Genomic DNA, 54706 nt, shown 5'->3' on the forward strand with positions numbered 1-54706 from the left:
CCGGGGTGCCCCACGGTGTCGCCGCGCGGATGCGTGCCCTCGGGGGCGAGGTGTTCGGGCACGGCTTCGTCCAGGCGATGGGGCCCGCCGTGTACGTCGCCGTGGCCGTCCTGCTGACCGGCGCGCTCGCGTGTCTCGCCGTACGACGGCACGACGGGCCGTCCGCCCACCCGCATGCCCTGCCCGTGTCCGAGCCCGAGCGGGAGGAAGCGGCACGGTGAGGTGCTGCGGGTGGTCGGGTGGGGGTGCCCTCACGTCGCGTCGTGGAACACCAGGCCCAGTGCGTGCCGTCGGCCGGAACGCACGGTGCTCACGCCGTGGCGCACGGGGCCCGACGACCAGCCGCGCCGTGTCCTCACCGGGCGGTCCCGGGTGGTGAAGACCAGGCCGTGGCCCTGCGGGAGCGGGGTCGCGGTCCCCCGGGACTGGGCGCGCGGGCGTTGTTCGACCATCAGGAACTCACCGCCGGTGTAGTCCGTGCCGTACTCGTCCAGGCCGATCACCACCTGGAGCGGGAAGACCAACTCGCCGAAGACATCGCGGTGCAGGGCGTTCCAGTCGCCCTCGCCGTAGCGGAGCAGGATCTGCGCCGAGCGGTCCTGGCCGGCGGCGTGGCACCGGGCGAGCCAGTCGTCCAGGTCGTCGGGCCAGGGCGACGGCCGGCCGAGCCGGGCCGCCCAGTCCCGGGCGATCGGCAGCAGGCGCGGGTAGAGCGCGGCGCGCAGGGCGGCCACCGGCGCGGGCAGGTCGTGCGTGAAGTAGCGGTACTCGCCGGAGCCGAAGCGGTGGCGGGCCATGTCCACGGTGGTGCGGAACAGTTCGGGCTTCTCGTAGAGCGCGGCCACCTCGCGGCACTCGGCGGGGGTCAGCAGGGCGGCGGTCGGCGCACTGCCGTGCACGTCCAACTCGGCTGCGAGTGCTGACCAGTTGGTGCTGTCCATTGTCTCTCCTCCACTCCTCCTTCTCCGGACCGGACCGGCGTCAGCCGAGCATCGGCTGCAACGCGCCCTCGTGGGTGAGGAGTTGGACCTTGCGTTCGATCCCGGCCGCGTAGCCGCGCATCGAGCCGTCCGCGCCGATCACCCGGTGGCAGGCGCGCACCAGCAGCAGCGGGTTGGCGCCGAGCGCCGCGCCCAGTGCCCGGACCTCGGCGCGCGGAACGCCCAGGCGCTCGGCGAGGGCGCCGTAGGTCGTCGTGGTGCCGTACGGGATCTCGTCCAGGGCCTGCCAGACCCGCTGCTGGAACTCCGTTCCCCCGGCGGCCAGCGGGAGGTCGAAGCGGGTGAGGTCCCCGGCGAAGTACGCGGAGAGCTGGCGGGCGGCCTCGGCGAAGGCCTCGTCGTCGCGTCGCAGGTCCGCCGGGACCGTCGGCCGGTCCGGCATGGTCAGGGAGGTGAGGGTGGTGCCGTCGGCCGACTTCTCGCCGGTCAGGAGCAGCGCGCCCACGGGGCTGTCGATGAGTGTGCAGACCGTGTTCATGGGGACGAGTCTGCTCCGCGAAGGCGGCCGGTACCGGCGGGATTCGGACATGGTGTTGGGGCCGCTTCGGTACCGTCCGGTGTGCCTCTTGACCTGGGGGTATTTACGGGTAAGTACCCGAGCGGTACCGTGTGGGCATGCCAGCTCTCAACGTGGAGTTCAGCGACCGCGAGCTAGAGGACCTGCGGCAGATCGCCAAGGAGCGCGGTACGTCGATGAAGGCGCTGGTGCGTGAGGCCGCCGCCGCCGACATCGCCCGGCACCGGGCGCTCCAGGAGGGCGCCGAGGCCTTCCGCCGGTTCTTCGCGACGCACGCCGACGAGTTCGCCGCCGCGTTCCCGGACGACGAACCGGCGGCCAGGGGCGAGGGGCGGGTTGCCTGACGCATGCCGGACGCCATCCACATCGACGTGCCCTGGCTGCTCCAGCGACATGAGGAAGTCCTGCCGGACCAGCCCACCATCAACGACTTCTCGGCGCTGGTCGCGGCCGTCGCCCGGCACCGCGTCGACCCGCCCCGCCTCGGCGTCGACTCCGACCCGGCCTGGCGCGCCACCGCCCTCCTGCACACCCTCGCCCTCCTCAAGCCCCTGCCCTCGGCCAACGCCCGCTTCGCCTGCGCCACCGCGGTCGCCTACATGTTCGTCAGCGGCGTCGGCATCGATCCGCCCTACGGCGCGCTCGTCGACCTCGCCCGCGATCTGATCTCCGGCAAGACCGACGTCTACGGCGCGGCGGACCGGCTGCGGTCCTGGCAGATCTGAGCGCTCGCGCCGGGCCACTGCTCCGAGGGGTCCGTCACCGCTCCTCGTCGAGCCGGGCGGTGTCCTCGTGCGGGGCCTCGCGCGGGACGCCGTCGGGCGCGGCCAGGCTGCCGAGCAGGCCCAGCAGTTCCGCGCTGCGGCTGCCCGGCTCGGCGTGGAAGACGACCAGGCTGAGGGCGTCCGTGCCCGGGATCTCGAACTTGTTCGACCGCAGCTCGACGTCACCGACCAGCGGATGGCTGAGGAGACTGGTCCGGCCGAGCATGGGCCGTACCTCGTGGCGGCTCCACAGGTGCCGGAAACGGTCACTGCGCACCGACAGCTCGCCCACCAGGTCCACCAGCCGGGGATCGTCGACATCGGGTCCGATGTGGCCGCGCAGGGTCGCCACGCCCTCGGCGGTCAGCTCCTCCCAGTCGCGCCGCAGTTCGTGCTCGGCCGGGTCGAGGAACACCGCCCGCAGCAGGTTCACCCCCGGGGCGTAGTTCGGGGACAGCGCCGCGCACAGCGCGTTGGCGGCGAGGCAGTCCGTGAACCGGTTCTGCACGTACGCCGGGTGCGCGGACCAGGTGTCGAGCAGCTCGCGGACGCTCGCCGGTACCGTCTCCGGGCGCCTCACCCGTCTGCGGGACACGGCCGGCCGCTCCGGCTGCGCCAGGCCCAGCAGATGGGCGGTCGCGGAGGCGTCCAGGCGCAGCACCCGGGCCAGCGCCTCCAGCACCTGCACGGACGGGTTGCGGTCGCGGCCCTGCTCCAGCCGCAGGTAGTAGTCGGAGCTGATCCCGGCCAGCAGGGCGACCTCCTCCCGGCGCAGCCCCGGTACCCGGCGCAGTCCGCCGCCGCTGAGGCCCACGTCCTCGGGCCGGACCCGCTCGCGGCGGGCCCGCAGAAACTCGCCGAGCGCGTTCTTGCTGTCCACGTCACCACCGTAGGTCCGAATGCGCCGAGGTGCGTGTCCCTGTCACTACCAGGAACATCTGGGTACTGCCTGCCCGGCCGGGACAGGCGCAGAGTCGACGGCGGGACCGGACCGCACCCCGCGGATCCCCCTGGCCCACCCTCACCGAAAGGCGCGCCATCATGGCCGACACCGTCTCCGGCGGCACCCTCACCCTCGCCGAGGGCCTCACCCTCACCCGCATGGGATACGGCGCCATGCAACTCGCCGGCCCCCATGTCTTCGGCCCGCCGAAGGACCGCACCGAAGCGGTCGCCGTCCTCCGCGAGGCCGTGGAGCGGGGCATCACCCACATCGACACCAGCGACTTCTACGGCCCCGTCGTCGTCAACGAGATCATCCGGGAGGCACTCCACCCCTACCCGGACGACCTGCACATCGTGACCAAGGTCGGTGCCCGGCGCGGCCCCGACGGCAGCTGGATCATGTCCCGGCACCCCGAGGACCTCAAGGCGCAGGTCCACGACAACCTCCGCAACCTCGGGCTGGACGTCCTCGACGTGGTGAATCTCCGGCTCGGCACCCAGGACTCCGCCGACGAGGAGTCGATCGGGGAGAAGTTCGGTGCCCTCGCCGAACTGCGGGAGGCCGGGCTGATCCGGCACCTCGGGCTGAGCACGGTCTCCGCCGCCCAGCTGACCGAGGCCCAGGCCATCGCGCCGGTCGTCACCGTGCAGAACCTGTACAACCTGGCGAACCGGCAGGACGACGCCCTCGTCGAGCGGTGCGCGGCGGAGAACATCGCGTTCGCCGCGTACTTCCCGCTCGGCGGCTTCACCCCGCTGCAGTCGCGGACCCTCTCCGACGTCGCCGCCCGGCTGCGCGCCTCGGCCCAACAGGTCGCGCTGGCCTGGCTGTTGCAGCGTTCGGCGACCACGGTGCTGATCCCCGGCACCTCCTCCCGCACGCATCTGCGGGACAACATCGCCGCCGCCGACCTGGTGCTGCCCGACGACGCCGTCGCCGAACTCGACTCCATCGGCCGGGCCGTGGCCGCATGAGGGGAGGGCGGGGGTGGGCCGCCCCCGCCCTCGGGGCCGCCGACCGAGGGCGGGAGGAGCAGGGTCGGCGGCCGTTTGGCGCGGGAGAGCCGCCGTCCGGCGCGAGGCCTCCGAGAAAGGCCGATTCCAGTGGACCGCGGTGAGCGGTGTGCCGGGAGCGTGCGTGCCGCACCGGTGTGTGCGCGTGGTTCACACGGGGCGCATGGAAAGTCGAAAGCCCGTGCAGGTACGGCGAGTTGGCGCCGGATCTGACTTTCTTTCAATGGTAGGGATGTTACCCAAGTGCCTTGTTGGGTTCGGTGGGTTGTGCAAGGGTGAAAGTCCCGCGCGGGGGCAATGCCCGGGGCTCATTCACCTGTTGATGAACCGAATCCGAGGAATCCACTCCGTGTCCATCCCTCACCCCCCTCGTCCTCCTTACCCGCCGCCGGACGGTGGGGCTCCCGAGGAATCCGACGAGACCCTGGCCGCGCGGCTGCGGGGCCGCCCGGAGGGGGAGGCCGCGCATTCGGTCGCCCTGCTCATGGCACGGCACTGGCGGCCGGTCCAGGATTACGCGGGCATCTGCCTCGACGCCGAAGGGGCCATTCCCGCGATGGCCGCGGCGGCGGCCTTCCACCAGGTGTTCGACCGGCTGACCTTCGGTGAACACGGAGTGGCGCTGCGGCCCCGACTGCTGCTGACCGTCCGCGACACGCTCCGGGAGTGGTCCGCGGAGGAGCGAATAGCGGGTGTACTTCCCGATCTGGGGAATCCCTCCGGAGGCCGCGCCCTGCGGGCCGCGAAGTCCATGACGGCGGAAAATCGGAAGCTCGCGGAGCGCTCTTTCCAGACGCTTCCGCCGCTCGCCCAGTGTCTGCTGTGGCACACCGAGGTCGAGGCCGAGTCGATAACCGTGCCGGCGGCCCTGATCGGCATGGACACCGACAACGCGTCGGCCGCTCTCCAGGAGGCGCGCGAAAAATTCCGCGAGGGCTGTGTACGCGCCCACCGGGAACTCGCGCCGACCCGGGATTGCCGCTTCTACAACCGTCTCCTCGACGCCCCGATTCGCCGCGGCGGCACCCTCCTCCCCGATGTCCAGCAGCATCTGTCGCAGTGCCGCTACTGCCGTTTCGCCGCCGAACAACTCGGCCTTTTCGACGGCGGGCTGGGCGTCCTCCTCGCCGAGGCGGTGCTCGGCTGGGGAGCCCGCCCCTACCTCGCGTCCCGGCCGGGCCGCGTCGGGCACGACCCCCAGGCCACGACCGGTGCCCGGCACGGCGGGCCCACCGGGGGCGGCACGGGGCGGCACCGGATGCTGTCCCGCTTTCCCGCGCCCGGCCGCCGGATCGTGGACGCGGTCCGCTCGTCCCGGGCGCTGTTCGCCGGCGTCGGCCTGGTCGGTGCCGGGGTCGTCACCCTGGTGGTCGCCGTCGGCCTGTGGCCCGAGCACGGCGGCACCGGCGGTCCCGTGGCCTCCAGCACCACGAACGGCGGCTCCGGACACGTGTCGTCCTCGGCACCCGGCACCGCCCGCCTCCCCGCCGCACCCCAGCGCACCCGGCTGCGCAACGCCGCCGCCGGCCTGTGCCTCGACATCCAGGGCACCGTGAAGGCCGGCGCCGGCACCAGCCTCGCGGCGTGCTCGTCGGGCGCGACCCAGGAGTGGTCGTACGAGACCGACGGGCTGCTGCGCAGTGCGGCGAACCCCGGCCTGTGCCTGGACTCGCACGTGGACGCCGGTGTCGTCGTCCTCGGCACCTGCGCCGACGCGAAGTCCGAGCGCGGCAAGGACGTCCGCTACGACCTCACCGCACAGGGCGAGTTGCTGCCCCGCTGGAACCCGGCGCTGGCGCTCACCTCCACCGGCGGGGACCCGGGCGCGGTCATCGTCCTCAAGGTCCGCGACCGCTCCACCGCGCAGCGCTGGCTGACCAACGGGGTGACGGCCAGCCCCGGTTCGCTGTCGATCTCCGGCACGGGCGCGCCGTCGGCCCGCGTGGCGAGGGTCGCGGACCGGCTCGGCTGACGACCGTGGTCCCGCTCCGCCGACGACGTGGGCCGGGGACGGACGGGAACCGGGCTCAGGAAGATCCGCCGGTGAACTCGCCCAGAACGCGGGCCAGTTCGCGCGGCTGCGAGAACATCGGCCAGTGGCCCGTGTCCATCCGGACCAGCTCCCAGCGTCCGCTCCCGACGAGTTCGTCCACCGGGGGCATCAACTCGTCACCGTCGAGCAGGCACTTGACGTAGGCGGCCGGGAGGTCGGCCAACGGGTGGGCCAGGACGGCCGGTTCGGTGAGAGAGGCACCCGGGTGCGGGGTGCCGTCGGTGACCATGCGCGTGATCTGGCCGTCCGTCAGGCCCTGTCCCGCGTAGTCGGCGGGGGCCAGGGGCGGCCAGGTGCCGCCGTTCTCGTCGAGCGACTTCCTGATGTGGTCGCTCGGGAAGCCGTCGAGGAACGACCTCCCGTCCACCGGCACGTTCGCGTCGACGAACACCACCCGTGCCAGCCGGTCGCCGATGCGCTCCGCCGCCTGCCCGACGGGCACACCGGCGTAACTGTGCCCGACCAGGACGACGTCCCGGAGGCCGAGGCGCTCGACCTCGTCGACGATGTCCCGCACATGAGTCCGCAGGCCGGCCGGGACGCCCCGCTTCTCCGCCAGCCCGGACAGGGTCAGCGCGTGCGCCTCGTGCCCGGCCGCGCGCAGCTCGGACACCACCTCGTCCCAGGCCCACGCGCCGAGCCACGCCCCCGCCACCATCACGAATCGAGTCATGCTCCCAACGTAACGGCCGGGTCCGACAACGACCCCGCGGGAACGGTCAGACCGCCCGCGCCACGGCCCGTACCGGCGCCCCGTCCGCCCCCGGCAGCCGCAGCGGGAACAGGAACAGCTCCACGTCCGGGAGACCCACCAGCTGATCGAGCCCGGTGAGGTTCTCGGCGATCACCCCGCCCGCGCCGCACAGCACCCGGTGCGCGGGCAGGCCGAAGTCGGCCGTCCCGTCGCCGGGTTCGGGCGTCGGGTCGACACTCAGCGCGTCGACCGCGACCGTACGGACCCCGGCCGTGACGAGCGCCTCGGCCGCCTCCGGGGTGAGCCAGGGGTGGGCGGGATAGCGGTCGGTGCCCCAGTGCGCCGACCAGCCCGTGGCCAGCAGGAAGAGGGACCCCGGCCGCAGCCGCTCCAGCGCCGGCGCCAGCAGGCCGGGGGTGATCGGCGCGCGGTCCGGCAGCCCCCGTACGTCGGCCACCACCGCGTGTCCTGCGAAGCGGTCCAGGGGCAGTTCGTCGAGCCGGGGCCACGCGTCATCCACGTGGTAGGGAGCGTCGACATGCGTGCCGGACTGCGAACCCAGGTGCAGCCGGAGGACGTTGACGCCGTCCCGAGGAGCGCGCAGGGCGACCGAGACCGCGACGGCCGGGTCACCGGGATACACGGGCATCCCGGTGACCACGGGCACCGACAGGTCGATCCAGCCCGGCATCAGCCGGCCTCGGCCGCCACGGCGGGCGCCACGGTCGCCGCGCCGGGGCCGGTGATCGGCGGCACCGGGACCTCGACGGTACGGGCCAGTCGCGCACCCTCCGGGCCGTACGCGGCACGGGGTTCGGGGAACAGCCGGAGCAGGCCCAGGAACAGCACGGCGGCCACGGCGAGCGAGAGCGGCAGGCTGATGTCGACGCCGTTGGCGAGATCGCCGAGCGGGCCCACGAACTGCCCCGGGATGTTCGTGAACAGCACACCGACGACGGCGGCCACCCACCAGGCGGTCAGACCGCGCCAGTTCCAGCCGTGCGCGAACCAGTAACGCCCGCCGCGCTGGCGGCGGTTGAAGACCTGGAGGGCGTCCGGGTCGTACCAGCCGCGCCGGGTGTAGAAGCCCAGCATCATCACGACCATCCACGGTGTCGTGCAGGTGATGATCATCGTGGCGAAGGTCGAGATCGACTGCACGAGGTCGAGGCCGAACCGTCCGATGAAGATGAACGCGATGGACAGCACGCCGACCAGGAACGTCGCCTGCACCCGGGACAGCCGGGGGAACACCGACGAGAAGTCCAGCCCGGTGCCGTAGAGCGAGGTGGTGCCCGTCGACATGCCGCCGATCAGTGCCAGCAGACAGACCGGCAGGAAGAACCAGCCCGGCGAGATCGCGAGGAGCCCGCCCACGAAGTCCGGGGCGCCCGGGTCGACGTACTTGGGGGCCTTCGTGGCGATGATGCTCGCGGTCGCGAGACCGAAGACGAACGGCAGGAGGGTCGCGATCTGCGAGAGGAACGCGGCACCGACGACCTTGCGGCGCGGGGTGTTCGCGGGGATGTAGCGCGACCAGTCGCCGAGGAAGGCGCCGAAGGACACCGGGTTCGAGAGCACGATGAGCGCCGCGCCGATGAACGACGGCCAGAACAGCGACCGGGTCGCCGCGTCCGCCGACGAGGTGAAGACACCGGCGTACGACGGGTCGAAGTCACCGGCGAAGGCGATCGCGCCGAGCAGGAACAGGACCGTCGCGGACATCACGGCGATCTTGTTGACGAACAGCATGAACCGGAAGCCGTAGACGCACACCGCGAGGACGAGCACGGCGAACAGGGCGTACGCGACGACGTAGGAGAGCGTGCTCTGCTCCAGGCCGAACAGGCGGTGCGCGCCGCCGACCAGGGCGTCGCCGGAGCTCCACACCGAGATGGAGAAGAACGCGACGGCCGTGAGGAGGGACAGGAACGAGCCGACGACCCGGCCGTGCACGCCGAGGTGCGCGGAGGAGGCGACCGCGTTGTTCGTGCCGTTGGCCGGGCCGAACACCGCCATCGGGCAGAGGATCAGCGCGCCGACGACGACTCCCAGGAGCGTGGCCGCGAGGCCCTGCCAGAAGGAGAGGCCGAACAGGATCGGGAAGGCGCCCAGCACACAGGTGGAGAAGGTGTTGGCGCCGCCGAACGCGACCCGGAACAGGTCGAGCGGGGTGGCGGTGCGGTCCGCGTCGGGGATGCGCTCGACGCCGTAGGTCTCGACCTCGGTCAGGGACTGGTGGGGCGCGGCGGGGGAGGGGGCGGGCTGCTGAGAGGAAGGGGACGAGGGCGACGAGGGGGACAAGGGAGGCTCCAGCGGGGGACGGCGGTGGAGCGCGTAGTAGCGCGGTGGCGGTGGGGACGGGCGTCACGCGCGCGGGGTGGGCGGGGTGAGCGGATGCCGTCCTCAAGGTGTCCGCCGACGGTATGGCGGCCGTGACACCCGCACCAGAGGACGGTTCATCCATCTTTCGTGCCGCGAGTGGAGGAATCATCTACCCAGGGGCCGGCGGAGTCAGTCGGAGTCGCCCGGGGCGTCCTCCTGGCCGGTGTCGGGGCCCTGGGCGCGGACCCGCTGGACGTGTTCGAGGGAGTCGCGCAGTTCGCCGAGCCAGTCGTCGGCGTGGCGCTGGACGAGCCGGACACACCAGGCGAGCGCGTCGCTGCGGCTGCGGGCGACGCCCGCGGCGATGAGGGTGTCGAGGACCTGGCGCTCGGGCTGGCGCAGCCGGGTCATCACGGGCGCGGCGATGTGCGTGAACAGGGAGCGCTCCCCGGCGCACTCCACACCCCACGAGACCTTCTTGCGGAACCGGTGCTCGGCCTCGCGGGCGAGGGTGATCCGGGTCTCCCGGGTGCGCTCGCGGAACTCCTGGACGCGGCCCTGGACGGCTGCCTCCCGCTCGGCGTCCGAGACGTCCTCGGCGAGCCCGGGCGCGGGGATGCGGCCGATCACGGTGACCTCCTCGCGGTCGACCGTGACCTCGACCAGCTCCTCGAACAGGTCGTCCGGCAGGCGGCCGGTGAACCAGCCGCGAAGCTTCTCCTGCTGCTCTGTCGTAATCATGTAATCACCATTACTCGGGGGCAAGGTGAACGCAAGGGATCGTGGAGGAGTGTGCCGAGAGCTGAAACGGAATGTTTCGGGACTGTTTCAGGACGATTGGTGAGCACGGGTAAACCGGCCATCCGACCCGCTCCGGCGATCAAGAACCGCGTGGTTGCGGGGTCGGCGTGTTCGAATTCCGTGACTTCGCGCCACTGATTCAACACGCAAGGTTACTGAAACCTGTGGGTGGGATGTGAGTTTCCGCAGGGGCTTCGGCAGAGTGGCGCCCGCCGGTCCGGCACCGACCGAGCGGGACCGGCACCTCTTCGGACCGATCGGTTCGTGATCGGTCCGCATCGAGCGGAAGGATGCACACAATGCGGAACACCGCGCGCTGGGCAGCGACCCTGGGTCTGACGGCCACCGCCGTCTGCGGACCCCTGACCGGGTCCGCCCTCGCCGTCCAGGAAGCCGGCCCGGCCGCGCTCTACGCGCCCTCGGCCCTGGTGCTGACCATGGGCCACGGCAACGACTCCGCCCTCGCCACACCGGAACGCGCGGTGACCCTCACCTGCGCGCCCACCGCCTCCGGCACCCACCCGGCGGCCGCCGCGGCCTGCGCCGAACTGCGCGGTATCGGGGGCGACTTCGACGCCCTGGCGGCCCGGGACGACGTGCTCTGCAACAAGCTCTACCGTCCCGTCGTGGTGACCGTCGACGGCGTGTGGCAGGGCCGACGCGTCTCCTACGAGCGCGTCTTCTCCAACGAGTGCGTGAAGGACTCCTACGGATACGGAGGCGTCTTCACGTTCTGAGAGACCGGGGTCGCACCGTCTCCGTGAGCACCAGGGAGGGTCCGTAGCTGGGGAGTGCGTGCCCCTGTCGCGGAGGACTGCGATCCCGCACCAGGGGTCGGCCGGGCGGTGTGGGGTCGCCCGCGCCGGCCCCTGGCATCGTCATGGGCCGGCTGCCGCCCGCCGTGGCTCGTCACGGCCGTTCGGCCCGGTCCGGCAGCACGCGGAGCGGCGGGAAGCGGCCGAGCAGCCCCGAGGCACGTAACAGCCGGTCGATGCGCGGCCCGTCCGAGACGATGCGCAGCCGGCCGCCGCGTTCCGCGGCCCGCCGCTCGGCCCGGCACAGCACCCGCAGCCCCGAGCAGTCGAAGAACTCGACGGGCCGCAGATCCACCAGCACATCGGGCTCCTCGACCGCCGTCGCCGCGTCCAGGTGCTCCACGACGAAGCCCGCCGTCGCCATGTCGATCTCGCCCGAGACCTCGACCACCGTGAAGGGGCCCCCGGGCCGCGTACGGGCACAGGAGTTGGCCGCGGGGCTGTCGCGTTCGTCCGCTTCCGCTGTCATGGCCGCTCCACCTCGGCACGGGGCGCATCCGGTCTCGGTAGTTACCCCGGAGGGGCCACGAGCATCCCCGACACGCCGTCCGCCAGATCTGGTTCACCCGACAAGGTGAATTTCGGTTCGTGAGGTTGACTTCCGTCCGCCCGCCCCTTCGAAGAAGAGGGGCCGCCGTCTCCCTGCGGACGGCGGCCCCTCGGTCCGTGCGGCTCAGGCCCGGGTTCGGGCGGAGCCGGTCACATGTGGACGACGGGTGCGGCGTCCTCGTCCTGCTGCGGGACCCCGCGACGGTAGAGCACCAGCGCGATCAGCGTGCCCGCGGCGAAGAAGCCCGCCGACCACCAGAACGCGGTGGTGTAGCTCTCGATCGTCGCCTGCGCCTGGACCAGCTTGTTGCGCGCGTCCTTCCCGGCCAGGTAGTCGGTCGCGGCGCTCGCGGCCAGCGTGTTCAGCAGCGCCGTACCGATCGAACCGCCCACCTGCTGCATGGCGTTGACCGTCGCCGAGGCGACACCCGCGTCCTCGGCGGCCACTCCGCCCGTCGCCAGCTGCATCGCCGGCGGCATCACCATGCCGAGGCCCGCGCCGATCACGATCAGCTGCGGCAGCACGTGGCTGGCGTAGGACGAGCCGACCCCGATGCCGGTCAGCCAGGCCATGCCGACCATGGCGATGGCGAAGCCCAGCGGGATGACGACCTTCGGGCCGAGCCGCGGCACGAGCATCGTGGTGCCGAGCTGCGCCATGACCATCAGGGCGCCGATCATCGGCAGGAACGCGACACCGGTCTTGGTCGGGCTGAAGCCCAGGTTGAGCTGGAGGTAGTAGGTGAGGAAGAGGAACACACCGAACATGCCCGCACCGGTGATCAGCACGGCGAGGAAGGAGGCGCCCCGGTTGCGGTCGAGCAGGATGCGCAGCGGCAGCAGCGGGTGCGCGGCGCGGTTCTGCCACCAGGCGAAGGCGGCGAGCAGCAGACCACCCACGATCAGGAAGCCCCAGGTCTGCGGTGAACTCCAGTCGTGCGTCTCGGCGTTGGAGAAGCCGTAGACCACGGAGAACAGACCACCGGCGACCAGTACCGTGCCCGGCACGTCCAGCTTGGAGCCCGCGGCGTCACGGTGGTTGGTGAGCAGGACCCAGCCGCCCGCGAAGGCGACGAAGGCGATGGCGACGTTCACGTAGAGCGTCCAGCGCCAGTCGAAGGCGTCGGTCAGCACACCGCCGAGCAGCAGGCCCACCGCACCGCCGGCGCCGGCGATGGCGCCGTAGACGCTGAACGCCCTGGCGCGCTCGCGGGCGTCGGTGAACGTGGTGTTGAGCAGGGACAGCGCGGCCGGTGCGAGCAGTGCGCCCGCGACACCCTGGAGGGCGCGTGCGGTGACCAGCATCTCGAAACTCGTGGCGGCGCCGCCGAGCGCGGAGGCCGCGGCGAAGCCGACGACTCCGGCGAGGAAGGCGGTCTTCCGGCCGAACAGGTCGGCGATGCGGCCACCGAGCAGCAGCAGGGAGGCGAACGCGAGGGCGTAGGCGGTGACGATCCACTGCCGGTTGCCGTCGGAGAAGCCGAGGTCCTTCTGGGCCGACGGCAGGGCGATGTTCACGATGGTGGCGTCGAGGACCACCATCAGCTGAGCGATGGCGACGATCGCGAGGATCCACCACCGCTTCGAGGAGGCCGCCTGCGCCTCCGCGGCACCCGGCCGGGTGCCTTCGGTCAGAGTCTTCTGGGACATCGGAACCACTCCAGGGAAGTCGTTCAGGGTTTACCAAAACGTAAACGAAACGGTTTCGTACACATCGAGACTAGAGCACTTTCAGCGAAACGGCAACGTTTCGCTGGGGTCGGGAGCCGGCCCGCGCGGCGGCGACTTGGCGGGCGCGGGGCCGGAGTGCGCGGTGACAGGTGTGGCGCTCGATGCGGGTGTGGCGTCGCCGAGACCTTTTCGGACCCATTCATGGTGATCTCGTACCGGCGAGGCGGCAACTCGTCGGCCATCATGGACGGCGTCGTCAAGGAACCCGCCCCGAAGGACCGATGCGTCATGTCCGTCGAACTCACCGGCACCTATCTGACGCTGGAGGACGGCCGCCCCGCCGTCCGCTTCAGCCGTACCTACGACCAACCGCCCACCCGCGTCTGGCAGTTCGTGACCGACCCCGACGAACTCGTGCGGTGGTTCCCCTCGCGCGCCGAGTTCGATCCGCGCCCCGGGGCCACGATCACCTTCAGCGGCGACCCGAACATGCCGGAGTCCACCGGCAGGATCATCGCCGCCGACGCGCCCCGGCGGCTGTCCTTCGAGTGGGGCGACGAAGAGCTGCGCTTCGACATCGAGGAGACCGAGGGCGGGCGCACCCGCTTCACGCTCACCGACGTCCTCGGAGCCGAGGACACCGCGTCCCGCAACGCCGCCGGCTGGGAGGTCTGCCTCGCCGCCCTGGACGCGACGGTCCGGGGCGAGCCGGTCGCGGGACCGCACGCCGGAGCAGGTGCGCCCTGGAAGGCGTTCTACGAGGGCTACGTGGCGGCCGGGGTTCCCTCCGGCGCGGCCGTCCCGGGCCTGGACTGATCTGACCAGTGGGGCCTGACCTGCCGGGCCGGGCTGCTCGGACCGCCGGCCGGCCCGTCACGCCAGCTGGCGCCGCACCAGCTCGTGCAACCGCCCGCCCGTGTCCGCCAACAGCTGTGCGGGCGGGCCCTGTTGGGCGATCCTGCCGTCCTCCATGACGACCACACGGTCGGCGTCGAGCACCGTGGACAGCCGGTGCGCGATGACGATCCGGGTCGCGTTGAGCGCCTTCGTGCTCTCGATCACCGTCCGCTGGGTCTCGTTGTCCAGCGCGCTGGTCGCCTCGTCGAAGAAGAGGATGCGCGGCCTGCGGATCAACGCCTGCGCGATCATGAGGCGTTGACGCTGACCGCCGGAGACCGCGCCGCTGCCGGAGACGATCGTGTGCAGGCCCATCGGCATCCGCCTGATGTCCTCCGCCAGCCCCGCCATCTCGGCCGCCGCCATCGCTTCCTCCGGCGTGAACGGCTCCGTGCCGCAGATGACGTCCAGGATCGAGCCCGTGAACGGCTGCGCGTGCTGGAGCACCACCCCGCACTGCCGTCGCACGGCCGACTGGTCGAGGGCACCGAGATCCTGGCCGTCGTACAGCACACTGCCGGAGACCGGTCTGTTGAAGCCGATGAGCAGGCGCAGCAGGGTCGACTTGCCGCAGCCGCTCGGGCCGACGATCGCCACGAACTCGCCCGCGCGGACCTCGAAGGACACGTCGTCGAGGACGAGAGGCCCGTCGTCGGCGTAGCGGAAGGAGACCCGGCGGGCCTCGATCGCGCCGGACAGCCGGCCGGGGCGGGTGCTCGCGGTGCGGACCTCGGGGGCCGCGTCCAGGACCGGCCTGATCTCCTCGAAGAGAGGGAGGGCGGACACCGCCGAGACGAAGGCGCCGGTCAGGCTGGTGACGGAGGTCAGGAGCATCGTCACCGAGGTGTTGAAGGTGAGGAAGGAGGACGCCGACATCGAACCGCGTGCGGGTCCCGCGAGGAGCATGAACATCAGCAGGGTGCAGACCGGCAGGTACACCGCGCCCATCACCGTGGTGAGGTTCTTGATCCGGCCGACCCGCTGCTGCAGTTCGCGGCTGCGGGCGAACTCGGAGGCCCAGGCGGCGTAGGCGTAGTTCTCGGCCGCCGCGACGCGGAGCTTGGGCAGGCCGCGCAGGGTCTGGAAGGCCTGGTTGTTCAGCTTGTTGCCGAGCACGACCAGCCGGCGCTGCCAGCGCACCTGCCACAGGCCGAGCCCGAGGAACAGGGCCGCGATCACGACGAGCATGCCGATCGCCGCGAGCGCCATGGAGGGGCTGTACCAGAAGAGCAGGCCCAGGTTCATCAGGCCGACCGTCACCGACTGGGCGAGGACCGGGCCGACTCCCGCCAGCAGACGGCGGATCGCGCTGATGCCCATCGCCGCGCTCGCCAGCTCACCCGTCGAGCGCTCGGTGAAGAACTTCGTGGGCAGCCTCAACAGCCGGTCCCAGACGGCCGGTTGGAGCGTCGCCTCGATCCGGCCCTCCAGCCGGAGGATCGTGAGGTTCTCCAGCAGCATGAAGGCCGCCGCCACCACGCTCGTGATCATCACGGCCAGGCAGACCTGGACGATCAGGCCCGTCTGGGCCTTCGGCACGAACTCGCCGAGCACCTTGCCCGTCGCGATCGGCACCAGCGCCCCGACGGCGACCGTCACCAGCCCGCTGACCAGCAGGTTGGAGAGGTCGCCCGCGGTGCCCTGGAGGGAGAACCGCAGCAGCCTGAGCGGACTGAGCCGCCGCTCGGGCAGCGGGCGGTAGAACATCACCGCGCGCGGCTCGAACTCCGCCGCGTTCGCCTTCTCGACCGGAGTCTCCCGGCCGGTCGCCGGGTGGACGGCGACGTAGCCGCCGCGCCGCCACAGCAGCGCCACCGGCGCACCGGACAGCGCCCGATGGCCCACCAGCGGGCCGACGTCGTCCCGCCACCACCGCCCGTCGAGCCGTACGGCCCGCACCCGGACCCGGGAGGCGAGGGCGATGCGCTCGACCGGGTCGAGCCGGTCGCTCTCGCCGCCGCTCCGCGCGGGTTCGGCGAGGGTGATGCCGGCCGCCTCGGCGACCACCTTGCAGGCGGCGTACGACGCGTCGGCGTCCGCGGCCGTCGTACGGCGGGCCGAGGACTTGCCGATCGACGCCAGCAGCGTCCGGTCGGCCTGCGCGCGCACCGCCTCACCGGCCTTGATACCGGCGGCGGTGCGCGTCTCGTGGGTGCGCTCCAGCTGCTCGATCCACTTGTCCAGCGTGGACAGCAGCCGGTACTGCTGGTCGACCATGCCCTGCCAGACAGCCGGGTCCATCAGCAGATCGGCGGCGGCCTCCGCGCCGTACACCGAGCCGTACTGCACGCTGCCCGGAGGGACCTGCATCCAGAAGACGTCGTCGTCGGTGGGCGCGGCGGCCCGTTCGCTCGCCATCGGCGCCTGGAAGAGGATGGAGAGGCCGCGGCCGACACCGAGGGCGAGGGCGTGTTCGAGCGGGCTCGACGTCGGGGGCACGTACTGCGGGTTGCCGTACGCGTCGTACGACCAGGTCTGGGTGTTCGCGGGCTGGTACAGCTCGCGCAGATTGATCCGGTGCACCACGCAGTTCCGCAACGGGCGTGCCACCAGGGTGTGTTGGGGACCGGCGACCGGGCCGAGCAGCAGCGAGCCCGCCTCCAGGCGGCCGAGGTGGTGCCAGTGGCCCTGCTGCACGGCGTCCACCGCGAACAGGTCGATGGCGCCCGACGCGACCAGCCACAGCACCTGCGGGCCTTCGAGGTCGAGGCGGTTGGATCCGGCGCAGTCGATCGGCGTGCCCAGGTTTCCCAGCGCGCCCAGGACCAGGTCGCCCTCGGGTACGGACGTCATCTCAGCGCTCCTTGACCAGTGTGGCGTACACGCCGCCGGTCGCCACCAGGGCGTCGTGCCGCCCGCGTTCCACGATCGTCCCGTGTTCGAGGACGACGATCTCGTCGCTGTCGCGCACGGTGCTGAGCCGGTGCGCGATCACCACGCAGGCGCAGCCGCGCCTGCGGAGGTTGTCCATCACGATCAGCTCGGTCTCCGCGTCCAGCGCGCTCGTCACCTCGTCCAGCACGAGGATGCTGGGGCGGCGCACCAACGCCCGTGCAATCTCCAGGCGTTGGCGCTGGCCTCCGGAGAAGTTGCGGCCGTCCTGCTCGACCCGGCTGTGGATGCCGCCGGGCCGCCGCGTCACCACGTCGTACAGGGCCGCGTCGCGCAGCGCGTCCTCCACGGCCTCGTCCGGGATCGACGGGTCCCACAACGCCACGTTGTCGCGGACCGAGCCCTCGAAGAGGAACACGTCCTGGTCGACGAAGGACACGGAGGCGGCGAGCGCGCCGCGCGGGATGTCCTCAAGCCGCCGGCCGTCGATGCGGATCACGCCCTCCCAGGGCGTGTAGAGACCCGAGATCAGCCTGGACACCGTGGACTTGCCGCTGCCGGAGCCGCCGACCAGCGCCACCTGCCGGCCCGGGCCGACCGTCAGGTCGAAGCCGGTGAGCAGCGGCTTGTCGAGGGGGCTGTAGCCGAAGGTGATGTTCTCCAGCTCGACGTGCCCCTGCAGCCGCCGAGTCGAATCGGCCCCGCCCGCACGGGAGTAGAGGGCGTCCACCTGGAAGTTCTCGACGTCCTTGAGGCGGGCCACGTCGGCCGCGAAGTCCTGGATGCGGCCCGCGACGCCGTTGAGCCGGGTGATCGGCGCGGTGAAGCGGGTGACCAGCGCCTGGAAGGCGACCAACAGGCCCACGGAGATGTGGCCTTCGACCGCGCGCATCCCGCCGATCCACAGGATCAGCGCGCTGTTGAGCGAGGCGAGCGTCGGCGCGACCACACCCAGCCACGCGCTCGGCACCCCGAGCCGCTGCTGCTCCTCCAGGGTGGTGGCGTGCTGCCCGGCCCACTTGCGGAAGTAGCCGTCCTCACCGCCGGTCGCCTTCATCGTCTCGATCAACTGGAGGCCGGTGTAGGCGGTGTTGGTGAGCCGTGCGCTGTCGGCGCGCAGCTTCGCCGTCCGGGTCGCGCGCAGCCGGACGACTGTCCGCATCGCGACCACGTTCAGCAGTGCGACGCCTATGCCCACATAGGTGAGTTGGGGGTCGTAGGTGTAGAGGAGGAACGCGTAGAGCACCACGACCACCGCGTCCACGCCCGCGGCGGAGAGGTCGCGGGCCAGCGTCTCGGCGACGGCGTCGTTCGACTGGAGGCGCTGCACCAGGTCGGCCGGGCTGCGCTGGGAGAAGAACGTGACGGGCAGCCGCAGCAGATGGCGCAGGAAGCGGGCGCTGGAGAGGGTGGAGGAGATGATGCGGCCGTGCAGGAGGTTCGCCTGTTGCAGCCAGGTCAGCGCCAGGGTGAGCAGCACGCAGGTGCCCATCGACGCGAACAGGACGCCCAGCAGGGACGTCTGACCGCCTATCAGGAACATGTCGATGTAGGTACGGCTGAGCGCGGGCATCGCCGCGCCGACCGCCACCAGCAGCAGGCTCGCGAGGACGGCGGCGGGCATCGTGCCCGCGGTGCCGCGCAACCGGGCGGGCATCGCGCCGAGGACGCCCGGTTTGCGGCCGCCCCGCTCGAAGCCGTCGCCCGGTTCCATGACGAGGACGACACCGGTGAAGCCGGCGTCGAAGTCCTCCATGGGCACGAACCGGCGCCCTTTTCCGGGGTCGTTGAGGTACACCCCGCGCCGGCCGAAGCGGCGGCCCATGCCGTCGTAGACGACGTAGTGGTTGAACTCCCAGAACAGGACGGCGGGGGAACGGACCTCGGCGAGGGCGGCCGTGTCCATCTGCATGCCCTTGGCCGTCAGGCCGTAACTGCGGGCCGCCTTCAGCAGGTTGCTGGCGCGGGAGCCGTCGCGGGAGACACCGCAGGCGATGCGGAGTTCCTCCAGCGGGACGTGGCGGCCGTAGAAGCCGAGGACCATCGCGAGGGAGGCGGCGCCGCATTCGACGGCCTCCATCTGGAGGACGGTCGGGGTGCGGACCGTCTTCACGCGACCGGTGGGGACCGGGCGCTTCGGCGGGGCGGACCGGCGCCGCGAACGGGTGTCCTGGGCGGGGCTCACGGCAGCAGCCAATCGAGGGGGCGTTGGTCGGCCAGCCGGATCGAGGCCGAGGCCATGGTCATGGAGGTGAGGTCGAACGGTGGTCCGTCGGCGGACGACCACCGGTAACCGCTCTTGGTCCGCGCCGACTTGTCGAGTTTCACCAGCACGGCCACCGGCCTGCCCTTCCTGGTGAACTGCTCGCCGAGCTGGCTGTCGCCGAGGAAGGCGGAGATCTGCTGCGCCGACTGGGCCGACCGGTCCACCGCCGCCACCCGGCCGCGCAGCACGCCGTACGTCTGCGTCGGCACCGAGGAGACGGTCAGGTCGACATCGGCGTTCGCGGGGATGGCGGCGGCGTTCTCGGCGGGCACGTACACCGTCGCGTAGAGCGGATCGGTGGCGTGCGCGACCTTCTCGACGGCGGCGACGTCCGCGCCTGTCCGGATGATCTGGCCGATGGTGGCGGCGAGCGCGGTGACGCGGCCCGCGGCGACCGTGCGCACGACGGAGTCGCCCTCGCTCGTACGGACCTTCAGCACGGGGGAGTCGGCGGGCAGCCGCTCTCCCTCCTGCGCGAGGACGGCGGTGACCTGCCCGGCCACCGGGCTCTGCAGGATGTAACTGCCCTCCCCGTGCGTGAGGATGGCGGACGCGCCGACCGTCGACGCGACCGAACCGGTCACCGCCCACACGGACGCGGCGGCCACCACGAGCACCGTCACGGAGAGCACGAGCCAGCCCTGCGGACGCGCGAAGCGCACCGGAAGATCCAGCTCTTCGGGCGACTGGAGCTTGGCGAGGGCCTGTTGGCGGAACTGCACGGGACTTCCCTCACCTAGGGGAGAGATCTTTTGCGGCATCCAAGAGTCCCGGAGCCGGGAAACGGCTCCGGGACTCGGTGGAACACGGTGCGATCAGAGACCGGCGACCAGGTTCGTGACCGGGGCCACGTTGAGGCCGGTGACACCCTCGACGGTGCCGATGGCCGTGTCGACCAGGCCGGAGACCGGGGCAACGCCGTCGACCAGGCCGGTCACGGTGCCGAGGGCGTTCACGGACAGACCGCCGGAGACGTTGTCGAGCTCGGCGTCGGAGATCTCGACGGTCTCGACCTGGGGGGTGGAGTTCATGGGGGAACTTCCCTTCATATGGATATTCACAAGGGGGGAGCGGCCCCCTCTGGGGGACAGACAAAGGCCGCGACCGCAGGCGCCGGGCGCCGTTTCCGGAGCCCTCTCGGCCCCTGCGATGCGATGGATCAAAGCACGGTGCGGGTGGACGCAGCCACTCAAACTCCTTTCCCACCAGGGCACTTGAGCCCCAGAAGGCGCGAACCGTGCAGGCGCGGGCACGAGGTGTCGGCGACTTCTTCACACGCCGCGCGCCTTCGTTCGGCGCGAGAGCTTGCGGCGCCGAAGCGGAATGGGGCACTCCTCGCCAAAGGTGTGCCGGGGGCGTGCGCATGTGCAGATCCGTCGAGTGCCGTGACCTCGTTGGGTACGCGCTGTGCAGATTCCCTGAATCGAGGATTCCGCTCAGTGATCTCGACGGACGGTCGCCGTCCGGTCGCGCTGCGTGGTGATCGAGGGAGCGGATGAACTGGAGCCGTGCACGCGTGAGTTGTGGCGGCACCGATGCGATCTGGACATCGCGGGCCGGTGAGGGCCGCCGAGCGCGTCCGCCTCGGCGTGTGGACGGCCCGGGCCCGTGGCCACCGCGTACCCCTGCCGGGCCGGAGCCCGGGCGTGGCCGATTCGCGATTTTGCAAAGGAAGTTGGGAAACGGAATTGAACGGCCCACGTGACACGTGCGTATCAACGGGCATCCAGGCGCCCCCCATCGCCGCCGGACGGCGGCGCAGACCCCGGTCCCCAGGAGGTCGAGCAGTTTGAGTCACAAGCGAATCCCGAAGCGTAAGGCCGCGATAGCCGTCGGCGGTGTCGCCGCCCTCGGAGCGGCGGCGATCCTGCTGCCGAACGCCAACGCGTCCCAGGACAATTCGGCAGGCGCCGCCACCCCCAAGACCTTCAAGGCAACGGGTGCCTCGGACCTCTCCTCGCAGCTCGCCGGACTGCTGGGCGACGCGTTCGCCGGGTCCTACTACGACAGCGCCACGCAGCAGCTCGTCGTCAACGTCATCTCGGGTGACAACAACAAGGTGATCGTCCAGGCCGAGAAGGCCGGCGCCAAGGTGCGCAAGGTGCAGAACAGCACCGCCGAACTCGCCGCCGCCGCAAAGGTGTTGAAGACCAAGGCCACCGTCCCCGGTACGGCCTGGTCGGTCGACCCGAAGACCAACAAGATCCAGGTCCTCGCCGACAGCACGGTCACCGGCACCAAGTGGGACACCGTCCTGTCGACGGTCAAGAGCCTCGGCACGAACATGGCCACCGTCAAGAAGACCGCGGGCTCCTTCAAGACGCTGGTCTCCGGCGGCGACGCCATCTTCGCCCAGACCGACCAGGGCGGGGTCCGCTGCTCGCTGGGCTTCAACGTCACCGCGAGCGACGGCAGCCCCGCCTTCCTGACCGCCGGACACTGCGGCGTCGCGGCCAAGCAGTGGTCCGACTCGCAGGACGGCCAGCCGATCGCCACCGTCGACCAGGCCACCTTCCCCGTCAGCGACTTCTCACTTGTGAAGTACGACGACCCGGCCACGCAGACCACCAGCGACGTCAACGTCGGCAACGGCCAGACCGTCCAGATCACCCAGGCCGAGGACGCCACCGTCGGCACCCAGGTCTTCCGGATGGGCAGCACCACCGGTCTGCACGACGGCACGGTCACCGGACTCGACGCGACCGTCAACTTCCAGAGCGAGACCGACCCCAACGGTGTCGACACCGTCAACGGCCTCATCCAGACGGACGTCTGCGCCGAGGCCGGAGACAGCGGCGGCTCGCTCTTCACCCAGGACGGCGGCGCGGTCGGCCTCACCTCCGGCGGCAGCGGCGACTGCACCAGCGGCGGCGAGACCTTCTTCCAGCCGGTCACCGCCGCGCTCACCGCGACCGGGGCCACCCTCGGCGACGGTGCGGCCGGCGCGGGCGCGGGCGACGACACCGCCACGGCGGACCCGTCGGCGACCGCGGCCGACCCGTCGGCCACCGACGGCACCGGCGACCAGTCCGGCGCGGTCGACCCGTCCGCCACGGACGGCACCGGCACCGGCCAGGACGAGAACGGCACCGGCCAGCAGCAGAACGGCAAGGGCCACAAGGGCTCGGGTCAGAACGCCGGCAACGGAGCCGACGACGGTTCCTCGCTCACCTCGAACCACTGACCCGACCGCGTTCGGTTCTGGTCGGCGGTGGATCGGTCCGGCCCTCCGGCGGGAGGGCCGGACCACCCTGCTCGTACACCGCTCAGCCCGGTCCCGGCTCCCGGGCCCGCAGCAGCAACAGCGCCACGTCGTCGATCCGCTCCCGTGCCGCCGCACTGTGCCGCACGAGTTCGTCGGCGATCGCCTCCAGCGGCACGTCCCCTGCCGCTGCGAGGCGCCGGCCCAGTCCGGCCAGCGCGTCCTCGATGTCGACGCCCGGCGATTCGATCAGCCCGTCCGTGTAGAGGGCGAGGACGGAACCGGGCGCGAGATCGACCTCCGTCGTCGGATAGACGGCGTCGGCGTCGATGCCCAGCAGCGGACCGCCCGCCAGGTCCAGCACCCGTACCCGCCCGTCGGGGCGGCGCAGCAGCGGCGGCGGATGCCCGGCCCGTGCCATCACGGCCGTACCGCGCGCGGGATCCAGCCGTAGATACAGACAGCTCGCGAAGAGTTCGGAGCCGAGGTCGATCAGCAGCCGGTTGGTGCTGCGCATGATCTCCGCCGGTGCCTGGCCGACCGTCGTGTACGCGCGGACGGCGGTCCTGATCTGGCCCATCAGCCCGGCCGCGGTCACGTTGTGCCCCTGCACATCGCCGATCACCGCCGCCAGATCCTCCGAGGCCACCAGGTCGTAGAAGTCACCGCCGATCTCCATGCCCCGGGTGGCCGGGAGATAGCGGGCGGCGGCCTCGATACCCGGGAGCGGCGGCAGCGTGCGGGGGAGCAGCGCCGCCTGCAGTCCGTGGGCGAGCCGGTTCTTCGCGTCGTAGAGCAGCGCGCGCTCCAGGGCCTGCGCGATCAGCCCGCCGAGGCTCGTGAGGACGGCCCGTTCGTCGGCGGGGAAAGGGTGCTGTTCGGGGTAGGCCAGGACACAGGTGCCGACCGGGCGGCCGGACGCGATCAGCGGCAGGTACGCCCAGGCCGCGAAGCCGTCCGGGGTCGCGTGCCGGCTCGGGTACAGCCGTTCCAGCTCCTGCCGGGAGTCGAAGAACGCGGGCACTCCGCTGTTCAGCGCGGCCGTCCCCGGTGTCGGCTCGGTCAGCGCCATCCCGTCGAACCGCTCCACCACATGCGGGTCGGCGTAACCCCGGTGCCCCAGCACATGCAGCCGCCCGCCCTGCGAACCCAGCACGACCAGCGCCTTGCTGCCCACCGCCGGCGCGACCTCGTCCGCGATCAGCTGCACCACGTCCTCCACCCCGACGGCCTCGGTGAGCGCCCCGGCCAGGCTCAGCACCTGCGAGATGGTCACCAGCCGGGAGGGTCCCTCGCCCGGCGGCGGCACCGCACGGCTCAGTTCCGTCACCGCCCGCGCCCGGCTGATCCGTACGCTCAGGCCGGTCGTGTTCGGATACAGCCGGAACGACAGCCAGTCGCCCGGCGGTCGCAGCGCCACGAACGACGTGACCTGCTGACTGAGCAGCGCGGCGCGGTAACGGTCCTCGTACACCGGGTCGTTGAGCCAGGGCACCGCCGCCCACAGGTGCGTGCCGAGCAGCCGGCTCGCGGGCAGGCCGAGCAGGTCCCCGGCCGCCGCGTTCGCGAAGCCGACCCGCCCGTGCAGATCCAGCGAGCACAGTCCGTACGGCAGCCGGGCCACCATCCGCGCCGCCTCGACCGTGCCCAGGGTCCCGGCCACACTCGTCGCGGGGCCGGTCGCCAGCAGATCCGGCTCGGCCCGCACCGGCCGTCGCTCCGCGGCGGCCCGCTCGAGCCGCAGCGCGAGCCGGTCGCAGGCGGCGGTCAGCTGCTCGCGGTCCCGGTCGGAGAGGTCCGGCGGATGCGAACCGGGCCAGGTCACGAAGACCGCGCCGTAGACCGTCGTCTCCGTGCCGATCGGCACGGCGGCCAGGGCGAAGGGGTACGGCAGCACCACCGCGATCCGCGGATAGCGGCGGGCCATGTCCTCCTCGCCGCCCACCCAGATCAGCCGCCGCTCGCGCACCGCCTCGGCGACCGGGATCGGCGCGCTCAGCCCGACCCGCTCCCAGGGCGCCGCGAACGCGCGGGGCAGCCCGGCCATCACGGCCATCTCCAGCACCGCGTCCTCGGGCGTCAGCAGGTACACCGCTCCCGAGTGCGCGTGGACGCCGTCCATCATGGCGGCCAGCGCGAGCGACAGCATCGGCCTGCCGACCGGCGCCTGTCCCGGCGCCCCTCCGTCGGACACGCCGACCACCTCCTCGTCCGGCCGCGCGGTCCCGGTCCCCGTGATCAGGCTCCACCCAGGGCGCCCGGCGCGCACGGCGAGGGAGTCCGTCCACCGGCCGTGCGGGGCGTGTCCGTACCCCCGGGACCCGGGTCGTATGCCCCCCGAATCGAAGCGCGCGGCGATGGACGGGCGCCCCGCGTGCGCCCCCGCGCACCCTGTTGGCCGGATCTCCGTCACCGTACGCGGTCGCGGTCGCGAACAATGGGGCACTCGTGTAACCACTGTGGAACCGGCGAACGGCTAGTTGAGGGGACGGCAGTGATCCGGCTACTTCTGGTGCACGACGCGTGTCTGGTGCGATCGGTCCTCGCGGAATGGCTCCGCCGCGAACCCGATCTGGGGGTCTACGACACCTCGTGGCGCACGGCCCCCGGTCGCGTCCGCTCCGTCCGGCCCGACGTCTGCGCGGCGGACCTCGACTGCGCCGACACGTACGGCATCCCGCCGCTCGGCGAAGTCGGCCCGCGCGGCACCGGCCCGACCCCGCCCGGCCTTCTCGTGCTGGCCACCGCACACCGCCCCGGCCTGCTGAAACGCGCTCTGGAAGAGGGCGCGCTCGGCTATGTCGACAAGGCGAGCCCGCCGGACCGGCTGGTGCACGCCATCCGTCGGGTCGCCGAGGGGAAACGTTTCGTTGACGACTCCCTGGGCTTCGGCTTCCTCAAGGCCGCGGAGATGCCGCTGACACGAAGAGAGCTGAGCGTGTTAACCCTGGCCGCCGAGGGGGCCTCCATCGCGGAGATCGCCGGGAGCCTGCACCTGTCCCACGGGACCGTGCGCAACTACATGGCGGCCATCACCCGCAAGACCGGAGCCCGCAACCGCGTCGACGCGATCCGCATCTCCCAGGGCGAGGGCTGGCTCTGACGACCAGCTGCCGACCAGGTCGCGATAGAGCGGAGAGCGACGGAGCACGTCCTCGTGCGTGCCGAGCGCGGTCTCCCGCCCGTCCATCACCAGCACCCGCCCGGCCCTGCGCGCCGAACTGATCCGGTGCGCCACGACGACCAGCGCCCCGCCGGGCCGCTCCCGCGCCGCGAAGGCCCGCTCCGCGCGCTCCTCCGCCTCCGCGTCCAGATGACAGGTCGCCTCGTCGAGCAGGGCGAGCGGCGCGTACGACAGATAGGCCCGCGTCAGCGCGATCAGCTGCCGTTCGCCGGCGGAGAGCGCCGCGGGGTCGACCGGCGCGTCGGGCCCGCCGAGGGTCTCGACCAGGTGATCCAGCCCCACGGCCCGGGCCGCGGCCAGCAGCTCCGCCTCCGGTACCGGGTCCGGCCGCAGCTGACCGAGGTTCTCGGCGAGCGTCCCGCTGACGACATAGGCCTCCTGCGGGATCAGCACACGCCGGGCGAGGGTCTCCGGCACCGGGCGGCCGTACACCCGGATCGTGCCGTGCGCGGGCCGCAGCAGTCCCGCGGCGAGAGCGGTGAGTGTGGACTTGCCGATCCCGCTCGGGCCCACGACGGCCAGGTGGGCGCCCTGGAGGAGGTCGAGGGTGAGGTCGCTGAGGACGGGGTCGGTGGCGGTGCCGTAGGCGAAGGTCACGGAGGTGAGGGAGAGCGCGGGGGTCCGGGGGGTGTCCGGTGGTGGGGGCAGGCGGGGGACGGGTGTCGTGGGCGGTGGCGCCGGCGTGGCGGATGCGGGGGTCAGGCGGCGCAGGACGACGGTGAGGCGGGAGCCGCTGGTGCCCAGGCCGTGGACCAGGTTCTGGAGGGCGGGCAGGAGGGACTGCGTGACGTAGGCGAGAGCGCCGACCAGCCCGCCCGGAGTGACACCGTGGCCGAGGAGCCAGGGGGCGGTGGCGAGGAGCAGCACGATCGGCACCTGGCCGCCGATCGCCAGGGCCGCGACACGCAGGACGCCCCAGCGGGCCAGCGCACGGGCCGCACGCAGCTCGGTGTCGACGAGACGGCCGGTGCCGGCGGCCACCGGTTCCTCGGCACCGGCCGCCGTGATGTCGCGCAGCCCGGGGCAGACCGTGCCCAGACCGTCGGCGAGGGCTTCGTCGGCGAGCAGGAAGGTCTCCTGGCGGCGGGCCAGCGGGCGCAGGGTCGCCGCGAACAGGGAGACGCCGGCGAGCAGCGGGGGAGCGACGACCAGAAGGAGCAGCGGGTCGAGCGAGAACAGCCCGGCGAGCGCGCCCACGGCGGTGAACAGGAACGACCTCGACACCATCACCAGCCCGGCGAAGGTGTCCCGGGCCAGCTCCACCTGCTGCGTCAGCCCGGACAGCGCGCCGCCGTTCCCCTCCCGCACCCCGCGCACGACGACCCGCTCCACCAGCCGGTCCCTGAGCGGCTCGACGAGATCGGCGACACCGCGGTAGACCCGCCCGGTTCCCAGGGCGCCGACGACGACCCCGACCCCGGCCACTGCGAGCCAGCCGAGCCCGACGCCCCTGCGCCCGACGAGGAACCCGGCGTCCAGCGCGCGGGCGAGCCCGTAGCCGACGAGGAACGTCTGCCCCGTCTCCAGCACGGACCAGAGGGCGAGCCGGACCAGCACGCGGCGGCGGGCGAGGAGGAAGCGGAGTCCCCGGCGGGAGACGGTGTCGGCGGGGTGCGGGCGGGCGGGCCGTCCGGCCCGCGCCGACCGGGCGGCGAGCGGCGTCGGTGACTTCTCCTCACCCGGCATCGGCCACCCCCTCGGCCGCCCCGAACACCGCCCGGTACCCGGCCGACCCCCACAACTCCGCGTGCGTCCCCACCGCCCGCACCCGACCCCCGTCCAGCCATGCCACCAGGTCCGCGCGGGCCGCCGTGGTGGCGCGGTGGGCGATGAGCAGACGGGTGCCGGTGGTGTCGGGGCCGGTGAGGGACGCGGTGATGCGGTGTTCGGTGATCGTGTCGAGGCTGGAGAGCGCGTCGTCGAGGATCAGGACGCGGGTGTCATGGGCGAACGCCCGTGCCAGGCCCAGGCGTTGGGACTCGCCGCCGGAGCGGGGCGCGTCGGCTACCGGGGTGGCGTAGCCGTGGGGGAGGCGGCGGACGAAGGGGTCGGCGTGTGCCAGGCGTGCCGCTTCCCTGACGCGGGCGGGGGACGGCGGGCGCAGGCCGAAGGCGATCGTGTCCTCGATCGTCGTGCCGAGCAGGGCCGGGCGGTCGAAGGCGTAGCCGATCCCGGTGCGCAGCGCGTCGTGCCGCAGGGCACGCAACGGGACGCCGTCGAGGAGGACGTCGCCCGCGTCCGGGTCGGCCAGGCGGCCGGCGATCGCCGCGAGGAGCGACTTGCCGGTGCCGGAGCGGCCGACGACGGCCAGGGTCGTGCCGCCGGGGACGACCAGGTCGATGCCGTCGAGGACGGTGCGTCCGCCGTGCCGGGCGGTGATCCCTCGTAGCTCCAAGTGGCCCGGTCCCGGCGGGAGTCGGCGGTGCCCGTGGACGGGGGTCGGTACGGTCAGGACCTCGGCCAGACGTTGCGTCGCCGCCTTCGCGCGGAGCAGGCCCGACAGGTGGCCCACGAGGACACCGACGCCGGTCGCCAGCACCGCGTACCGGGACGCGGCCAGCACCTCGCCCACCGTCAGGCGATGGGCGGTGAGCAGGCAGCCCGCCACGGCGACCACGGACAGCTGCAGCAGGGGCGCCACGGTGACCGCCTGCGCGGCGGCCCGGCCCTGTACCCGCCACATCCGGTGACCCGCGCGGGAGAGCTCGGGGAGCGGGCGCAGGACGCGTGCCGCCTCGCGGTCCGCCGTACCCGCCGCCTGGATCGTGCGGAAGCCGCCGATGGCCTCCGCGAGCGCCGACGCCATCCGCCCCTGGACGCGCTGGTACCGGGTCACGCACTCCGAGGTGTCCCTGGCGAAGGCGCGGAGCAGCAAGGTGAGGACCGGCGCGCCGGCCAGGAACACGGCCGCCAGCCAGGGGTCGATCCACGCCAGGGCGACCACACCTCCGACCGGTCCCGCCAGCGCCGCGAGCAGTGCCGCCAGCGCACCCGGCGCCGTCCCGGCCTGCGCGGCGCTGCCCACCAGCCGGGCCACCAACTCCCCTGATCCGAAACGGGTGTCGGCGCGCGGTCCGAGAGCGAGTACGTGTCCGGTGACGCGTCGGCGCAGCCACGCCGTCGAACCCGCCGTGACCGTCCCGCCGAGCACCGTCCCGCACGCGTCCAGCAGCCCGATCAGCAGCACGAGCCCCGCGCACCCCCACACCCAGCGCGCCGCCGGGTCGTGCGCCAGCAGGTGGTCCAGGGTCCGGCCCAGCACGGCGGGCAGCAGCAGCGCGGCGGCCGTGGACGCCGTACTGACCGCGCCCAGCACCACGCAGCGCACCCCGGCGGCACGGACGGCCGACCGCAGCAGCGGCCCGGTCACCGCCTCGGCCTCGGCATGTGTCGTCATACGGCGGCCCCTCCGGCTGACCTGGAGTGGGCCCCGGGCGGCCCCCTCGCACGAAGGGGTCGCCCGGGGCCGTGGACTCACCGTGTCGTCAGAGACACAGCAGAATGCTCGCCGCGCTGACGCAGGAGAGCAGGCTGACCGTGCTCGCGCCGCCGCCGCCGTTGGTGTGCTCGTCGGACTCCATCGTCTGCAGGTCGAGAAGTGCCATGACATGTCCTTTCGTCGTGGGGACGGGGTGGTGGTGTCACGACTCCGTCAGATCGCGGAGCCGCGTTCGAGGGGCCGCCGGAGCGGCGGCAGGAAGGGCAGCCCGGGGGCCGACTCGGCATCGCCGAAGGCCGCGCCGAGCGCGAGCAGACACCCGGCGGTGCCGGTGCCGAGGTCCATGGACAGCCGCATCATCTGGTGCCCGGGGAAGGCGAGTTGGCCCTCGTACGACATCGCGAACCAGCCCAGGCCCGCGACCTGTTCGGCGAGCCGGTGGGCGTCGGCGCCCGGTGCGGTCGTCCGGGCGAGATGCAGGATCATCCCCGCACGGCCCTGGAAGAGACCGGGCTGCGCGTAGAAGCGGGAGGTCGCGGCGGCGAGGATGCCCGTACGGGCGCGCTCGAACTCCCCTGTCTCGTCAGGGACATGGACCAGGAGGTCGTCCAGGACCATGCCCAGGCCCACGCTCCCGTCGCCGAGGTACGGCAGCGTCCGCCAGCCCTCGTCGACCTCCAGGCCGCCGCCGCGCTGCCCGACACAGCGGTCGAGGTCCTGGCGCAGAGCGGCGGTCGCCGCGTCGAGCAGGCGCGTCTCGCCCGTCGCCTCGTACTGCCGGAGCAGGAACAGCGCGGGCCCGCTCGCACCCCGCAGCAGCCCGGCCCGGCGCCGGGGGGCGGCGGGGCGCGGTTCGGCGAGGCGCCGTACGAGGATGTCCGCGGCCTCCGCCGCCCGTTCGCGCAGCTCCGGCTCGCCGGTGTCGGCGGCCAGTCGGCCCAGGACCAGGCCGAGGCCGGCGAGGCCGCCGTGCAGGTCGGAGGAGAGGTTCTGCCAGCGCTCCGCGAGGATGCCGTCGACCAGATCCAGGGCGCGCCCGCGGTGGCCGAGCCGGTCCAGGACGTGGGCGACGCCCGCGAGACCGTCGTAGAGACCGAGCGGGGTGCCGGCCGGAGGCGGCGCGGTGTGGTCGAGGAGCCAGCGTTCGCCCTCCTCGTGACGGTCGGCGCCGGTCGCGTCGAGGGCGTACAGGACGCCGGCCGCGCCGTGCGCCAGGCCGAGTCCGCCGCCGTCGGAGAACTGGGCGACATCGCCGGGGTAGAGGCGGTCGTCGCGGTCCGGGGTCGCCGAGGCGAGGATCGCCTTGACCATCGAGTCACGGCTGTAGGGCCAGTCGCCGGGGCGTACGAAGGCGGGGGCGACCGGGTGCGTGCCCCGGGTGATCTCGGTGACCGCCTTGTCCAGGAACTCCCTTGGCACGTCCGGGAACTGACCCGCGATCACCTCGGCCAGGTGGGCGGCCTTGGCGCGGTCGACGACGAACAGCGTGGTCACCGGCAGGAACAGGGCCAGCCGCAGACAGGCCAGCGCGTAGCGGTCGACGTCGATGCCCCGGCGGTCCGGCGGCGCGAAGAAGCCCGGATGCGCGACGACCTGGCGGCCGTTCTCCTCGGCCGGGGCCGCCGCCTCGAAGTCGATGAGGAACACCGACTCCTCGTCGGGCGCGACGATGACGTTGAAGATGTGCAGGTCGTTGAAGACGATCCCGCGCTCGTGCACCGCCTCCACCGCCCGCTCGACCGCCCCGTGGATCCGCAGCGCCCACGCCGTGTACGCGGCGACCGCGTCCGGTTCGGGGTCCGGGGTGAGCAGCGGGTGCCGTTCCGCGAAGAAGGAGTTGAGGGGGCGGCCCTCGACGAAGTCCATGACCAGGAACCGGTGTTCACCGAGCAGGAACCAGTCCCGCACCTCGGGCACCACCCCGGTCCCGGCGACCCGCTCCAGCGCCAGCCTCTCCCGCTCCAGGCGCACGATCGCGTCGGCGCCGTCCGAGGCGAGCCCCGCGTGCGGCCGGCCCTCCTTGAGGACGACCTTGCGTCCGTCCCGGGTGTCGGTGCCCGCGTACACCCCGCCGCCGTTCGAGAAGTGCAGCGCCTTCTCGATGCGGTACGGGAGGTCGCCCACCGTCGTGGTGTTGCGCGCCGCGAGCTGCGGCTCCAGGAACGCCGGCAGCGTCACCCACTCCGGGACCTGGAAGGAGGGTGCCCGCCGGTCCGGCACCAGCGCGCCCGAGCCGTCCCGCACCGCCAGGACCAGCGACCCGCGCTCGTCGACGACGAAGGCGCGGGCGAACGCGCCGTAGCGGACATAGAGCGGGCCGTCGTTCCAGCGCAGGTCGGTGAGGATGTACGGGCCCTCGAAACCCTCCAGGAGCCGGCCCAACTCGGCCAGGATCTCCTGGAGTCGGGCCTCGTCGGCCGGGTAGATCGTGACGAACTTGCCGCTGGTGTCGCGGCCCGCGTACTTCGTGTTGCGCAGATGGAGCAGGTGCGGGCCCGGGACGAACTTGAACGGGATGCGGCGCGGCACGCAGTAGTCCCACACGATCGCGGCGACACGGTCCGCGTTCGCCCGGGTGGCCGAGGCGTGGATCTTCCAGCCCTGCGCCGGCCCGGACAGCGGGCCGCCGTCCTCGTCGAGCGGGGTCAGCGTCAGCCAGTCGCCGATCCGGGCCGAGCTCCAGCCCTCCGGGACCTCACGGCGCGCCGTCCCGAACAGGGGCGCGGCACTCTCCGCGCCGGCTGCGGACAGGCGGTCCGGCGTCTCGTAGAAGTGCCTGTCGGCGAGCGCGTACACCTCGTACCGCTTGTCCATGTCGTCCCCCTTCGTGGTCCGGCTCGAATCTCCCAGCCGGGCCGCGGAGGAGGACAGTCACGGCTGTCACGAGAAACCTGTGCGGTACGCACGCGTAAAGACTTGTTCGGCACCTTTCGAGCCCGAAGAGGGTGGAAGAGGGGCCATCTGGTCCCTCATCGCCACGGAACGGTCACAGGGGCTGCGCAGTCGGCACATAAGCGCTGTAATTGCGGACGTGGTCAGTGAGGGCGCCGAGGGACGCGGAACGCGGACGCCGCGTGCCGAACTCGCGCTCAAAACGCTCACCGCCGACCTCGACCCCCGCGAACGGCTGCGCCGCGTCCTCGAACAGGCCCTCGTCTTCGCCGGAGCGAGCTTCGCCGCGGTCTACACCCCCGGAGCCGACGGCGACCTGCTGTGCCTGGCCGAGTCGGTCGGCGTGCCCCGCACCCTGTACGGACTGCGGGACGGGTATCCGGCGTCCGGGGGAGCGCCGGCCGCCGAGGCGTGGCGCGCCGGGCACGCGGTGTGGCTCGGCCCCGCCGAACTGGCCGCCGGCTGCGACTCGCGGCGGCTGCCCTCGGCCGAGTTCCACCTGGCCGCGCTGCCCGTGCGCGGTGACGGCGGCGGTGGCTGTCTGCTCGTGGTGAGCGAACGCCCGGACGGCTTCGGCGCCGACGACCGCGCCTGCCTCGCGCTCATCGCCGAGGCGGTCGCGATCCCGGTACCCGGCGAGACCGGCGCGGGCGAGGACCTCGCGGCGGGCGCGTTCGACCTGGCCATGGACACCGGGCGGGTCGAGATCGGCGACGAGGTCCTGGACCTGCTCGGACTCGACCCGCACGACTTCGACGGCAGGGTCGAGACCCTCCTCGGGATGACCGTCCCGGAGGACCTGCCCTCGCTGATGTCCGTCGTCGAGCCCGACCACATGGCCATCGGCGACCGCGAACTGGAGTTCCGGGTCCTGCAGCCCTCCGGAACACCCAAGTGGCTCCGGCTGCGCGGCCGGCTCCTGCCCGGCGGCGACGGCCGCCCCGCCCGCCTCGTCGGCACCGTGGGCGACGCCTCCCAGCTGCGCTCCGGCGTCAACGACGTCGCCCGCGTCCAGCGCCTCGCCGCCGCCCTCGCCATGGCCGGCACGGTCCGTGACGTCAGCCAGGCCGTCGTCGCCGCCCTGCGCAAACCGCTGCGCGCCGACCGCATCGCGCTCGCCGAACTGGAGGGCGACCGGCTCGTCGTCACCGTCCTCGACCCGCCCGAACCCGAGGCCTGGCCCGAACTCTGGCGCCTGGAGTGGCGCAGCGAATGGCCCGACGCGCCCGTGCGCACCATGCCCACCCTCGCCGCCGCCCTGCGCGAGGGCCGCGCCGCGATCTGGCCCGCCGGCACCGACCTGGAACCCGCCCTCGCCGAGGTCGGACCCGGCGGCCTCGCCGTCCTCCCGCTCTCCGCGGGCGGGCGCGTCTCCGGTGCCTGCCTCATCGGCTGGGACGCCCCGCACGTCTTCGGCCCCGACGAACGCGCCCTGCTCACCGCCTCCGCAGGTCTCGCCGGCCAGGCCCTGATGCGCGCCCACGCCTTCGACGCCGAACACGAACTCGTCGGCATGCTCCAGCGCCAGCTGCTCCCGCGCCGCCTGCCGACCCTGCCCGGCGCGGTCGCCGTGGCCCGCTATCTGCCGACCACCGCCGGGCTGGAGGTCGGCGGCGACTGGTACGACGTGATCCCGCTGCCCGACAACCACGTCGCCCTCGTCATCGGCGACGTCCAGGGCCACAACGCGGGCGCCGCCACCCTCATGGGCCAGATGCGCACCGCGCTGCGCGCCTACGCCGTCGAGGGACACCCTCCGGACGTCGTCGTCTCGCACGCCAACCGCCTGCTCATCGACCTGGAGACCGACCTCTTCGCGACCTGCTGCTACGTCGACGTCGATCTGGCGGAAGGTTCCGCCTGGTACGTGCGCGCCGGTCATCTGCCCCCCGTCCTGCGTCACCCGGACGGCAGCACCGAGATCCCCCACGCGGAGGGCGGGCCGCCGCTCGGCGTGGTGGTCCAGGGCGAGTTCCCCATGAGCCCCCTCCGGCTCCAGCCCGGCACCGTCGTCGCCCTCACCACCGACGGCCTCGTCGAGTCCAAGGAGGCCGACATCGACGAGGGCCTCGACCGCCTCGCCCACGGCCTCGCCGTCTCTGACCCCGCCCACCTCGGTCTCGTCGCCGACGCCCTGCTGGGCAACGCCCGCCGCGAGGACGACGTGGCCCTCCTCCTCATGCGCTACGACGGCCTCGCCACCCGCCCGCGACGCGAGAACTGGACGGTCTGGCGCGTCCCCGAGGCCGCCCGGCACGCCCGCCGCTTCACCCGGCGCACCCTGCGCACCTGGGGCGTCACCGAGGACACCGACACCATCCTCCTGGTGGTCTCCGAGCTGGTCACCAACGCGCTGGTGCACACCGACGGCCCGGTCCGCCTCGACCTGACCCTCGTGGGCCGGCGCTTCCGCGTCGCGGTGGCGGACTCCTCGCCGCGCACCCCGGTCAAACCGACCAGCATCGGCTGGGAGGCCACCGGAGGCCGCGGCATCCTCCTCGTCGAGGCCATGTCGGCGGCCTGGGGCACCGTGCCGGTGAGCGGCGGCAAACAGGTGTGGGCCGAGGTGGCCCTCGACCGCTAGACGGCCGCACGGGTGCCTCTACGGCATGTGACGGCAGGTCGGAGCGGTCGCGCGGGACCGGCGTGATGGGCTGCCTGCTTGTGGCACACACCTTCGAAGAGCTGGTCGAGAAGCAGCGCGCGGCCCAGGCGGCACGCGCCCGGGTCCAGGAGATGCGCGACTCCCTGGGCGCCCCCGCCCACGAATCCTGGACCGAGTCCCAGACCGACACCTACGAGACCGCCTGGCGGGCCTGGCGCGACCTGGCCCGCGACGCCCAGGCGGCGCTGAACGAGTACGCCAAGGACGAGGACCTGGACCGGGCCGAGGTCGAGGCGGACGTACAACGCGCGGCGGGCGGTATTTCCGGCCCTACGGCGCCTTAGATACCTGACGTATGGCTCATTGTCGGCTGGTCGTAACAAACGTACATAGGGAGGAACGATGCGCGTCGAAAGATGACGCTAAGGTGAAGCGATGAAGGCTCTCGTTCTCTCCGGCGGCACTGGATCCCGTCTGAGGCCGATCACACACACATCGGCAAAACAGCTTGTCCCGGTGGCCAACAAGGCCGTCCTCTTCTACGGGCTCGAATCGCTCGCCGACGCGGGAATCACCGAGGTCGGCATCATCGTCGGTGACACCGCGGCGGAGATCGAGGAGGCGGTGGGCGACGGGTCGAGGTTCGGCCTGAAGATCACCTACATCCCGCAGGACCGCCCCCTCGGACTGGCCCACGCCGTCCTGATCGCGCGCGAGTACCTCGGCGACGACGACTTCGTGATGTACCTCGGCGACAACTTCATCGTCGGCGGCATCACCGGACTCGTGGAGGGCTTCCGGTCCAACAAGCCCGACGCGCAGATCCTGCTCACCCACGTGCCCGACCCCCGCTCCTTCGGCGTCGCCGAACTCAGCGAATCCGGCAAGGTCATCGGCCTGGAGGAGAAGCCGGAGCACCCCAAGAGCGACCTCGCTCTGGTCGGTGTCTACCTCTTCACGCCCGCCATCCACGACGCCGTCCGCGCCATCAAGCCCTCCTGGCGCGGCGAACTCGAGATCACCCACGCCATCCAGCAGTTGATCGACGACGGCGCCGACGTGCGCTCCTCGGTCATCCACGGTTACTGGAAGGACACGGGCAACGTCGTCGACATGCTCGAGGTCAACCGGACCGTCCTGGAGAGCATGGACCGCCGGATCGACGGCGCCGTCGACGACGCGTCCGAGACCATCGGCCGCGTGGTCATCGAGGAAGGCGCGCGCATCGAGCGCTCGCGCATCGTCGGACCCGTCGTCATCGGTTCCGGGACCGTCGTGAGCGACTCCTACGTCGGACCGTTCACCTCGGTCGCGGAGAACTGCAGCATCACCGACAGTGAGCTGGAGTTCTCCATAGTGCTGCAGGACTCGTCCATCGCCGGGGTGGGCCGGATCGAGTCCTCGCTCATCGGCAAGCACGTCGAAGTGACCCCCGCTCCGGGGGTACCCAGCGCCCACCGCCTCGTTCTCGGAGACCACAGCAAGGTGCAGATCCGTTCATGAATCTCCTCGTCACCGGCGCCGCCGGCTTCATCGGCTCCACGTACGTCCGCACGCTCCTCGCCTCGGACGCCCCTGACGCGCCCCGCATCACGGTGCTGGACAAGCTCACGTACGCGGGCACCCTCGAGAACCTCGAACTCGGCCATCCGCGCCTCGAGTTCGTCCAGGGCGACATATGCGACGCCGAACTGGTCGACAAGCTGATGGCCGAGGCGGACCAGGTCGTCCACTTCGCCGCCGAGTCCCACGTGGACCGCTCGATCAACGGCGCCGCCGACTTCGTCCGCACCAACGTGGTGGGCACCCAGGTCCTGCTGGACGCAGCCCTGCGCTACAGCACCCCGTTCGTGCACATCTCCACCGACGAGGTCTACGGCTCCATCGAGTCCGGCTCCTGGCCCGAGACCCACCCGCTCGCGCCCAACTCGCCGTACTCCGCGTCCAAGGCGTCCTCCGACCTGCTCGCCCTGGCCTACCACCGCACCCACGGCCTGGACGTGCGCGTCACCCGCTGCTCGAACAACTACGGGCCGCACCAGTTCCCCGAGAAGGTCATCCCGCTGTTCGTCAGCAACCTCCTCGACGGCAAGAAGGTCCCGCTCTACGGCGAGGGCCTCAACGTCCGCGACTGGCTGCACGTCGAAGACCACTGCCAGGGCATCGAGCTGGTCCGCACCAAGGGCCGGGCCGGCGAGGTCTACAACATCGGCGGCGGCACCGAGCTGAGCAACAAGGAGCTCACGGGTCTCCTCCTGGAGGCCTGCGGCGCCGACTGGGACCGGGTCGAGCGCGTCGAGGACCGCAAGGGCCACGACCTGCGCTACTCCGTCGACTGGTCCAAGATCCGCGACGAGCTCGGCTACACCCCGAAGCACGACTTCACCACGGGCCTGGCCGACACCGTCGCCTGGTACCGCGACAACCGGGCCTGGTGGGAGCCCCTCAAGGCACGGGTGGAGCGCGGCTGATGAAGTGGCTGGTCACCGGTGCCGGCGGGATGCTCGGCCACGATGTGCTGGACGAACTCGCCCGGCGCGGTGAGCAGTTCGTCGGTCTCGACCGCGCCGCCCTGGACATCACCGACCCGGCGTCGGTGGACCGGGCGTTCGCGGAGCACCACCCCGACGTGGTGGTGAACTGCGCGGCCTACACCGCCGTGGACGACGCCGAGACCGACGAGGAGCGGGCCCTTCGCATCAACGGCGAGGGGCCCCGGCTCCTCGCCCGTGCCTGCGCCGCCTCGGGCGCGCGGCTGGTGCACGTCTCCACCGACTACGTCTTCGACGGCGAGGAGCGCAGCACGCCGTATCCGGAGACCCATCCCACCGCGCCCCGCACCGCGTACGGCCGGACCAAACTCGCCGGAGAGCAGGCCGTGTTGACGGAACTGCCCGGCGCGAGCGCGGTCGTGCGCACGGCTTGGCTGTACGGAGCCTGTGGGGGTAACTTCGTCCGCACGATGATCGGGCTGGAGGCACGTCGCGACACTCTCGACGTCGTCGACGACCAGCGCGGTCAACCGACCTGGACCGCCGACGTCGCCGTTCGGATCGCCGATCTTGGCGCCCGTGTCGGCCGCGTCGAGGGCGCGCACGGGGTGTTCCACGCGACCAGCTCCGGCGAGACCAGCTGGCACGGTTTCGCGCAGGAGGTGTTCCGGCTCATCGACGCCGATCCGGAGCGTGTACGCCCCACCACCAGCGCGGCCTTCGTCCGTCCCGCGCCCCGCCCCGCCTACAGCGCCCTCGGGCACGAGCGGTGGCGGGAGGTCGGACTGGAACCGCCGAGGGACTGGCGGTCCGCCCTGCACGAAGCACTTCCTCACATCCGCAAGGAGATTTCTTCGTGAAACGTCATGAGTTCCTGCGGGGGCTCCACAAGTCAACAGCGAACCGCAACTACCTGGAGATCGGCGTCAACGACGGCCGCAGCCTGACGCTCTCCCGGGTACCCAGCGTCGCGATCGATCCCGCGTTCAAGGTGGTCACGGAGATCCGCTGTGACGTTCACCTGGCCAAGGCGACCAGCGACGACTTCTTCGCTCGGGACAACCCGCTGGTCCACCTGCGCGGCGGTAGGCACCCCCTGCGTCAACTGGCCCGCAACCGCAGCCCGTTGGGCTGGTGGCGGACCACCACGCTGGACCTGTCGTTCATCGACGGCATGCACCTGTTCGAGTACGCGCTGCGCGACTTCATCAACGTGGAGAAGCACTCGGACTGGGCCAGCGTCATCGTCTTCGACGACATGCTGCCGCGCAGCATCGACGAGGCGGCCCGGGACCGGCACACCGACGCCTGGACCGGTGACGTCTACAAGCTGGTCGAGATCCTCGCCCGCTACCGTCCCGACCTGGTGACGGTCCTGGTCGACACGCAGCCCACCGGCCAGCTCGTGGTCTTCGGCGCGGACCCCACCAGCACGGTCCTCAAGGACGAGTACGACGAGATCGTCGCCGAGTTCGAGGTCCCGGACCCGCAGAAGGTGCCCGAGGCGATCCTGGAGCGCACCACCGCGGTGAAGCCCGAGGCGCTGCTCGGGGCCGGCTTCTGGGGCCCCCTCGCCAAAGCGCGGGACCGCGGGACCAAGCGGTCCCGCGGCTGGGAGCCCCTGCGCCGCGCGGTGGAGCAGCTCAGCGTCAGTCGCTGAGCCGGCCACTCCGCAGTCGCTCGTAGTAGGCGGAGCAGTCCGCGTAGGACGGAAGAAGTCCTGACTGCTCCGCCTCTGCCAGTGTCGGCGCCTTCGCGTCCTTCTCCGACAGCACCGGCTCGAAGCCCTCGGGCCAGGCGATGCCGAGCGCCGGGTCGAGCGGGTTGATCCCGTGCTCGCGCCCGGGCGAGTAACCCGTCGAGCAGAGGTAGATGACCGTCGCGTCGTCGGTCAGGGCCATGAACGCGTGCCCGAGACCCTCCGCGAGGAACACGGCGTGCTGAGTCTCGTCGTCCAGCCGGACGGCCTCCCACTGACCGAACGTGGGAGAGCCGACGCGGATGTCCACGACCACGTCGAGGACCGCGCCGCGCACGCACTTCACATACTTCGACTGGCTCGGCGGTACGTCGGAGAAGTGCACTCCACGCACCACACCGCGCCGCGAGACCGAGCAGTTGGCCTGGGACAGAGCCAGGTCGTACCCGGTGGCCTCGCGGAACTCCTCGCCGCGGTACCACTCGTGGAAACTGCCCCGGTCGTCAGGGAAGACCTTGGGTTCCAGGACCCAGGCGCCTTCGATTCCCAGTGATCGCACGTTCTCTTGTCCTCCGACTCGCTCGGGCACTGCTTGTTTGTCCGGACACCGCGACGGGCGCCGGTACCCCTACCTGTTCAGGGCGCGCTTCAGCCTGCGGGCCACCCGGCGGGCCAGCCCCGGCCTGGCCTTGGCGGCCACCGGCTTCGGCGCGGGCTTCGGCTCGGCGGACTTGGGGGCCTTCGGCGCCGCCTCCACCCGGATACCGCCCGCGTCACCGGTCAGCCGGACCGGCAGCGCGAGGAAGCGCTGCCCGGCGGCGGACGGGGCCAGGCACACCGACGCGTTCCACGCCGCGTCCTTCAGCTCGGCGGCCGGCACCTCGGCGGCCAGCCGTGCGCCGGAGGACTCGGGGGAGACCACACCGGGCACGTCCAGCGTCGTACCGGACGACGTGTGGGTCAGCCGCAGCACTACGTCGGTGGTGGCGGGGACGTGGAAGGGGAGCAGGACGCCGACGCGGGCGCCGGTGACGGTGAAGTCGCCGGGCTTGAGGCCGGCGAGGCCGAGCCGGGTGCTCGCCTTGTCGACGTCGAGCGAGACGTTGCCGTGCGGCTCCGTGTAGTACGGGAGCAGGATCTGGCCGCCGACGACACCGGCGTGCCCGGCGTTCTCGCCGTGCTGCGGGACCGGGCCGAGGCGGCACTCCTTGTTCCAGGAGCCGATGACGACACGGACGTACGTGTCCCAGAGGCCGCCGGCCAGCGGGGAGCCGCCGGCCGCGGTGGCGGGGTCGACGGTGGCCGTGGCGTGCAGGACCAGGCGGACGCCGTCGCCGTCGGCGACCGTCTCGCGCGAGATCTGCACGGGCTGGAAGTGCGAGGCGGCGCTGGTGCGTTCACGGACGACGAGGTCGGCCGTCGCCTTCTTGAAGGCGTGGGTGGCGTCGGCCGTGAGCATGCCGGTCGCCTCGGCGAGGGTCTTCGGCTCCGGGTGCTTGGGCGCGGGAGCGCCCTCGGCGGGGAACACCGCCGGCTTGCCGTCGATGACGAACTCGGCCTGGTAGTGGACCAGGAGCTTGCCGTCCCGCCACTCGATCTCGCCGGGGACCGCCTTCGGTTTGAGGGAGGACTCCCACTTCGCGAGGTCGACGAGATCGTCGTAGCGGTCGGCCGCGGCGAGGGCGGCGACGACCCGCAGCCGGGGGCCGAGACCGGCCGCGACGCCGGGGCCGAAGCGCTCGGTCATGACACCGCGGATCTCCTTGAGGAGGTCGCGGCGGTAGTCGTCCGGGGCCTGGAGCAGACGGCCGCCGCCGAGGCGCTCCGTCATCTCGACGCGCAGCCAGCGGCGGAAGATCCGGTCACGGGCCGCACCGGGCTCGGTGTACTTCTCGACGACGTCGAGGGCCTCGCGCAGGTTCTTGAAGTAGCCGACGGGGTCGAAGCGTTGGAAGCCGGCGTTCGAGGCGTCCTCGCGCTTGATGTGGTAGTAGCAGACGTAGTCGCTGAGCACGGCGACGCTGTCCGCGGCGAGGAAGGCCTCCGTCACGAAGACGTGGTCCTCAAGACGCCGACGTCCCTCGGGGAACCGCAGGTCGATGCGGTCGAGGAACGCGCGGCGGAACATCTTGTGCGGGGTGAGGCTGTCCATCAGCGGCGCGGTCTCGACCGACGCGTGCGGATGGTTCTTGCGGAACAGCTCCACCGGCACGGCGCGGCCCTTGCCGGCCATCTTGCCGACGACGACGTCGGCGCCGTTGGCCACGCCGTACTCGTACATCCGCTCCAGGGCCTCGTCGCCGAGGTAGTCGTCGTTGTCGACGAACATGACGAACTCGCCCCGGGACGCGGCGATGCCGACGTTCCGGGGCTTGCCCGACCAGCCCGAGGCCTCCTGGTGGATGACGTGCATATGGGGGTGCTCGGCGGCGATCTCGTCGAGCCGAGCGGGCGTGCCGTCCGTCGAGCCGTCGTCGACGAAGATCGCCTCGTACTCATCGTTGGGCAGCGACTGCCTCAGGAGAGAGGAAATGCAATCCTCGATATAAGGCCCTGGGTTGTATACAGGGACGACGACACTGACTTTGACCGACATCCGGTTTTCAGCCCCCTTGTTTGCGCCACCCGTCCCCTTTTGTGGAACGGCGCGGTGGGCTGATGCTAACCCGCCCCGTCCCGATGCCTTCCATTGGGCCGGTGTTGGGTATTGGTTCACCAGACATAGGTAAAATCAGTTCTGCATATGGGTCTTTGCCAACAGCTCCAGGATCTCGGCGGAGGTGCCCGTCTCGCCCAGCCGCGGGAAGATCCGCTCGATGCTGTTGATGTGCGTGACCGCGTCCAGGTCGCTCATCGCGTCCGTGGCCAGGGTCACGTGGTAGCCGTGCTCGTGGGCCGCACGGGCGGTGGACTCGACGCCGATGCTGGTGGCGATGCCGGTCAGCACGATCTGGGTGACACCGCGACGGCGCAGCTGCACGTCAAGGTCCGTGCCGTGGAAGGCGCCCCAGTTCCGCTTGGTGATCCGGATGTCGGAGGGGTGCCCGGCCAGCTCGTCGACGATGACGTCCCAGCCCTCGGGGCGGGCCCCGCCACCGGCACGCTGCTGCTCGGTACGGCCGGGCACGGCGTCCGCGCCGTCCTCGGCGAAGCTGACCCGGACCAGGACCACCGGAAGGCCGGCGGCCCGGAAGGCGTCGGCGAGTCCGACGGAACGGGCGACGACCTCGGGACCGCTGTACGGCTGGGTCGGGGCGCCGACGATGCCGCCCTGGAGGTCGATCACGACGAGGGCGGTACGCGGGTCGAGCGTGGTGGGTGCCATGGGAAAGGCCTTTCAGGAGATACGGGGGATTCCGTGGGTCAGGAGGCGGTTTGCGGGGTCAGGCAGTGTGCGGGGTGAGGGTGCGCAGCGAACGGTCGGGCAGCGTGATCACCAGGAGCAGCGCCGAACCGGCGGCCATGAACAGGGCCAGGCCGTGCAGCCCCGGTGTGTCGGCGCGGTGCGGGAAGAAGGCCGCGGTGGCCGCCGACGCGGCCAGTGCACCGAGGTACATGAAGGTGCGCAGCAGTCCGGCGGCGGACGCGATGCGCGCGGGCTCGGCCTGCCGGTACAGCGCGTTCTGCCCGGCCAGTCCGAGCAGGCCCTGCGGGACGCCCAGCACCGCGCCGACGGCCAGCAGCAGCCAGACCGGGCTGCCGGAGTCCACCAGCAGCAGCGCGGCACAGCCCACGACCTGGACGGCACCGCCGACGAGCAGCTTGGCGCGGACCGCCTCACGGCGCCCGGTGAGGGAGGAGACGCCGAGCGCGGTGGCGGACAGCGGCAGCAGGACGAGCCCGGCGCTGGAGGCGCTGAGCCCGCGCCCCTCCTCCAGCCACTGCGTGTAGCCGTAGAGGAAGGCGTACGACGTGGTGTAGGCGAGGAACTGGCGGACGTACGTGGTCACCAGGGGGAGGTTGCCGCCGAGGACGCGCAGGTCCACGAAGGGTTCCGGGACGCGCAGTTCGCGCCGCGCGAAGGCGGCGGCCGCGACGGCGGAGAGGACCGGGAGGTACCACTCGGAGAGCCTGGGGGCGGTCAGGAACATCATCAGCGAGACCAGCATGACGGCGAACAGGAGCATGCCGGGCGGGTCGACGTCGCGCCGGGCGTCCGCCGTGTCCCGGCCCGTCCTCGGGAGTCGCAGCGCGCCGAGGACCAGGCAGGCCAGGGACAGCGGCACGTTGACGGTGAAGATGGCGCGCCAGCCGCCGACGCCGATGAGGAAGCCGCCGAGCGTGGGCCCGATCACCGACACCGTCTGCGCGGAGACGGCCAGCGCGGTGAGGACACCGGCGGGGCTGTCCTTGCCGGTGCGCTCGGCCTCGTCGCGGGTCAGCTGCATCGCGGCCGGATACGCGGCCGAGGTGCCGAACCCCAGCAGGACCCGGGCGGCGATCAGCACACCGAGCGACGGAGCGAGGGCGCCCGTCACACCGGCGATGCCGACCAGGGCCGTACCGATGAGATAGAGCCGCCGCGGCCCGTACATGTCGACGAGCCGCCCGATGACCGGCTGTCCCACGGCGGTGGCGAGATACAGCGCCGAGACCAGCCACACCGTCTCCGAGGGCGGGGCCCCGAAGGCGACGCCGATGGGCACGAGGGCCACGGCGATCATCGAGGAGTTGATCGGGTTCAGCACCGAACCGAGGACCATCGGCGCGATCAGGCGCCGGTCGAAGCCGCTCGGTGCGGGGCGGGAGGCCCGGGGGTTCTGGGTGAGCTTCGGTATCACTGCTCGGACAGCCGTTCCATCAGCCCGAGCGCCTCGATGATGGTCTGCCGCTCCCGCTCCGTGTACCGGTCCTCGAAGGCGCGGGCCAGCCACTCCGAGCGCAGCTGCCTGTTGTCCTCGATGCGCGCGCGGCCCGCCTCGGTGAGGGTCACCAGGTGCCTGCGGCCGTCGTCGGGGTCGGGGCTGCGGCGGATGAGGCCGTGCTGGTCGAGGGCGGCGAGCGTGGCGGCCATCGACTGCGGTCGGACTCCCTCGGCGGACGCCAGGGCGCTGGCCGTCGCCGCGCCGTGCTTGCCGACCAGGGTGAGCGCCGACTCCTGCGACGGGGTGAGGTCCTCGTCGGTCGCCACCTCCCGGATCCTGCGGCGCAGCCGACTGAGCACGACCCGCAGGTCACGGGCGGACCGCGCCGCCGAGCCGGAGACTCCCGCCGGTGTCTCAAGAGGTACGTGTTCCATACATCCACCGTAGAACTCGTCAGGCGGAACTGTCCAGTCGCGACTGAACAGCCTGGACTGCGGATCTCGTACGACTCCGCGCACGCCTCCTCGACGTCGGCCGCACCACCCCTACCCTGGGACCGTGCGCCTGCTGCTCATGTCCGACACCCACCTCCCCAAGCGCGCCAGGGAACTCCCCGCGCCACTCCTCGCCGAACTCCCGCGCGCCGACGTGGTGTTCCACGCCGGCGACTGGGTCGACACCGCGACGCTCGACCTCCTGGAGAGCCACAGCCGCCGGCTCGTCGCCGTCCACGGCAACAACGACGGCCCCGCGCTCCGCGCCCGACTCCCCGAGGTGGCCCACATCGAACTCGACGGCCTGCGCTTCGGCGCCGTCCACGAGACGGGCCCCGCCCAGGGCCGCGAGGCACGCTGCGCGGCCCGCTTTCCCGACCTGGACGTCCTCGTCTTCGGACACAGCCACATCCCCTGGGACACGACCGCCGAGAGCGGACTGCGCCTGCTGAACCCGGGCTCCCCGACGGACCGACGCCGTCAGCCGCACTGCACGTACATGACGGCGACGGTGGAGGAGGGCGCGCTGACGGACGTCGTGCTGCATCGGCTGCCGCCGAGGAACTGACCGGGACACGGGCGCCGGTCCAGGCGGACGGGTGGGCGGGTGAGTGAGTGAGCGGTCGGTGTGGCGGCCAACTGCCGTTCCAGCGCGGGCTGTTGGAGGTCGTGGTCGACGCCGTCGGTCAAACCACGGTCCCCGTCACCGTCCCGCACTCCGATGGATCGCCCCCGCCGCCCCGGTCAACGGCACCCCCGTGCCGCCCCACCGCAGCGCGACGATCTCCGCGGCCACCGACACCGCCACCTCCTCGGGCGTACGGGCGCCGAGGTCCAGTCCGACCGGTGACCGCAGGCGGGCCAACCCGCCCTCGTCCAGGCCGGATTCGCGCAGCCGCCGCATCCGGTCCTCGTGCGTGCGGCGGCTGCCCATCGCCCCGATGTACGCGGCGGGCCGGCGCAGCGCCTCCTCCAGCAGCGGTACGTCGAACCTCGGGTCGTGGGTCAGGACGCAGATCACCGTCCGCTCGTCGGTGTCCGTGTCGTGCAGATAGCGGTGCGGCCAGTCCACGACCACCTCCACGCCCGCCGGGAACCGCGTCGGCGTGGCGAACACCGGGCGGGCGTCGCACACGGTGACCCGGTAGCCGAGGAAGTCACCGATGCGGGCGACCGCCGCCGCGTAGTCGATCGCGCCGAAGACCAGCATCCGGGGCGGCGGCGCGAAGGAGTGCAGAAACACGGCGACAGCGTCCTCGCGCCGCTCGCCACGAGGCCCGTAGTGCCGCAACCCGGTCGCCCCGAGCGCCAGTTCACCCCGGGCGTCGGCGGCCACCGCGCTGTCCAGGCCGGTGGTGCCGAGGGTGCCGGACACCCCGGAACCACCATCGCCGCCGCCCGCGCCCTCCGCCCAGACGGCAAGCGTGGTTCCCCGGACCGCGGGCCCGTCGACCACTGTCGCCACGGTCACCGGCTCACCCGCGGCGACCGATCGGGCCACCGCCCCGAACGCGGGATCGGTCTCGGGGGTGACGGGCCGGACCAGCACGGTGATCTCCCCGCCGCACGTGAGTCCCACCGCGAAGGCGTCCGCGTCGCTGTACCCGAAGGTCGCCGACCGGGCCTCGCCGTCGGCCACGACCTCCCGCGCGAGCTCGAAGACCGCCCCCTCCACGCACCCGCCCGACACACTCCCCACGACCTCGTCGCCCGGCCCGACCGCCATCGCCGCCCCGGGTTCCCGCGGCGCGCTGCGGCTGACGGCGACCACCGTGGCCAGGCCGAACGGGGCACCCGCGGCATACCAGCGGCTCAGCACCGGGAGAAGGTCACGCATGCTCGGCTCCTGTCACCACCACCGCCGGAAGGCCGCAAGCGTCGCATCCAGTCCCTCGGCCGGACCGGAACGCCACGCCCTCGCCTCCTGGCCGGGACCGTGTCCCACGCCTGGTCCCCGAGCCCCGGCATCATGCGCGAGGCATGGGGAGGATGCGGTGTCCGCGGCTCGTGCGCGCGGGCCGGAGTGGTCTCCCGATGTGTCAACAGGGCTGGTGGCGCGCATACTTACTCGTGAGTCAGAAGTGTTGACAGTGTCCGGAATTCCCCGGACTGTAGTGGACATGACGAATGTCCGGGCGCGTTTGATCGTGATCCTGGTTGTCCTCTGCGGATTCCTGTCGGTTGCGGGCGCGGGTCCCGCGACCGCCGCCACTCCCACCGACTCCCTCTGGTTCGACGGCTCTGCGCTGACCGTGCAGAACGGCAGCTTCGTCGACGGCTACGGCCGCCAGGTCGTGCTGCGCGGCTACAACGTCTCCGGTGAGACCAAGCTGGAGGAGAACAGCGGCCTCCCCTTCGCGTCGGTCGCCGACGCGAAGAAGTCGGCGACCGCGCTGCGCGCCCTCGGCGGCGGCAACTCGGTCCGCTTCCTGCTGTCCTGGGCCCACGCGGAACCCGTCCGCGGCCAGGTCGACACCACCTACCTGGCCGCGGCGACCGCGCAGATGCAGGCGTTCCTCGACGCCGGGATCCGTGTCTACCCCGACTTCCACCAGGACCTCTACTCCCGCTACCTGTTCAACAGCGGCAGCTGGTACACCGGTGACGGTGCCCCCAAGTGGGCCGTGGCACTGGGGAGTTACCCGCAGGAGTCCTGCGGGATCTGTCTCTTCTGGGGTCAGAACATCACCCAGAACACGGCCGTGACCAAGGCGCAGTACGACTTCTGGCACAACAACTACGGCCTCCAGGACGCCTTCCTCGTCACCGCGCAGTCGACGATGACGTACATCCAACAGCACCTGAGCACCGACGAGTTCGCGGGTGTCGTCGGCTTCGACCCGTACAACGAGCCCTTCGCGGGCACCTACGACTCCGGTCAGACCAGCCGTACCTGGGAGCAGAACCTGCTCTGGCCGTTCTACGTGAAGTTCCGGGCCCGGATGGACGCGGCCGGCTGGAGCGCCAAGCCCGCACTCGTCGAGCCGAACCTGTTCTGGAACTCCAACATCTCCTCGCAGGTGCAGGTGGGCGGACTCCTCGACGCGGGCACCCTCGGGTCGCGGTACGTCTTCAACACCCACTTCTACGACCAGAAGGCGATCTCCGGCATCCTGATGTGGGGCAACGCGGCCGACGGGCAGTACGCGACCGACTTCGGGACGGTCCGCGACCGGGCCGCCGCGGCCGGCACCGCGGCCGTCGTCAGCGAGTTCGGGCATCCGCTGTCCGGCACCGTCGCGGGGAAGGCGCCCACCGTCCTCAAGGCGATGTACCAGGCCCTCGACTCCCGGCTGCCGGGCGCGAGTTGGTGGTCCAATCCGGCCGGCTCCGGTCCCGTCCTCTCCGGCACGCAATGGCAGTGGGACATCTACAACGGCCGCCACGACGAGCTGATGAACGACAACCCCGCCAAGGTGCTCACCTCCGGCGACGCCTGGAACGACGAGGACCTCTCCGCCGTCGACATGACCGACTCCGGCACGGTGACGCTCCGTCAGGACGCCCGGCTGCTCGACCGGATCTACCCGAGCGCGACCGCCGGCACCACCGTCGCCTTCACCTACGAGGACCGCTCCCGCGACGGCTCGACGACCCTGACCTGGAACCCGGTCCCCAGCTCGCTCCCGAACGTGTCCTCACTGGTCGGCTCCGGTCAGTACGGCCTGCTGATGTGGCGCTCCAACAGCTCCACCGCACCGACCGAACTCCACCTCCCGGCGTCCTTCCCGGCCGCGTCCACCACCGTGGTCTCCGACCTGGGAGCCCTCTCGGGCGTTCCGGCGTACACGTCGTCGACCCCCATCGGCTACGCCGCCGAACCGGGCGGCACCGGCAGCCGCCGTCTGCTGCTCTCCGCCACCGGCTCGGGAACCCTGCACTACGCCCTGATCACCAACGGAGCGACGAGCCCCTCCTCGACGCTCCTGAACGCGGCCAGGTCCGAACTGACCGCCTGGGCGGCGGCGCACAGCTGACCGTCACGGGGCGCCGGTCCTCCCTGGGGCCGGCGCCCTTTCGGTGTGTGAAGACATCCGGACACACACGGATTCGGAGTGAACTTGACGAGAAGTGGGGAAGGAGCGCTCTTTTCCGCAAGACCACGGACACGACAAGATTGGCCGGTGGGCAACGAGACAGGGGTATGACAGTGGCGGGCAGGCTCAAGGCGCCGACCGGTCGTTACGGCGGCAAGTCCGCCGAGGAACGGCAGGCCGAGCGGCGCGGACGCTTCCTGGACGCCGCGCTCCAGCTGTTCGGCGACAGCCCCGGCTACCGCGCCACGACCGTCGCCGCGCTCAGCGAGGCCGCGGGCCTGTCCACCCGGCAGTTCTACGAGGAGTTCCGCAGCCTGGAGGACGTGCTGGCCGCCCTCCACCTGCTGGTCAACGACTGGGCCGAGGAGGCCGTCCTCACCGCGCTCACCGCCGTCGAGGGCCAGCCGCTCGCCGAGCGCTCCACCGCGATCTTCCAGGCCTACGCCGCGAACGTCACCGGCGACCCGCGCCGCATCCGCATCACCTTCGTCGAGATCATCGGCGTCAGCCCCCGGCTGGAGGAACAGCGGCTGGCCCGCCGCGCCCGCTGGATCAACCTCATCTGCGGCGAGGCGAAGGCCGCGGCCCGGCGTGGGGAAGCGGCCCGCCGCGACTACCGCATCGCCGCGACGGCCTTCATCGGCAGCGTCAACGGTCTCCTCCACGACTGGAGCGCGGGCTGGGTCGACGCCACCCTGGACGAGGTCGTCGAGGAACTCGTCCGGCAACTGCTCGGCATCATGCGGCCACCGGGCTGGAACGGCTAGTCCGAGTCGTCGTCGGCCGTCGCGTACTCGTCCAGGCGGCGGGCCAGCGCCCGTACGAGATCGCGCAGCGCGGCCGGCCGCTCGACGACGAACGGCCGGTCCACGGCGGCGAGCACGGCCGGGATCCACTCCAGCCGCTCGGCCCGGATCCGGACGTGGACCCAGCCGTCCTCCGCCGTGTCGGCGGGCGCGGACAGGGTGGCGATCCCGGGCGGCAGACGCGCGCGGACATGCGGGATGCCGCCCTGGATCCGCACCGCCACATCGTGGGTCCACGGCGTGCTCGCGAGGCTGTCCAGCACCGTGGCCGCCGGGTCGAAATCCGCCGGGACGTCGAACGAGCCGGACTCCACGCGCAGGCCCGTGATCCGGTCCAGCCGAAACGTGCGCACCGCCCCGTCGGCGGGGTCCGCCCCGGTCAGATACCACCGCCCGGCATGCGCCACGAGGCCGTAGGGCAGGACGGTACGGTCGCTCGCCCGGCCCTTCCGGTCGGTGTAGGCGACGGCGACCGGCCGCCGGTGGAGCGCGGCCTCCGCGAGTTCGAGGAGCACCTCCGTCTCCGGGGCGACGGCGGCACGGGACCGCGCGGTGAAGTCGGCCGTGTCCAGCAGCGCGTCGAGCCGTCGGCGCAGGGCTGCGGGCAGCACCCGCAGCAGTTTCGCCGTGGCGCTCTCGCCCGCCGCCGTTGACGTGGTGACGAGACCCTCTCTACGACCTGCCAGCAGCCCCAGGACGACGGCCAGGGCCTCCTCGTCCGTGAGCATCAGCGGCGGCATCCGATAGCCGGGGGCGAGCCGGTAGCCGCCGTAGCGACCGCGCACGGAGTCGACCGGTACGCCCAGCTCCAGCAGATGGCCGGCGTAGCGGCGGACCGTGCGTTCGTCGACGCCCAGCCGGGCGGCCAGGTCGGGGACGGTACGGAGGCCACCGCCCTGGAGGATCTCCAGCAGGGCGAGCACGCGCGCGGTCGAAGTGGTCACCCCGAAAGTCTGCCTCGGATACCGGGCGAAAGCTGTCCGGTATCGGTCCTAGCGTGGGAGACACCCCTTCCGGCAGCACCGCATCCGACAGGAAGACCCTCATGAACTTCGTCTCGATCCGTGTCATCACCGACGACGTCGCCCGCCTCGTCGGCTTCTACGAACAGGTCACCGGCGTCACGGCCGCCTGGTCGACCCCCGACTTCGCCGAACTGACCACGCCCGCCTGCACGTTGGCGATCGCGAGCACGCGTACGGTGGCCCTGTTCGGCGCCGGCTCCGCGCGCCCCGCCGCCAACCACTCGGTGATCACCGAGTTCCGCGTCGCCGACGTCGACGCCGAGTTCGAGCGTCTGGCGCCCCTGGACTGCGAGATCGTCCAGAAGCCGACCACGATGCCGTGGGGCAACCGCTCCCTCCTCTTCCGGGACCCCGACGGCAACCTGATCAACCTCTTCACGCCGGTCACCCCCGAGGCCCTGCGGCGCCAGCAGCGCTAGGCGTGCGCGTCGAGCGCGGCGAGCACGGGCGCGTACCCGTCCTCGGCGCGCACCCGGGCGCCGAGGTCCCGTGCCCGCTCGGCGCGGCCGGGTTCCCGCACGGCCCGGACGAGCGCGGCCGAGAGGGACGCGGCGGTCAGTCCGCGCAGCGGCACGGCGCGGGGCGCCACCCCCAGGGCGACCAGGCGCGCGGCCCAGAAGCCCTCGTCGAACTGGATCGGCACCGGTACGGCGGGCACCCCGGCGCGCAGCCCGGCCGCGGTCGTGCCCGCACCGCAGTGGTGGACCACGGCCGCCATCCGGGGGAACAGCGCCGCGTGCGGGACCTCGCCGACGGTCAGGACGTCGTCGCCGCTCGCCGCCAACCCGCCCCAGCCGCGCTGGATCACCCCGCGCAGCCCCGCCAGGCGCAGCGCCCGCACGATCTCGGCGCTCAGCCGCTGCGGATCGGGCACCGTGGCACTGCCGAGCCCCACGAAGACCGGGGGCGGACCGGCGTCGATGAAGTCGTCCAGCTCCGGCGGGAGTCGGGCGTCGCCGTCGTACGGCCACCAGTAGCCCGCCACCGTGAGCCCGGTGCGCCAGTCGGCCGGGCGGGGCACGATCAGTGGGCTGAAGCCGTGATGGACGGGCCAGTCCTGCCGTTCCCGGGTGCGGAGGGCGGCGCCGGGGCGGCTGCGGGGGAGTCCCAGGCGGGTCCTCAACTCCGGTACGGCGGCGGCGAAGACGTGTTCCACCGCGCGGTTCACCCCGCGCCCGGCGACCCGGTTGCCGACCGCGCCCCAGGAGCCGCCGCCGAGCACCGGCGGGGCGAACTCCCGTGTGGGCGCGATGGGTTGGAGGTACACGCCCATGCTCGGCAGGGACAGCCCCTCGGCGATGGTGTGTCCCAGCGGCCCCAACGAGCTGGACAGCAACAGCACATCGCTCGACCGGGCGGCCGTCAGCAGGTCGTCGGTCATCCGTCCGACCAGGGCCCGCGCCATCCCGACGACCCGCAGCAGCTTGCCCGCACCGGAGGCGCTGCGATGCAGCCCGCGCCCCCGCGAGGACTCCAGCTCGGCCCGGGGGTCCACCGGAAGGGGATGGAAGCCGACGCCCGATCCCGCCACGAGGGGCGCCAAGGCCGCGTGGGTGACGAGGGTGACCTCGTGTCCCGCGCGGACCAGGGCCTGTCCGAGTCCGGTGTAGGGGGCCACGTCGCCCCGGGATCCCGCCGTCATGATCGCTACGCGCACGCGGGTCAGTATCCCGTCCGGTGGCCGAGGAGTGGGGGACGCCAAGTGCCCCTCGTGTCACAGCCGTTGACTTAGTTCTCCGGTGGCTCTACGTTCAGCGCGCCGTTCGGTTCGATAACCCGATCCTTGTTCGAGATCTCGAAAATCGGCAAAGGAGCCGTATGTTTCGCACCCTCGTCCTGCGCGCGCTGGCGACGGCCGCGGCAGTACTCACCCTGCTTCTCGTCGCCGGACCCGCGCCCGTGGACCCCCTCCGGGCGGCCCCGGTCGCCTCGACGACCCGTCAGGTCGCCGTGCCCACCGCCCCGATGGGCTGGGCCTCCTGGAACTCCTTCGCCGCGAAGATCGACTACACCGTCATCAAGAAGCAGGTCGACGCGTTCGTCGCCGCCGGCCTCCCGGCGGCCGGCTACCAGTACATCAACATCGACGAGGGCTGGTGGCAGGGCACCCGCGACAGCGCGGGCAACATCACCGTCGACACCAGCGAGTGGCCCGGCGGGATGAGCGCCATCGCCGACTACATCCACAGCAAGGGCCTCAAGGCCGGCATCTACACCGACGCGGGCGCGAACGGCTGCGGCTACTACTACCCGACGGGCCGCCCCGCCGCCGCCAACACCGGCAGCGAGGGCCACTACGACCAGGACATGCTCCAGTTCTCGCGCTGGGGCTTCGACTTCGTGAAGGTCGACTGGTGCGGCGGCGACGCCGAGGGACTCGACGCGGCGACCGCGTACAAGGCGATCAGCGCCTCGGTCACCAGGGCCACCGCCACCACGGGCCGCGCGCTGACCCTCTCGATCTGCAACTGGGGCAACCAGAACCCCTGGAACTGGGCTCCCGGCCTGGCCCCCATGTACCGCACGAGCACGGACATCATCTACTACGGCAACTCGCCGTCGACGTCCAACATGCTCTCCAACTTCGACCAGGGCCTGCACCCGGCCGCCCAGCACACCGGCTACTACAACGACCCCGACATGCTGATGGTCGGCATGCCCGGCCTCACCGCCGCCCAGAACCGCACCCACATGGCGCTCTGGGCGATCTCCGGCGCCCCCCTCCTCGCCGGCAACGACCTCACGACCCTCACCGCCGAGACCACCGGTATCCTCACCAACCCCGAGGTGATCGCGGTCGACCAGGACCCGCGCGGACTCCAGGGCGTCAAGGTCGCCGAGGACACGACCGGACTCCAGGTCTACGGCAAGGTCCTCTCCGGCCTCGGCAACCGCGCGGTCACCCTCCTCAACCGCACCTCCACCGCCCAGAACATCACCGTCCGCTGGTCCGACCTCGGCCTGACCACCGCGTCCGCCACCGTCCGCGACCTGTGGTCCCGCGCCACCGTCGGTTCCTACGGCACGAGCTACACGGCCGCCGTCCCGGCCGGCGGCTCCGTGTTCCTGCGGATCAGCGGCGGCACCGAGGCGGCGAGCACCACCTACACCGCCACCTCCACCGGCAGGTACACGGGCGTCGGCGCGGCGAGCACCGGCCTGAACGTCGTCGACGTCACCTACACCAACACCGGCTCCACGGCCGTCACCGGCACCCTCCAGGTCAACGGACAGACCGCCACGGCGGTCTCCTTCCCGCCGACCGGCTCCAACGCGGGCACGGTCTCGGTACAGGCCGACCTGTCCAAGGGATCGGCCAACTCCCTTACCCTGAGCGGCAGTTCACTGCCGACACTGGGGACCGTCAACGTCCAGCCGATCCCCGGCACCAACGGCTCCCTGGTCGTCGGCACACAGTCCGGCCGCTGCGCCGACGTCTACAACAACACCATCACCAACGGCACCCAGGCCGAGATCTGGGACTGCAACGGCGGCCAGAACCAGGCATGGACGTACACCTCCCGCAAGGAACTCGTGGTCTACGGCACCAAGTGCCTGGACGCCTACAACAACGGCACCACCAACGGCACGAAGGTCGTCATCTGGGACTGCAACGGTCAGAACAACCAGAAGTGGACCGCCAACTCCGACGGCACGCTGACCAACGTCAACGCGGGCCTCTGCCTGGACGCGTCCGGCGCCGCCACGGCCAACGGCACCCAGCTGATCCTGTGGACCTGCGGCACGGCGGACAATCAGAAGTGGACCCTGACCTAGGGCCTGTCCGCACGTACCGGCCGCGCAGTACATCGTCCCGCCGGTCGACAGGACCGGCGGGACACGCGCTCCTAGGCGAGCGCGAGCGCGAGGACGACCAGGCCCGTCGCCGCCAGCAGGGCACACCCCAACAGGCACCACGCGACGGCGCGTTGCCGCAGTCGCCGGTACGTCTCCTCGTACTCGTCCCGCAGTTGACGGCCCCGCTCGGCCGTCCGCTGCCACGACAGCCGGGCCAGGGCCAGGTACTCCGCCTCGAACTGCCCCTCCACCTCGGCCCGTTGCCCCTCGGCGAGCCAGTCGAGCCGCTCCGTGAACCGGGCTGCTGCGGTACGGCCCTCCGCGCGGGCGGCGGCGATCAGCAGATGGCCCTCGATGTCGTTGAGGAAGGCCCCGGTGTCGACGGGATGCTCGTCCATCGCGGTCACCGGGCCGCCAACTCCCTTTCCAGGGCCGGGATGTCGGCGTGGTGGAGGTCGAAGGCGGGGGACTCGCTGCGGATGCGGGGGAGCGTGACGAAGTTGTGGCGCGGCGGCGGGCACGAGGTCGCCCACTCCAGTGAACGGCCGTAGCCCCAGGGGTCGTCGGCCTCGGCCTTCCTGCCGTACTTGGCCGTCTTCCACACGTTGTAGAGGAACGGCAGGATCGACAGGCCCAGCAGGAACGAGAAGATCGTCGACACCGTGTTGAGCGTCGTGAGGCCCTCCACCGCCAGATAGTCGGGGATCCGGCGCTGCATCCCGTTCACGCCCAGCCAGTGCTGGACCAGGAAGGTGCCGTGGAAGCCGATGAACAGCGTCCAGAAGGTGAGCTTTCCCAGGCGCTCGTCGAGCATCCTGCCGGTCATCTTCGGCCACCAGAAGTGGAAGCCGGAGAACATCGCGAACACGACGGTGCCGAACACGACGTAGTGGAAGTGGGCGACGACGAAGTACGAGTCCGAGGTCGAGAAGTCCAGCGGCGGGGACGCGAGCATCACGCCGGTCAGGCCGCCGAACACGAACGTGATGAGGAAGCCGGTGGCCCAGAGCATCGGGGTCTCGAAGGAGAGCGATCCCTTCCACATGGTGCCGATCCAGTTGAAGAACTTCACGCCGGTCGGTAC

The 54706-nt window shown here is 72.0% G+C and carries 47 protein-coding genes and 1 pseudogene (1 of these 48 cut by a window edge); 20 read left to right on the top strand and 28 right to left on the bottom strand.

Annotation, left to right across the window (positions count from 1 at the left end):
• On the top strand, window positions 1-221 hold the 3' portion of the coding sequence (locus tag ACIPTO_RS33290) for a DHA2 family efflux MFS transporter permease subunit (protein WP_401198335.1). The gene continues 1393 nt to the left of window position 1, outside the view; the window shows 221 of its 1614 coding nt (coding positions 1394-1614); its start codon lies beyond the left edge, outside the window; the stop codon is at window positions 219-221.
• A 30-nt stretch (window positions 222-251) separates the two neighbouring features.
• On the opposite strand, the gene ACIPTO_RS33295 is transcribed toward ACIPTO_RS33290, so the two are convergent.
• Complete coding sequence (locus ACIPTO_RS33295) at window positions 252-941, bottom strand: 2OG-Fe(II) oxygenase (RefSeq protein ID WP_401198337.1); 690 nt, start codon at window positions 939-941, stop codon at window positions 252-254.
• 40 nt (window positions 942-981) lie between these two features.
• Window positions 982-1479, bottom strand: coding sequence for a methylated-DNA--[protein]-cysteine S-methyltransferase (locus ACIPTO_RS33300; protein ID WP_401198339.1), 498 nt, complete (start codon window positions 1477-1479; stop codon window positions 982-984).
• A 137-nt stretch (window positions 1480-1616) separates the two neighbouring features.
• Here ACIPTO_RS33300 and ACIPTO_RS33305 point away from each other — a divergent pair, with 137 nt between their 5' ends.
• Window positions 1617-1862 carry a hypothetical protein gene (locus tag ACIPTO_RS33305; protein ID WP_366324311.1) on the top strand — a complete coding sequence of 82 codons (246 nt, stop codon included), beginning with the start codon at window positions 1617-1619 and terminating at the stop codon, window positions 1860-1862.
• A 3-nt stretch (window positions 1863-1865) separates the two neighbouring features.
• Window positions 1866-2243 carry a toxin Doc gene (locus ACIPTO_RS33310; protein WP_366324313.1) on the top strand — a complete coding sequence of 126 codons (378 nt, stop codon included), beginning with the start codon at window positions 1866-1868 and terminating at the stop codon, window positions 2241-2243.
• A gap of 34 nt (window positions 2244-2277) precedes the next feature.
• On the opposite strand, the gene ACIPTO_RS33315 is transcribed toward ACIPTO_RS33310, so the two are convergent.
• Window positions 2278-3162, bottom strand: a complete 885-nt coding sequence (locus ACIPTO_RS33315) for a helix-turn-helix transcriptional regulator (RefSeq protein WP_366324315.1) — start codon at window positions 3160-3162, stop codon at window positions 2278-2280.
• 161 nt (window positions 3163-3323) lie between these two features.
• Here ACIPTO_RS33315 and ACIPTO_RS33320 point away from each other — a divergent pair, with 161 nt between their 5' ends.
• Entirely contained in the window at window positions 3324-4202 is an 879-nt protein-coding gene (locus tag ACIPTO_RS33320; RefSeq protein ID WP_366324317.1) for an oxidoreductase, read from the top strand.
• A gap of 388 nt (window positions 4203-4590) precedes the next feature.
• A complete protein-coding gene (locus ACIPTO_RS33325; RefSeq protein ID WP_401198342.1) occupies window positions 4591-6213 on the top strand; it encodes an RICIN domain-containing protein in 1623 nt (540 codons plus the stop codon).
• Window positions 6214-6268: 55 nt separating this feature from the next.
• On the opposite strand, the gene ACIPTO_RS33330 is transcribed toward ACIPTO_RS33325, so the two are convergent.
• The 4 genes from ACIPTO_RS33330 to ACIPTO_RS33345 all read right to left on the bottom strand — a co-directional run bounded on the left by ACIPTO_RS33330 (window position 6269) and on the right by ACIPTO_RS33345 (window position 10054).
• Window positions 6269-6967: an alpha/beta fold hydrolase gene (locus tag ACIPTO_RS33330; RefSeq protein WP_401198344.1), complete on the bottom strand. Its 699-nt coding sequence runs from the start codon at window positions 6965-6967 to the stop codon at window positions 6269-6271.
• Between the two features lie 46 nt (window positions 6968-7013).
• A complete protein-coding gene (locus tag ACIPTO_RS33335) occupies window positions 7014-7679 on the bottom strand; it encodes a cyclase family protein (RefSeq protein ID WP_401198346.1) in 666 nt (221 codons plus the stop codon).
• Complete coding sequence (locus ACIPTO_RS33340; RefSeq protein WP_401198348.1) at window positions 7679-9292, bottom strand: purine-cytosine permease family protein; 1614 nt, start codon at window positions 9290-9292, stop codon at window positions 7679-7681. The genes ACIPTO_RS33335 and ACIPTO_RS33340 overlap by 1 nt, the downstream gene beginning before the upstream one ends.
• A 210-nt stretch (window positions 9293-9502) precedes the next feature.
• On the bottom strand, window positions 9503-10054 hold the full coding sequence (locus ACIPTO_RS33345; protein ID WP_401198350.1) for a hypothetical protein: 552 nt from the start codon (window positions 10052-10054) through the stop codon (window positions 9503-9505).
• 359 nt (window positions 10055-10413) lie between these two features.
• On the opposite strand from ACIPTO_RS33345, the gene ACIPTO_RS33350 reads away from it, so the two are divergent.
• Window positions 10414-10851: a protease inhibitor gene (locus ACIPTO_RS33350; protein WP_366324327.1), complete on the top strand. Its 438-nt coding sequence runs from the start codon at window positions 10414-10416 to the stop codon at window positions 10849-10851.
• Between the two features lie 172 nt (window positions 10852-11023).
• On the opposite strand, the gene ACIPTO_RS33355 is transcribed toward ACIPTO_RS33350, so the two are convergent.
• On the bottom strand, window positions 11024-11398 hold the full coding sequence (locus tag ACIPTO_RS33355) for an STAS domain-containing protein (protein ID WP_366324328.1): 375 nt from the start codon (window positions 11396-11398) through the stop codon (window positions 11024-11026).
• 230 nt (window positions 11399-11628) lie between these two features.
• Entirely contained in the window at window positions 11629-13128 is a 1500-nt protein-coding gene (locus ACIPTO_RS33360; RefSeq protein ID WP_366324330.1) for an MFS transporter, read from the bottom strand.
• A 309-nt stretch (window positions 13129-13437) separates the two neighbouring features.
• On the opposite strand from ACIPTO_RS33360, the gene ACIPTO_RS33365 reads away from it, so the two are divergent.
• Window positions 13438-13965, top strand: a complete 528-nt coding sequence (locus tag ACIPTO_RS33365; RefSeq protein ID WP_401198418.1) for an SRPBCC family protein — start codon at window positions 13438-13440, stop codon at window positions 13963-13965.
• A gap of 57 nt (window positions 13966-14022) precedes the next feature.
• Here ACIPTO_RS33365 and ACIPTO_RS33370 read toward each other — a convergent pair whose 3' ends face one another.
• The 4 genes from ACIPTO_RS33370 to ACIPTO_RS33385 all read right to left on the bottom strand — a co-directional run bounded on the left by ACIPTO_RS33370 (window position 14023) and on the right by ACIPTO_RS33385 (window position 20175).
• A complete protein-coding gene (locus ACIPTO_RS33370) occupies window positions 14023-16839 on the bottom strand; it encodes an NHLP bacteriocin export ABC transporter permease/ATPase subunit (RefSeq protein ID WP_401198353.1) in 2817 nt (938 codons plus the stop codon).
• Window position 16840: 1 nt separating this feature from the next.
• Entirely contained in the window at window positions 16841-19063 is a 2223-nt protein-coding gene (locus ACIPTO_RS33375) for an NHLP family bacteriocin export ABC transporter peptidase/permease/ATPase subunit (protein WP_401198355.1), read from the bottom strand.
• On the bottom strand, window positions 19060-19866 hold the full coding sequence (locus ACIPTO_RS33380; RefSeq protein WP_401198357.1) for an HlyD family efflux transporter periplasmic adaptor subunit: 807 nt from the start codon (window positions 19864-19866) through the stop codon (window positions 19060-19062). The genes ACIPTO_RS33375 and ACIPTO_RS33380 overlap by 4 nt, the downstream gene beginning before the upstream one ends.
• A gap of 93 nt (window positions 19867-19959) precedes the next feature.
• Window positions 19960-20175 carry a type A2 lantipeptide gene (locus ACIPTO_RS33385; RefSeq protein WP_366324338.1) on the bottom strand — a complete coding sequence of 72 codons (216 nt, stop codon included), beginning with the start codon at window positions 20173-20175 and terminating at the stop codon, window positions 19960-19962.
• Window positions 20176-20933: 758 nt separating this feature from the next.
• Between ACIPTO_RS33385 and ACIPTO_RS33390 the strand changes: the two genes are divergently transcribed.
• Entirely contained in the window at window positions 20934-22328 is a 1395-nt protein-coding gene (locus ACIPTO_RS33390) for a S1 family peptidase (protein WP_366324339.1), read from the top strand.
• 82 nt (window positions 22329-22410) lie between these two features.
• Here the strand turns inward: ACIPTO_RS33390 and ACIPTO_RS33395 are convergent, their stop codons facing one another.
• A complete protein-coding gene (locus ACIPTO_RS33395) occupies window positions 22411-24549 on the bottom strand; it encodes a SpoIIE family protein phosphatase (RefSeq protein ID WP_401198360.1) in 2139 nt (712 codons plus the stop codon).
• 234 nt (window positions 24550-24783) lie between these two features.
• Between ACIPTO_RS33395 and ACIPTO_RS33400 the strand changes: the two are divergent.
• A pseudogene (locus tag ACIPTO_RS33400) lies at window positions 24784-25365 on the top strand (LuxR C-terminal-related transcriptional regulator); the annotation flags it as partial.
• Here ACIPTO_RS33400 and ACIPTO_RS33405 read toward each other — a convergent pair.
• From ACIPTO_RS33405 to lanKC, 4 genes are all read right to left on the bottom strand, one after another.
• Window positions 25288-27216 (bottom strand): ATP-binding cassette domain-containing protein, encoded by a 1929-nt coding sequence (locus ACIPTO_RS33405; RefSeq protein WP_401198362.1) that lies wholly within the window; start codon window positions 27214-27216, stop codon window positions 25288-25290. The pseudogene ACIPTO_RS33400 and the gene ACIPTO_RS33405 sit on opposite strands and share 78 nt — an antisense overlap.
• Complete coding sequence (locus tag ACIPTO_RS33410; protein ID WP_401198364.1) at window positions 27206-28927, bottom strand: ABC transporter ATP-binding protein; 1722 nt, start codon at window positions 28925-28927, stop codon at window positions 27206-27208. The genes ACIPTO_RS33405 and ACIPTO_RS33410 overlap by 11 nt, the downstream gene beginning before the upstream one ends.
• A gap of 88 nt (window positions 28928-29015) precedes the next feature.
• Window positions 29016-29135, bottom strand: a complete 120-nt coding sequence (locus ACIPTO_RS33415; RefSeq protein WP_366324345.1) for a SapB/AmfS family lanthipeptide — start codon at window positions 29133-29135, stop codon at window positions 29016-29018.
• A 47-nt stretch (window positions 29136-29182) separates the two neighbouring features.
• Window positions 29183-31783: a class III lanthionine synthetase LanKC gene (lanKC, locus tag ACIPTO_RS33420; RefSeq protein ID WP_401198366.1), complete on the bottom strand. Its 2601-nt coding sequence runs from the start codon at window positions 31781-31783 to the stop codon at window positions 29183-29185.
• A 217-nt stretch (window positions 31784-32000) separates the two neighbouring features.
• Between lanKC and ACIPTO_RS33425 the strand changes: the two genes are divergently transcribed.
• The 6 genes from ACIPTO_RS33425 (at window position 32001) to ACIPTO_RS33450 (ending at window position 38618) form a co-directional block, all read left to right on the top strand.
• Entirely contained in the window at window positions 32001-34445 is a 2445-nt protein-coding gene (locus tag ACIPTO_RS33425; RefSeq protein WP_401198368.1) for a SpoIIE family protein phosphatase, read from the top strand.
• A gap of 80 nt (window positions 34446-34525) precedes the next feature.
• Entirely contained in the window at window positions 34526-34810 is a 285-nt protein-coding gene (locus tag ACIPTO_RS33430; RefSeq protein WP_401198420.1) for a hypothetical protein, read from the top strand.
• 91 nt (window positions 34811-34901) lie between these two features.
• Window positions 34902-35969, top strand: a complete 1068-nt coding sequence (locus ACIPTO_RS33435; protein ID WP_366324349.1) for a glucose-1-phosphate thymidylyltransferase — start codon at window positions 34902-34904, stop codon at window positions 35967-35969.
• A complete protein-coding gene (gene rfbB, locus ACIPTO_RS33440; RefSeq protein ID WP_401198370.1) occupies window positions 35966-36937 on the top strand; it encodes a dTDP-glucose 4,6-dehydratase in 972 nt (323 codons plus the stop codon). The genes ACIPTO_RS33435 and rfbB overlap by 4 nt, the downstream gene beginning before the upstream one ends.
• Window positions 36937-37818: a dTDP-4-dehydrorhamnose reductase gene (gene rfbD, locus ACIPTO_RS33445; protein ID WP_366324353.1), complete on the top strand. Its 882-nt coding sequence runs from the start codon at window positions 36937-36939 to the stop codon at window positions 37816-37818. Before rfbB ends, rfbD begins: the two co-directional genes overlap by 1 nt.
• Window positions 37815-38618 carry a class I SAM-dependent methyltransferase gene (locus ACIPTO_RS33450; RefSeq protein ID WP_401198373.1) on the top strand — a complete coding sequence of 268 codons (804 nt, stop codon included), beginning with the start codon at window positions 37815-37817 and terminating at the stop codon, window positions 38616-38618. Before rfbD ends, ACIPTO_RS33450 begins: the two co-directional genes overlap by 4 nt.
• Here the strand turns inward: ACIPTO_RS33450 and rfbC are convergent.
• The 5 genes from rfbC to ACIPTO_RS33475 all read right to left on the bottom strand — a co-directional run bounded on the left by rfbC (window position 38608) and on the right by ACIPTO_RS33475 (window position 43896).
• On the bottom strand, window positions 38608-39216 hold the full coding sequence (gene rfbC, locus ACIPTO_RS33455; protein WP_401198375.1) for a dTDP-4-dehydrorhamnose 3,5-epimerase: 609 nt from the start codon (window positions 39214-39216) through the stop codon (window positions 38608-38610). The two genes, ACIPTO_RS33450 and rfbC, sit on opposite strands and share 11 nt — an antisense overlap.
• A gap of 69 nt (window positions 39217-39285) precedes the next feature.
• Window positions 39286-41253 carry a glycosyltransferase gene (locus tag ACIPTO_RS33460; protein WP_401198377.1) on the bottom strand — a complete coding sequence of 656 codons (1968 nt, stop codon included), beginning with the start codon at window positions 41251-41253 and terminating at the stop codon, window positions 39286-39288.
• Window positions 41254-41388: 135 nt separating this feature from the next.
• Entirely contained in the window at window positions 41389-41982 is a 594-nt protein-coding gene (locus tag ACIPTO_RS33465) for a hydrolase (RefSeq protein ID WP_401198379.1), read from the bottom strand.
• A gap of 58 nt (window positions 41983-42040) precedes the next feature.
• The gene (locus ACIPTO_RS33470) at window positions 42041-43438 is read right to left on the bottom strand and encodes an MFS transporter (protein WP_401198381.1); all 1398 of its coding nucleotides are present in this window, start codon (window positions 43436-43438) and stop codon (window positions 42041-42043) included.
• Complete coding sequence (locus ACIPTO_RS33475) at window positions 43435-43896, bottom strand: MarR family transcriptional regulator (RefSeq protein WP_366324365.1); 462 nt, start codon at window positions 43894-43896, stop codon at window positions 43435-43437. The genes ACIPTO_RS33470 and ACIPTO_RS33475 overlap by 4 nt, the downstream gene beginning before the upstream one ends.
• A gap of 124 nt (window positions 43897-44020) precedes the next feature.
• On the opposite strand from ACIPTO_RS33475, the gene ACIPTO_RS33480 reads away from it, so the two are divergent.
• Window positions 44021-44524, top strand: a complete 504-nt coding sequence (locus tag ACIPTO_RS33480; RefSeq protein WP_401198383.1) for a metallophosphoesterase family protein — start codon at window positions 44021-44023, stop codon at window positions 44522-44524.
• 135 nt (window positions 44525-44659) lie between these two features.
• Here ACIPTO_RS33480 and ACIPTO_RS33485 read toward each other — a convergent pair whose 3' ends face one another.
• Window positions 44660-45793: an XdhC family protein gene (locus ACIPTO_RS33485; RefSeq protein WP_401198385.1), complete on the bottom strand. Its 1134-nt coding sequence runs from the start codon at window positions 45791-45793 to the stop codon at window positions 44660-44662.
• A gap of 283 nt (window positions 45794-46076) precedes the next feature.
• Here ACIPTO_RS33485 and ACIPTO_RS33490 point away from each other — a divergent pair, with 283 nt between their 5' ends.
• Window positions 46077-47933 (top strand): cellulase family glycosylhydrolase, encoded by a 1857-nt coding sequence (locus ACIPTO_RS33490; RefSeq protein WP_401198387.1) that lies wholly within the window; start codon window positions 46077-46079, stop codon window positions 47931-47933.
• Window positions 47934-48106: 173 nt separating this feature from the next.
• Window positions 48107-48760, top strand: coding sequence for a TetR/AcrR family transcriptional regulator (locus tag ACIPTO_RS33495; RefSeq protein ID WP_401198422.1), 654 nt, complete (start codon window positions 48107-48109; stop codon window positions 48758-48760).
• Here ACIPTO_RS33495 and ACIPTO_RS33500 read toward each other — a convergent pair.
• The gene (locus tag ACIPTO_RS33500; RefSeq protein ID WP_401198389.1) at window positions 48757-49743 is read right to left on the bottom strand and encodes a helix-turn-helix transcriptional regulator; all 987 of its coding nucleotides are present in this window, start codon (window positions 49741-49743) and stop codon (window positions 48757-48759) included. The two genes, ACIPTO_RS33495 and ACIPTO_RS33500, sit on opposite strands and share 4 nt — an antisense overlap.
• A gap of 101 nt (window positions 49744-49844) precedes the next feature.
• Between ACIPTO_RS33500 and ACIPTO_RS33505 the strand changes: the two genes are divergently transcribed.
• The gene (locus tag ACIPTO_RS33505) at window positions 49845-50243 is read left to right on the top strand and encodes a VOC family protein (protein ID WP_366324375.1); all 399 of its coding nucleotides are present in this window, start codon (window positions 49845-49847) and stop codon (window positions 50241-50243) included.
• Here the strand turns inward: ACIPTO_RS33505 and ACIPTO_RS33510 are convergent.
• Complete coding sequence (locus ACIPTO_RS33510; RefSeq protein ID WP_401198424.1) at window positions 50240-51466, bottom strand: glycosyltransferase; 1227 nt, start codon at window positions 51464-51466, stop codon at window positions 50240-50242. The genes ACIPTO_RS33505 and ACIPTO_RS33510 overlap by 4 nt on opposite strands.
• A gap of 176 nt (window positions 51467-51642) precedes the next feature.
• On the opposite strand from ACIPTO_RS33510, the gene ACIPTO_RS33515 reads away from it, so the two are divergent.
• Entirely contained in the window at window positions 51643-53601 is a 1959-nt protein-coding gene (locus ACIPTO_RS33515; protein WP_401198392.1) for a ricin-type beta-trefoil lectin domain protein, read from the top strand.
• A 71-nt stretch (window positions 53602-53672) separates the two neighbouring features.
• On the opposite strand, the gene ACIPTO_RS33520 is transcribed toward ACIPTO_RS33515, so the two are convergent.
• Together ACIPTO_RS33520 and ACIPTO_RS33525 are read right to left on the bottom strand one after the other, a co-directional pair.
• Window positions 53673-54029 (bottom strand): hypothetical protein, encoded by a 357-nt coding sequence (locus tag ACIPTO_RS33520; RefSeq protein WP_401198394.1) that lies wholly within the window; start codon window positions 54027-54029, stop codon window positions 53673-53675.
• Window positions 54026-54706 (bottom strand): cbb3-type cytochrome c oxidase subunit I (locus tag ACIPTO_RS33525; protein WP_401198396.1); only part of this gene is annotated, 681 nt, incomplete at its 5' end. The genes ACIPTO_RS33520 and ACIPTO_RS33525, both read right to left, overlap by 4 nt.

It is taken from the genome of Streptomyces sp. NPDC090083 (assembly GCF_044747445.1).
Taxonomy (GTDB): Bacteria; Actinomycetota; Actinomycetes; order Streptomycetales; family Streptomycetaceae; genus Streptomyces.

Bases quoted from the DNA above. Each gene is read 5' to 3' on its own strand.
- ACIPTO_RS33460 (WP_401198377.1), bottom strand. From the start codon at position 41,253: ATGTCGGTCAAAGTCAGTGTCGTCGTCCCTGTATACAACCCAGGGCCT.
- ACIPTO_RS33310 (WP_366324313.1), top strand. From the start codon at position 1,866: ATGCCGGACGCCATCCACATCGACGTGCCCTGGCTGCTCCAGCGACAT.
- ACIPTO_RS33360 (WP_366324330.1), bottom strand. From the start codon at position 13,128: ATGTCCCAGAAGACTCTGACCGAAGGCACCCGGCCGGGTGCCGCGGAG.
- ACIPTO_RS33405 (WP_401198362.1), bottom strand. From the start codon at position 27,216: ATGCCGGGTGAGGAGAAGTCACCGACGCCGCTCGCCGCCCGGTCGGCG.
- ACIPTO_RS33305 (WP_366324311.1), top strand. From the start codon at position 1,617: ATGCCAGCTCTCAACGTGGAGTTCAGCGACCGCGAGCTAGAGGACCTG.
- ACIPTO_RS33300 (WP_401198339.1), bottom strand. From the start codon at position 1,479: ATGAACACGGTCTGCACACTCATCGACAGCCCCGTGGGCGCGCTGCTC.
- ACIPTO_RS33510 (WP_401198424.1), bottom strand. From the start codon at position 51,466: ATGACGGCGGGATCCCGGGGCGACGTGGCCCCCTACACCGGACTCGGA.
- ACIPTO_RS33515 (WP_401198392.1), top strand. From the start codon at position 51,643: ATGTTTCGCACCCTCGTCCTGCGCGCGCTGGCGACGGCCGCGGCAGTA.
- ACIPTO_RS33345 (WP_401198350.1), bottom strand. From the start codon at position 10,054: ATGATTACGACAGAGCAGCAGGAGAAGCTTCGCGGCTGGTTCACCGGC.
- ACIPTO_RS33355 (WP_366324328.1), bottom strand. From the start codon at position 11,398: ATGACAGCGGAAGCGGACGAACGCGACAGCCCCGCGGCCAACTCCTGT.
- ACIPTO_RS33415 (WP_366324345.1), bottom strand. From the start codon at position 29,135: ATGGCACTTCTCGACCTGCAGACGATGGAGTCCGACGAGCACACCAAC.
- ACIPTO_RS33330 (WP_401198344.1), bottom strand. From the start codon at position 6,967: ATGACTCGATTCGTGATGGTGGCGGGGGCGTGGCTCGGCGCGTGGGCC.
- ACIPTO_RS33410 (WP_401198364.1), bottom strand. From the start codon at position 28,927: ATGACGACACATGCCGAGGCCGAGGCGGTGACCGGGCCGCTGCTGCGG.
- ACIPTO_RS33320 (WP_366324317.1), top strand. From the start codon at position 3,324: ATGGCCGACACCGTCTCCGGCGGCACCCTCACCCTCGCCGAGGGCCTC.
- ACIPTO_RS33365 (WP_401198418.1), top strand. From the start codon at position 13,438: ATGTCCGTCGAACTCACCGGCACCTATCTGACGCTGGAGGACGGCCGC.
- ACIPTO_RS33505 (WP_366324375.1), top strand. From the start codon at position 49,845: ATGAACTTCGTCTCGATCCGTGTCATCACCGACGACGTCGCCCGCCTC.
- ACIPTO_RS33350 (WP_366324327.1), top strand. From the start codon at position 10,414: ATGCGGAACACCGCGCGCTGGGCAGCGACCCTGGGTCTGACGGCCACC.
- ACIPTO_RS33370 (WP_401198353.1), bottom strand. From the start codon at position 16,839: ATGACGTCCGTACCCGAGGGCGACCTGGTCCTGGGCGCGCTGGGAAAC.
- rfbD (WP_366324353.1), top strand. From the start codon at position 36,937: ATGAAGTGGCTGGTCACCGGTGCCGGCGGGATGCTCGGCCACGATGTG.
- lanKC (WP_401198366.1), bottom strand. From the start codon at position 31,783: ATGGACAAGCGGTACGAGGTGTACGCGCTCGCCGACAGGCACTTCTAC.
- ACIPTO_RS33490 (WP_401198387.1), top strand. From the start codon at position 46,077: ATGACGAATGTCCGGGCGCGTTTGATCGTGATCCTGGTTGTCCTCTGC.
- ACIPTO_RS33485 (WP_401198385.1), bottom strand. From the start codon at position 45,793: ATGCGTGACCTTCTCCCGGTGCTGAGCCGCTGGTATGCCGCGGGTGCC.
- rfbB (WP_401198370.1), top strand. From the start codon at position 35,966: ATGAATCTCCTCGTCACCGGCGCCGCCGGCTTCATCGGCTCCACGTAC.
- ACIPTO_RS33295 (WP_401198337.1), bottom strand. From the start codon at position 941: ATGGACAGCACCAACTGGTCAGCACTCGCAGCCGAGTTGGACGTGCAC.
- ACIPTO_RS33385 (WP_366324338.1), bottom strand. From the start codon at position 20,175: ATGAACTCCACCCCCCAGGTCGAGACCGTCGAGATCTCCGACGCCGAG.
- ACIPTO_RS33475 (WP_366324365.1), bottom strand. From the start codon at position 43,896: ATGGAACACGTACCTCTTGAGACACCGGCGGGAGTCTCCGGCTCGGCG.
- ACIPTO_RS33335 (WP_401198346.1), bottom strand. From the start codon at position 7,679: ATGCCGGGCTGGATCGACCTGTCGGTGCCCGTGGTCACCGGGATGCCC.
- ACIPTO_RS33465 (WP_401198379.1), bottom strand. From the start codon at position 41,982: ATGGCACCCACCACGCTCGACCCGCGTACCGCCCTCGTCGTGATCGAC.
- ACIPTO_RS33435 (WP_366324349.1), top strand. From the start codon at position 34,902: ATGAAGGCTCTCGTTCTCTCCGGCGGCACTGGATCCCGTCTGAGGCCG.